47 protein-coding genes (1 of these 47 running past the window's edge) are annotated in these 57671 nt (G+C 76.2%); 28 read left to right on the forward strand and 19 right to left on the reverse strand.

Annotated features, from left to right (window positions below; all coding sequences use genetic code 11):
- The 4 genes from ADL22_RS19620 to ADL22_RS19635 all read right to left on the reverse strand — a co-directional run.
- The coding region (locus ADL22_RS19620; RefSeq protein WP_159048692.1) for an MFS transporter at positions 1 to 721 on the reverse strand (721 nt) is incomplete at its 3' end.
- 6 nt (positions 722 to 727) lie between these two features.
- Positions 728 to 1621, reverse strand: coding sequence for an alkaline phosphatase family protein (locus ADL22_RS19625; protein ID WP_066981076.1), 894 nt, complete (start codon positions 1619 to 1621; stop codon positions 728 to 730).
- A gap of 125 nt (positions 1622 to 1746) precedes the next feature.
- Positions 1747 to 2709: a trypsin-like serine peptidase gene (locus ADL22_RS19630; RefSeq protein ID WP_107116343.1), complete on the reverse strand. Its 963-nt coding sequence runs from the start codon at positions 2707 to 2709 to the stop codon at positions 1747 to 1749.
- A gap of 115 nt (positions 2710 to 2824) precedes the next feature.
- Positions 2825 to 3982 carry a CaiB/BaiF CoA transferase family protein gene (locus ADL22_RS19635; RefSeq protein WP_066981079.1) on the reverse strand — a complete coding sequence of 386 codons (1158 nt, stop codon included), beginning with the start codon at positions 3980 to 3982 and terminating at the stop codon, positions 2825 to 2827.
- 127 nt (positions 3983 to 4109) lie between these two features.
- Here ADL22_RS19635 and ADL22_RS19640 point away from each other — a divergent pair, with 127 nt between their 5' ends.
- Positions 4110 to 5522: a tetratricopeptide repeat protein gene (locus ADL22_RS19640; protein ID WP_066981082.1), complete on the forward strand. Its 1413-nt coding sequence runs from the start codon at positions 4110 to 4112 to the stop codon at positions 5520 to 5522.
- Positions 5523 to 5552: 30 nt separating this feature from the next.
- Here ADL22_RS19640 and ADL22_RS19645 read toward each other — a convergent pair whose 3' ends face one another.
- The 6 genes from ADL22_RS19645 to ADL22_RS19670 form a co-directional block, all read right to left on the reverse strand.
- Complete coding sequence (locus ADL22_RS19645; protein ID WP_066981085.1) at positions 5553 to 7988, reverse strand: SpoIIE family protein phosphatase; 2436 nt, start codon at positions 7986 to 7988, stop codon at positions 5553 to 5555.
- A gap of 170 nt (positions 7989 to 8158) precedes the next feature.
- A complete protein-coding gene (locus ADL22_RS19650) occupies positions 8159 to 8932 on the reverse strand; it encodes a uracil-DNA glycosylase (RefSeq protein WP_066981087.1) in 774 nt (257 codons plus the stop codon).
- Complete coding sequence (locus ADL22_RS19655) at positions 8929 to 11154, reverse strand: SpoIIE family protein phosphatase (protein ID WP_079064272.1); 2226 nt, start codon at positions 11152 to 11154, stop codon at positions 8929 to 8931. Before ADL22_RS19655 ends, ADL22_RS19650 begins: the two co-directional genes overlap by 4 nt.
- Before the next feature lie 91 nt (positions 11155 to 11245).
- Positions 11246 to 12502 carry an ATP-grasp domain-containing protein gene (locus ADL22_RS19660; protein ID WP_066981090.1) on the reverse strand — a complete coding sequence of 419 codons (1257 nt, stop codon included), beginning with the start codon at positions 12500 to 12502 and terminating at the stop codon, positions 11246 to 11248.
- Between the two features lie 57 nt (positions 12503 to 12559).
- On the reverse strand, positions 12560 to 13801 hold the full coding sequence (locus tag ADL22_RS19665; protein WP_079064274.1) for an MDR family MFS transporter: 1242 nt from the start codon (positions 13799 to 13801) through the stop codon (positions 12560 to 12562).
- Positions 13798 to 15444 (reverse strand): AMP-binding protein, encoded by a 1647-nt coding sequence (locus ADL22_RS19670; RefSeq protein WP_066981097.1) that lies wholly within the window; start codon positions 15442 to 15444, stop codon positions 13798 to 13800. Before ADL22_RS19670 ends, ADL22_RS19665 begins: the two co-directional genes overlap by 4 nt.
- Before the next feature lie 281 nt (positions 15445 to 15725).
- On the opposite strand from ADL22_RS19670, the gene ADL22_RS19675 reads away from it, so the two are divergent.
- The 14 genes from ADL22_RS19675 (at position 15726) to ADL22_RS19740 (ending at position 32790) form a co-directional block, all read left to right on the forward strand.
- On the forward strand, positions 15726 to 16988 hold the full coding sequence (locus ADL22_RS19675; RefSeq protein WP_066981100.1) for a condensation domain-containing protein: 1263 nt from the start codon (positions 15726 to 15728) through the stop codon (positions 16986 to 16988).
- 139 nt (positions 16989 to 17127) lie between these two features.
- On the forward strand, positions 17128 to 19560 hold the full coding sequence (locus ADL22_RS19680) for an ATP-grasp domain-containing protein (protein ID WP_066981103.1): 2433 nt from the start codon (positions 17128 to 17130) through the stop codon (positions 19558 to 19560).
- A gap of 59 nt (positions 19561 to 19619) precedes the next feature.
- Positions 19620 to 21299: a carbamoyltransferase C-terminal domain-containing protein gene (locus ADL22_RS19685; RefSeq protein WP_066981106.1), complete on the forward strand. Its 1680-nt coding sequence runs from the start codon at positions 19620 to 19622 to the stop codon at positions 21297 to 21299.
- Positions 21296 to 22630: a KamA family radical SAM protein gene (locus ADL22_RS19690; protein WP_066981108.1), complete on the forward strand. Its 1335-nt coding sequence runs from the start codon at positions 21296 to 21298 to the stop codon at positions 22628 to 22630. The genes ADL22_RS19685 and ADL22_RS19690 overlap by 4 nt, the downstream gene beginning before the upstream one ends.
- Complete coding sequence (locus tag ADL22_RS19695) at positions 22627 to 23880, forward strand: pyridoxal phosphate-dependent aminotransferase (RefSeq protein ID WP_066981110.1); 1254 nt, start codon at positions 22627 to 22629, stop codon at positions 23878 to 23880. The genes ADL22_RS19690 and ADL22_RS19695 overlap by 4 nt, the downstream gene beginning before the upstream one ends.
- A gap of 43 nt (positions 23881 to 23923) precedes the next feature.
- Positions 23924 to 24640 (forward strand): maleylpyruvate isomerase family mycothiol-dependent enzyme, encoded by a 717-nt coding sequence (locus ADL22_RS19700; RefSeq protein ID WP_066981113.1) that lies wholly within the window; start codon positions 23924 to 23926, stop codon positions 24638 to 24640.
- Positions 24641 to 24657: 17 nt separating this feature from the next.
- A complete protein-coding gene (locus ADL22_RS35430; RefSeq protein ID WP_066981115.1) occupies positions 24658 to 25791 on the forward strand; it encodes a hypothetical protein in 1134 nt (377 codons plus the stop codon).
- A gap of 52 nt (positions 25792 to 25843) precedes the next feature.
- Positions 25844 to 26098: an acyl carrier protein gene (locus ADL22_RS19710; RefSeq protein ID WP_066981118.1), complete on the forward strand. Its 255-nt coding sequence runs from the start codon at positions 25844 to 25846 to the stop codon at positions 26096 to 26098.
- Positions 26095 to 27255 carry an acyl-CoA dehydrogenase family protein gene (locus ADL22_RS19715; RefSeq protein WP_066981120.1) on the forward strand — a complete coding sequence of 387 codons (1161 nt, stop codon included), beginning with the start codon at positions 26095 to 26097 and terminating at the stop codon, positions 27253 to 27255. The genes ADL22_RS19710 and ADL22_RS19715 overlap by 4 nt, the downstream gene beginning before the upstream one ends.
- 79 nt (positions 27256 to 27334) lie before the next feature.
- The gene (locus ADL22_RS19720; RefSeq protein ID WP_199836338.1) at positions 27335 to 28456 is read left to right on the forward strand and encodes an acyl-CoA dehydrogenase family protein; all 1122 of its coding nucleotides are present in this window, start codon (positions 27335 to 27337) and stop codon (positions 28454 to 28456) included.
- The gene (locus ADL22_RS19725) at positions 28453 to 29091 is read left to right on the forward strand and encodes a 4'-phosphopantetheinyl transferase family protein (RefSeq protein ID WP_199836339.1); all 639 of its coding nucleotides are present in this window, start codon (positions 28453 to 28455) and stop codon (positions 29089 to 29091) included. Before ADL22_RS19720 ends, ADL22_RS19725 begins: the two co-directional genes overlap by 4 nt.
- A 116-nt stretch (positions 29092 to 29207) precedes the next feature.
- Entirely contained in the window at positions 29208 to 30773 is a 1566-nt protein-coding gene (locus ADL22_RS19730; protein ID WP_066981123.1) for an AMP-binding protein, read from the forward strand.
- A gap of 88 nt (positions 30774 to 30861) precedes the next feature.
- A complete protein-coding gene (locus ADL22_RS19735; RefSeq protein ID WP_066981126.1) occupies positions 30862 to 32322 on the forward strand; it encodes an SDR family NAD(P)-dependent oxidoreductase in 1461 nt (486 codons plus the stop codon).
- Between the two features lie 93 nt (positions 32323 to 32415).
- Positions 32416 to 32790, forward strand: a complete 375-nt coding sequence (locus ADL22_RS19740) for an MmcQ/YjbR family DNA-binding protein (RefSeq protein WP_066981273.1) — start codon at positions 32416 to 32418, stop codon at positions 32788 to 32790.
- Here ADL22_RS19740 and ADL22_RS19745 read toward each other — a convergent pair.
- Positions 32777 to 33835: a zinc-binding alcohol dehydrogenase family protein gene (locus ADL22_RS19745; protein ID WP_079064275.1), complete on the reverse strand. Its 1059-nt coding sequence runs from the start codon at positions 33833 to 33835 to the stop codon at positions 32777 to 32779. The two genes, ADL22_RS19740 and ADL22_RS19745, sit on opposite strands and share 14 nt — an antisense overlap.
- A gap of 148 nt (positions 33836 to 33983) precedes the next feature.
- On the opposite strand from ADL22_RS19745, the gene ADL22_RS19750 reads away from it, so the two are divergent.
- Both ADL22_RS19750 and ADL22_RS19755 read left to right on the forward strand, forming a co-directional pair.
- Positions 33984 to 34250, forward strand: coding sequence for a GlsB/YeaQ/YmgE family stress response membrane protein (locus tag ADL22_RS19750; RefSeq protein ID WP_066981128.1), 267 nt, complete (start codon positions 33984 to 33986; stop codon positions 34248 to 34250).
- Between the two features lie 103 nt (positions 34251 to 34353).
- Positions 34354 to 34929 (forward strand): TerD family protein, encoded by a 576-nt coding sequence (locus ADL22_RS19755; protein ID WP_066981276.1) that lies wholly within the window; start codon positions 34354 to 34356, stop codon positions 34927 to 34929.
- A 111-nt stretch (positions 34930 to 35040) separates the two neighbouring features.
- Here ADL22_RS19755 and ADL22_RS19760 read toward each other — a convergent pair whose 3' ends face one another.
- Positions 35041 to 35973 carry a hypothetical protein gene (locus ADL22_RS19760; protein WP_066981131.1) on the reverse strand — a complete coding sequence of 311 codons (933 nt, stop codon included), beginning with the start codon at positions 35971 to 35973 and terminating at the stop codon, positions 35041 to 35043.
- Between the two features lie 158 nt (positions 35974 to 36131).
- Here ADL22_RS19760 and ADL22_RS19765 point away from each other — a divergent pair, with 158 nt between their 5' ends.
- Positions 36132 to 36479 carry a hypothetical protein gene (locus tag ADL22_RS19765; protein ID WP_420711576.1) on the forward strand — a complete coding sequence of 116 codons (348 nt, stop codon included), beginning with the start codon at positions 36132 to 36134 and terminating at the stop codon, positions 36477 to 36479.
- A 37-nt stretch (positions 36480 to 36516) separates the two neighbouring features.
- Here the strand turns inward: ADL22_RS19765 and tatA are convergent, their stop codons facing one another.
- Positions 36517 to 36882, reverse strand: coding sequence for a Sec-independent protein translocase subunit TatA (tatA, locus tag ADL22_RS19770; RefSeq protein WP_066981138.1), 366 nt, complete (start codon positions 36880 to 36882; stop codon positions 36517 to 36519).
- A gap of 158 nt (positions 36883 to 37040) precedes the next feature.
- Here tatA and ADL22_RS19775 point away from each other — a divergent pair, with 158 nt between their 5' ends.
- Positions 37041 to 38549 carry an LCP family protein gene (locus tag ADL22_RS19775; protein WP_066981141.1) on the forward strand — a complete coding sequence of 503 codons (1509 nt, stop codon included), beginning with the start codon at positions 37041 to 37043 and terminating at the stop codon, positions 38547 to 38549.
- Between the two features lie 123 nt (positions 38550 to 38672).
- The gene (locus ADL22_RS19780) at positions 38673 to 40046 is read left to right on the forward strand and encodes a hypothetical protein (RefSeq protein ID WP_066981144.1); all 1374 of its coding nucleotides are present in this window, start codon (positions 38673 to 38675) and stop codon (positions 40044 to 40046) included.
- 48 nt (positions 40047 to 40094) lie between these two features.
- Here ADL22_RS19780 and mgtA read toward each other — a convergent pair whose 3' ends face one another.
- Positions 40095 to 42800 (reverse strand): magnesium-translocating P-type ATPase, encoded by a 2706-nt coding sequence (gene mgtA / locus ADL22_RS19785; RefSeq protein WP_066981146.1) that lies wholly within the window; start codon positions 42798 to 42800, stop codon positions 40095 to 40097.
- Positions 42793 to 43095 carry an ArsR/SmtB family transcription factor gene (locus ADL22_RS19790; protein WP_066981150.1) on the reverse strand — a complete coding sequence of 101 codons (303 nt, stop codon included), beginning with the start codon at positions 43093 to 43095 and terminating at the stop codon, positions 42793 to 42795. The genes mgtA and ADL22_RS19790 overlap by 8 nt, the downstream gene beginning before the upstream one ends.
- 189 nt (positions 43096 to 43284) lie before the next feature.
- Between ADL22_RS19790 and ADL22_RS19795 the strand changes: the two genes are divergently transcribed.
- A complete protein-coding gene (locus ADL22_RS19795; RefSeq protein WP_066981153.1) occupies positions 43285 to 44847 on the forward strand; it encodes a hypothetical protein in 1563 nt (520 codons plus the stop codon).
- Here the strand turns inward: ADL22_RS19795 and ADL22_RS19800 are convergent.
- The 3 genes from ADL22_RS19800 to ADL22_RS19810 all read right to left on the reverse strand — a co-directional run bounded on the left by ADL22_RS19800 (position 44816) and on the right by ADL22_RS19810 (position 48130).
- Positions 44816 to 45919: a PP2C family protein-serine/threonine phosphatase gene (locus ADL22_RS19800; protein ID WP_066981156.1), complete on the reverse strand. Its 1104-nt coding sequence runs from the start codon at positions 45917 to 45919 to the stop codon at positions 44816 to 44818. The two genes, ADL22_RS19795 and ADL22_RS19800, sit on opposite strands and share 32 nt — an antisense overlap.
- A 67-nt stretch (positions 45920 to 45986) precedes the next feature.
- Entirely contained in the window at positions 45987 to 46835 is an 849-nt protein-coding gene (locus ADL22_RS19805; protein WP_066981159.1) for a hypothetical protein, read from the reverse strand.
- Positions 46835 to 48130 (reverse strand): VWA domain-containing protein, encoded by a 1296-nt coding sequence (locus tag ADL22_RS19810; RefSeq protein WP_066981162.1) that lies wholly within the window; start codon positions 48128 to 48130, stop codon positions 46835 to 46837. Before ADL22_RS19810 ends, ADL22_RS19805 begins: the two co-directional genes overlap by 1 nt.
- A 261-nt stretch (positions 48131 to 48391) precedes the next feature.
- Between ADL22_RS19810 and ADL22_RS19815 the strand changes: the two genes are divergently transcribed.
- The 6 genes from ADL22_RS19815 to ADL22_RS19840 all read left to right on the forward strand — a co-directional run bounded on the left by ADL22_RS19815 (position 48392) and on the right by ADL22_RS19840 (position 55876).
- Positions 48392 to 49474 (forward strand): hypothetical protein, encoded by a 1083-nt coding sequence (locus tag ADL22_RS19815; RefSeq protein WP_066981164.1) that lies wholly within the window; start codon positions 48392 to 48394, stop codon positions 49472 to 49474.
- Between the two features lie 138 nt (positions 49475 to 49612).
- Positions 49613 to 50785: an alpha-hydroxy-acid oxidizing protein gene (locus ADL22_RS19820; RefSeq protein ID WP_066981167.1), complete on the forward strand. Its 1173-nt coding sequence runs from the start codon at positions 49613 to 49615 to the stop codon at positions 50783 to 50785.
- A 116-nt stretch (positions 50786 to 50901) separates the two neighbouring features.
- Entirely contained in the window at positions 50902 to 52380 is a 1479-nt protein-coding gene (locus ADL22_RS19825) for a Y4yA family PLP-dependent enzyme (protein WP_066981170.1), read from the forward strand.
- A complete protein-coding gene (locus ADL22_RS19830; protein ID WP_066981172.1) occupies positions 52377 to 53723 on the forward strand; it encodes a pyridoxal-phosphate dependent enzyme in 1347 nt (448 codons plus the stop codon). The genes ADL22_RS19825 and ADL22_RS19830 overlap by 4 nt, the downstream gene beginning before the upstream one ends.
- Before the next feature lie 5 nt (positions 53724 to 53728).
- Entirely contained in the window at positions 53729 to 54946 is a 1218-nt protein-coding gene (locus tag ADL22_RS19835; protein ID WP_066981175.1) for an aminotransferase class V-fold PLP-dependent enzyme, read from the forward strand.
- Between the two features lie 162 nt (positions 54947 to 55108).
- A complete protein-coding gene (locus tag ADL22_RS19840) occupies positions 55109 to 55876 on the forward strand; it encodes a class I SAM-dependent methyltransferase (RefSeq protein WP_066981177.1) in 768 nt (255 codons plus the stop codon).
- A 31-nt stretch (positions 55877 to 55907) separates the two neighbouring features.
- On the opposite strand, the gene ADL22_RS19845 is transcribed toward ADL22_RS19840, so the two are convergent.
- Complete coding sequence (locus tag ADL22_RS19845; protein WP_066981180.1) at positions 55908 to 56762, reverse strand: hypothetical protein; 855 nt, start codon at positions 56760 to 56762, stop codon at positions 55908 to 55910.
- A 315-nt stretch (positions 56763 to 57077) separates the two neighbouring features.
- On the opposite strand from ADL22_RS19845, the gene ADL22_RS19850 reads away from it, so the two are divergent.
- Positions 57078 to 57671, forward strand: the 5' end (the start) of a protein-coding gene (locus ADL22_RS19850) for an EfeM/EfeO family lipoprotein (protein ID WP_066981183.1). It continues 612 nt past the right edge of the window; 594 of the gene's 1206 nt are visible here — the first part of the coding sequence; it begins with the start codon at positions 57078 to 57080; its stop codon lies beyond the right edge, outside the window.

Here is a 57671-nt window from a genome sequence, read left to right on the forward strand (position 1 = left end):
GGGTGAGGCGGCGCAGGGGCGGGTGGCGGAGGAGGGCGAGGGAGGTGCGGAATGTGGGGGGGGTGGTGCCTGGCGTGGGTTGGGGGGCGGGGGTGCGGGCGGGGACGAAGAGGACGAGGACCAGGACGCCGAGGGCGGCCACGCAGCCGCTGACCGTGAACACCGCGTCGTAGCCGTCCACGGCGATCCGCAGCACGGCGAACGCGGCGAGCGGGCCGAGCAGCGCGCCGGCGGTGTCCATGGCCCGGTGCACGCCGAACGCCCGGCCGCGGTGCTCGGGCCGGGTGGCCAGCGAGATCAGCGCGTCCCGGGGCGCGGTGCGCAGGCCCTTCCCGGCCCGGTCCGCGGCCAGGACGGCGCCGATCGCGGGCAGTCCGTGGGCGAGCAGCAGCAGCGGTTTGCAGAGGGCCGACAGGCCGTAACCGAGGCCGGCCACCACCTTGTGGCGGCGGCCGCCGCCGTCCGCGAGATGGCCGCCGGCGAGCCGGACCAGCGCTCCGACGCCGTTGTTCACCCCGTCCAGCACGCCGAAGCCGAACGGCGACAGGCCGAGCGCGGTGACGACGTACAGCGGCAGCACCGCGGTGATCATCTCCGCGGAGATGTCGGTGATCAGGCTGACCGCGCCGAGCGCCAGGACGGTGCCGGGCACCGCGGGGCGCCGCCCCGGGCCGGTGCGGTCCGGGGCGGCGGGGGCGGTGCGGGAGTCCGCGAGGTACACCGGCGGTCAGTTCCAGATGCCGGTGACCGCGGACGCCGAGGCGGCGTTGCCGGCGTGGGCGGACAGCCCGGCCAGCTCCTCCAGGGTGCGGAGCACGTTGTAGTGGTTGTAGGTGGTGGCGCTGGAGCTGCCGGGGGCGACGTGGGCGCCGTAGAAGAGGGTCGGGATGCGGTTGCCGGAGAGCCGGTTGTCCTCGTCGAAGGTGACGGCGAGCAGGCTGTTGTGGGTCTTGGCCCACTCGGCGTAGCCGCCGAGCTTCTCCTTCAGCCAGGTGTCGCCGGTGGCCACCGAGCAGTCGTGCATGTCGTTGCAGAGGTCCGGTATGACGAAGGAGACCTTGGGGAGGGTGCTGTAGTCGGAGGGGAACTGGGCGAAGGTCTTGGCGGTGTTCACCGGGACGTTGGAGAAGCCGAACCACGGGTTGTGCTTCTGGGCGTACTTGCCGCTGCTGCACACCGTCGAACCCTGCGCCGGCAGGCCCTCGTTGTAGCTCGCCCAGCTCTGGCCGGCGGCGAGGAGTTCGGAGGCGAGGTTGGGCGCGGACATCGAGCCGACCGGGACGCAGCTGTCGTCGGTGCGGCCCTGGGCGGCGCCGGAGAACAGCATGTAGTAGTTGGGCTCGCTGGGGTGGGTCAGCCCGTAGGACTGGGTGAGGACGGCGCCGCCCGCCTTGAGGGAGTTCAGGTACGGCGCGCCGGAGGCGCCGATCACCTGGCTGTACGCCTTGTTCTCCAGCACCACCACCACGATGTGGTCGGGCGCCGGGAGCGCGGCCGCCTGGGCGGACGCGGTGGTGCCGGTGGTGGCCCACAGGCCGGCCGCGGTGGCGGCGAGGGCCGCGGCGCCGGCCAGCGCGGTGAGGGGACGCCGGGTGCGCTTGCGTGCCGTGACTGCGGTCATGACGGTCCTCCGGACTCGGTCGCGGGGGTACGGGGAGGGAGCGCGGTAACCCTAGGAGCGGCCGGATGGACTCGGCCGCGTCCAGCGGATGAAGATCAGGCGAACGATCGTCGCGGGCAGGGGAGTTACGCGGTGGTGCGCGGGGCCGCCGGGGTGTCGCCGCGGACCGCGTGCAGGTAGAGCAGCAGCAGGTCGGCGGTGAAGTAGGAGCTGTAGGAGACGTCGGGGGTGTCGCCGCCGGTGTGGTAGCCGCCGATCACGCCGATCAGCGCGTAGCCGCCGATGTCCCGGACGAGGAACGGCCCGCCGGAGGTGCCGCCGATGTAGCCGGCGCAGGCGATCTCCAGGAAGTCGCCGGGCGCGGCGGGGTCGGTGCTGGTGTAGCGGTGGGTGGACGAGGAGCAGTCCAGCGGTTTGGGGTAGCGGGCGTCGCTGCTGCCGGGGTAGCCGATGAGCCGCACGTCGGGGTGGTCGTAGCCGGGGTAGGGCAGCAGGTCGAAGCCGCCGGTGACCCGCTGGACGCGGGCGCCGTCCTCCCGGGGGCCGACCCGGACCACCGCGTAGTCCCAGCGGGCGCCGCCGTCCGTGCCGAGGTCGTAGTACCGCTGGTCGAGGTAGATCCGCTCGACCGGGTAGATGCCGTGCGGTTTGAGGCCGTCGTGGTACTGCGGGACGAACGCCAGGTACTTCCTCGGGTCGGGGGAGCGCAGGCAGTGCCCGGCGGTGACGACGAGGTTCCGGTGCGGGCTGCGGACGACCGTGCCGCCGCAGAACCGGCCGGTGCCGGTGGCGTCCGTCCAGAAGAACGTGCCGACCTGCGGCAGGCCGTCGAAGGGATGGCTGGGCGGGACGGGCGCGGCCGCGGCGGGCCGGGCGGCGGCCGGAGGACCGGGCACCGCGACGGGCCGGGCGGACTCCATCCGGCCGGCGGTCCAGTAGGCGTCGACGGCCGAGGCGGGCGGGGCCGGTGCGGCCGCGGCCCGGGCGGGCGGCGCGGGCACCGCGCACAGCCCGAGGACCAGCGCCAGCAGCGCGGTCAGCGGCAGCCGGCGGGCCGGGCGGCCGCGGGCGGCGAGGGGTCTGCCCATGGGGGCTCCTTTCGGTAACGCGGCGTGCGGACGCGGCGTACGGCCGACATGGTCCTGCCGCGCGCGGCGTCCGGCCAGAGGCGCGGCACCGGCCCGTTGCCGCCGGCCGGCCGGTTCACCCCGCCATGTCCCCTTCCGTACCGGCCAGTTCCGCGAGAATGCGGTCCCGGTCCTCGTCCAGCGCCGGGATCCGGTCCATCCGCGGCTCCCGGCCGGCGGCGGTGACCGGCGGCAGCAGCGCCTCCAGCGGGCCGACCGGGGAGTCCACGGTGCGCCAGCGGTCCCGGGCGGCGAGCTGCGGATGGGCGGTGAACTCCGCGACGTCGCGCAGCCGCCCGTGGGCGATCCGGGCCGCGGCCAGTCGCCGCTCGATCTCCTCGGCCGCCAGCCCGGCGAAGCGCTCCTCGATCCGCGCGCGTAGCGCGTCGCGGTGCGCGACCCGCGCGGAGTTCCGGGCGAACCGCGGATCATTGGCTAGTTCAGGCAGTTCCAGCACCCGCGCGCAGAACGCGGCCCACTCGCGCTCGTTCTGCACGCCCAGGAAGATCCGCGTACCGTCCGCCGCGCGGTACGGCCCGTACGGCGCGATCGCGGCGTGCTCGGCGCCGGAGCGGGGCGGGACGGTGCCGCCGTAGCGGGTGAAGTAGGCCGGGTAGCCCATCCATTCGCCCAGCGCCTCCAGCATCGACACCTCGAACGCGCCGCCGCGGCCGGTGCGTTCGCGCTCGTACAGCGCGGTCAGGATGCCGGTGTAGGCGTACATCCCGGCGGCGATATCGGCCACCGGGATGCCGATCTTGGCCGGTTCCCGCTCGGTGCCGGTCAGCGACATCGCCCCGGCCTCGCACTGCACCAGCAGGTCGTACGCCTTGGCGTGGGCGTACGGGCCGCCGGTGCCGTAGCCGGAGACCGCGCACACCACCAGCCGCGGACGGTCCGCCAGCAGCGCTTCGGCGCCCAGGCCCAGCCGCTCGGCCGCGCCCGGCGCGAGGTTCTGCACGAAGACGTCGGCCCGGGCGATCAGCCGCCGCAGCACCGCGGCGTCCCCGGGGTCCTTCACGTCCAGGGCGATGGACTCCTTGCTGCGGTTGAGCCAGACGAAGTGGCTGGACATCCCGCGCACGGTCTCGTCGTAGCCGCGCGCGAAGTCGCCGGTACCGGGGCGTTCGACCTTGATGACCCGGGCGCCGAGGTCGGCGAGCTGGCGGGTGGCGAAGGGCGCCGCGACCGCCTGTTCGAGCGCGACCACGGTGATGCCGTCCAGAGGGAGCATAAACGGACCTTTCCTGGAGAGACGGGGCGGAGCCGGGCGAGCGGGGTACTTATGGGGCCGTGGATCCGGACCGCTGGATCCCCGGACCCGCAGGTCCGGCGGCACCCCCCTACCCGCAGGAGCCACCATGACAGCCGACCGCCACGGGCACGCGCTGACCGACACCGGCCCCGAGGCCCTCGGCCACTACGAACAGGCCCTGGACGACCTGGTGTTCTTCCGGCCCGGCGTCGAGGAGTCGGCGCGCGCGGCGCTGGCCGCCGCGCCCCGCTCGCCGATGGCCCACGCGCTCGCCGCCCAGCTGGGCGTCCTGGCCACCGACGAACGGGCCGCCGCGGCCGCCCGCGAGACCTTCACCGCCTTCCGCGCGGACTGCGACCCCGGCCGCCTCACCCCGCGCGAGCGCGCCCACCTCGCCGCCGCGGCGGCCGGACTGGACGGCGACTACCGCACCGCCGGACGGATCCTCGACGAGACCGCGCTGGCCCACCCGCGCGATCTGCTCGCCCTCTTCGCCGGCCACCACCTGGACTTCCTCGTCGGCGACGCGCCCCGGCTGCGGGACCGGATCGGCGGCGCGCTGGACGCCTGGGACGAGGACGATCCGCACTACGGCCCGCTGCTGGGCATGTACACCTTCGGCCTGGAGGAGAACGGCCACTACGAGCACGCCGAGCAGACCGGCCTGGCCGCCCTGGAACGCCGCCCCGACGACGTCTGGGGCATCCACGGCGTGGTGCACACCTACGAGATGCGCGGGCGGTTCACCGACGGCATCCGCTTCCTGGACGCCCGGACCGGCGACTGGGCGGCCGGCACCCTGCTCACCGGCCACACCTGGTGGCACTACGCGCTCTACGCCCTGGAGCGCGGCGACACCCGCCGCGTCCTGGAGATCTACGACTCGGTGCTGCACGACGCGAACGCGGAGGACGGCGCCCTCGAACTCGTCAACGCCGCCGCGCTGCTGTGGCGCCTGTACCTCGCCGGCAGCGACGAAGGCGCCCGCTGGGCCGCGCTCGCCGACGCCTGGGAGCGCCGGGACGACGGCCCGCACTACGCCTTCAACGACGCGCACGCGGTGATGGCGTACGTCGGCGCGGGCCGCCTCGACCGGGCCGCGCACCTCATCCGGGACCGCGAGCGCTGGCTGGCCGCGACCCCGCCGGGCGGCCCGGCCGCCAACCGCGCGATGACCGCGGACATCGGCCTGCCGGTCTGCCGGGCCCTGCTCGCCTACGGGCGGGGCGATTTCGGCGCGGCCGCCGATCTGCTGCTGCCGGTCCGGTACCGGCTGCACGAGTTCGGCGGCAGCCACGCCCAGCGCGACGCCGTGCAGCGCACCCTGGTGGAGGCCGCGCTCCGGGCCGGCCGCCACGACCTGGCCCGCGCGCTGCTCAGCGAACGCAGCCGGCTGCGCCCGGTCTGCCCGTACAACTGGGCGGCCAAGGCCCGGCTGGCGGAGCGCGAGGGCGACGCGGAGCGGGCGGCGGCGGCGCGGGCCAGGGCCGAGGAGCAGGCGGCCGGGAAGGCCGGGTGAGCGGGGTGGCCGGGAGCGGGGCCGGGCCGGTCAGGCGAGCAGCTGCTCGGCCCAGATGACCTTGCCGTCGGGGGTGTAGCGGGTGCCCCAGCGGTGGGTGAACTGCGAGATCAGGAAGAGCCCCCGGCCGCCCTCGTCGGTGGTCCGCGGATGCCGCAGGTACGGCGCGGTGCTGGAGCCGTCGCACACCTCGCAGATCAGGGTGTGCTCCAGGATCAGCCGCAGCCGGATCGGCCCGGAGCCGTACCGGATCGCGTTGGTGACCAGTTCGCTGACGACCAGTTCGGTGGTGAAGGTGAGATCCGGCAGCTCCCAGGCGGCCAGTTGCCCGGCGGCCAGCTCGCGGGCCCGGCCCACCACGGCCGGGTCGGCGGCCAGTTCCCAGGACGCGAGGCGGTCCGGGTCCAGGCCGCGGGTCCGGGCCAGCACCAGGGTCACATCGTCCCGCTGCCGGGGCGGCACCAGCGCGCCGAGCACCGACTCGCCCAGCGTGTGCAGGGCGGCGCCGGGCGCGGTGAGCGCGCGCAGCAGCCGCTCGGCCGGCGGCCCGCCGGCCGGGGAGTCCGCGCCGGCCAGCAGCCCGTCGGTGTACAGCGCGAGCACGCTGTCCTCCTTCACCGGCACCTCGACGGCCTCGAACGGCAGCCCGCTCACGCCGAGTTCGGGCCCGACCGGCACGTCGGCGAACGCGGCGGTGCCGTCCGGGGCGACCAGGACCGGCGGCGGGTGCCCGGCGCTGGCCAGGGTGAAGCAGCGGCCGATCGGGTCGTAGACCGTGTACAGGCAGCTGGTGCCGACCGCGCCGGTGCCGGCGCCCTGGCCGCCCTCCTCGGAGACCCGGCTGACCAGGTCGTCCAGGCGGGCCAGGAGTTCCTCCGGGCGCAGGTCCAGGGCGGCGAGGGTCTGCACCGCGGTCCGCAGCCGGCCCATCGTGGCGATCGCGCCGATGCCGTGCCCGCGCACCTCGCCGACCACCAGCGCCAGCCGCGCCCCGGACAGCGGGATCACGTCGTACCAGTCGCCGCCGACGCCGGCCAGTTCGTCGGCGGGGCGGTAGCACGTCGCCAGGGAGAGGACGTTCTGCTCCACGTCGCCCTGCGGCAGCAGACTGCGCTGGAGGGTGAGCGCGGCGTCGCGTTCGCGGGTGTAGCGGCGGGCGTTGTCCAGGCAGACCGCGGCCCGGGACACGAACTCCTCGGCCAGCCGCAGATCGTCGGCGCCGAACGGCTCCCCGCGCGCGGCCCGGAAGAAGCTGGTGACGCCCATCGTCGTACCGCGCGCCCGGATCGGCACGACCATCGCGGTGTGCAGGCCCTGGGCCAGCAGCCGGCGGCGCCGTCCGCCGGGGACCTCCGGGGCCCACTCCGCGCCGTCCGGGTCCAGCCGCTCGGCCCGCCACGACCGGCCGTCGGTCAGCGCCCGGATGGGCGGCGACGCGGGGCGGTACGCCGCCAGGTCGCCGACCGCGACCACCGCCTCGGGGATACCGGGCCGCACCGACTGCTGGCCGGCCCGGCGCAGCGCGACCAGGTCCGTCGCGCCGGGCGGCCCGGTCGGCGGCTCACCGCCCCGCATCACCGAGTCCAGCAGGTCCACCACGACGAAGTCGGCGAGGTCGGGCACCGCGACATCGGCCAGTTCCTGGGCGGTGCGGGTGACGTCCAGGGTGCGGCCGATGGCGGTGCCGGCCCGGTCCAGCAGGAGCAGCCGCTGCCGGCTGCGGTAGCGCTCGGTGATGTCGATGACGGTGTAGCAGACGCCGATCGGGCGGCCGTCGCCGTTGTCGAGCCGGACGAACGACATGGCGTGGGCGCGCTCCTGGGTGGGCTCGGAGCGGGGGCGGCCGATGTGCTCGTAGCCCAGGACCGGTTCGCCGGTCTCCAGGACGCGCCGCATCTGCGCCTCCAGGCTCTCGGCGTCGATACCGGGCTGGATCTCGGCCAGCCGGCGGCCGATCCGCTCGCGCGCCGGGCCGCCGCCGAACCGCTCCAGCGCGAGGTTCGACCAGACGAACCGCAGATCGGTGTCGACCACCGCCATCCCGACCGGCGTCTGCGTCAGCATCCGCTCCAGCACCGCCCGGCTCATCTCCCACCCCGGGAACGGCGACTGCTCGGTGGCCACCGCCAGCCAGTGCCCGGCGCCCGCGCGGTCGGTGACCGGGGCCAGCTGCGCCAGGACGCCGACCCGTGCGCCGTCCTTGCGGCGGACGGTGAGCGGGCCGCTCCAGCCGCCGTGCGCCCGGCAGGCGGCGGCCAGCGCGGGGAGCCGGGCCGCGTCGGCCGGGTCCAGCACCTCGGCGGCCGGCCGGCCCAGGACGTCGGCGGCCGGGTGGCCCAGCAGCCGTTCGGCGGTGTCCGGCCAGCTCTCCACCCGGCCCGCGGCGTCGCACAGCACCAGCGCGGCCTCGGCGATGTCGAGCGGCGCCCGCCGCCCGCCCTGGGCGTGCTCCTCGAACTCCACCATCTGCGCGGTTCCGTCTCTGCCGACCGAATGCGTTATATGGGTCATTTACCCCGTATGAGGCTACTGGTCCCGTGCTGTTCCGGCCCCCGATCCGTGCGGCTCCCGATCCGTGCGGCTCCCGATCCGTGCGGCCCCCGATCCGTCCGGCTCCCGGTCCGTTCGGCCCCGCCTCACAGCCCGGCGAGCTCCCGCGCCCGGGTGAGCAGCCCGACGAACATCTCCCGGGTCAGGGTGCCGGTGAAGGTGTTCCGCTGGCTCGGGTGGTAGCTGCCCAGGACCCGCAGCTCCCCGAGGTCCCCGGCCGCCGGCAGGACCGCCTCCGCGCCGTGCCCGAACGCCGGGCGGGGCCGCGGCACCGCCCAGCCCGCCGCGCCCAGCACCGGCCACAGCGTCTGCCAGGCGAACCCACCCAGCGCCACCACCGCCCGCAGCCGCGGCGCCAGCAGCCGCAGCTCCGCCTCCAGCCAGGGGCGGCAGGTGTCCCGCTCCCCGGTGGTCGGGCGGTTCTGCGGCGGTGCGCAGTGCACCGGCGCGGTGACCCGCACCCCGTACAGCTCCAGCCCGTCGTCGCGGTGCGTCGCGGTCGGCTGGGAGGCCAGGCCCACCTCGTGCAGCGCCGCGAAGAGGAAGTCCCCCGACGCGTCACCGGTGAACATCCGGCCGGTGCGGTTCCCGCCGTGCGCGGCCGGCGCCAGGCCCACCACGGCCAGCGACGCGTCCGGCGGGCCGAAGCCGGGCACCGGCCGCGCCCAGTAGTCCCAGTCCCGGAACGCCGCCCGGCGCTCGGCCGCCACCCGCTCCCGCCAGGCCACCAGCCGGGGGCAGGCCCGGCACCCGGCCACCGCGGCGTCCAGGTCCGGCAGCCCCGCGCAGTGCGCCGCCCGCCGGGCCGGGTACGCCGCGTCCTCGGTGTCCGGCCGCGCCCCGCCCGCTGCCTCGCTCATCCGTCCCCTTCCGTCTCCCCAGCGCGGTCCGCGCCCGCGGCTCCTGCTTCGCCGTCCGCTTCTCTGTCTGCTTTTCCGTCTGCTCGGTCCGGGCCGCGGGATGCCTCCGGACCGTCCGCTGCCTGCGGGACGTGCGACGCTTTCGGCCCGTCCGGGGCGAGGAGGAGCAGCGCCACGTCGTCCCGCCGCTCCGTGCGGGTGCCGCGCCGGGACAGCACCGCGTCGGCCAGCGCGTCCGGGTCGGTGCAGCGGGCGGCGGCGAGGTCGGCGGCCAGCGCCGCCACCCCCTCGTCCGGGTCCGTGCCGGGCCGCTCCACCAGCCCGTCGGTGTAGAGGGCGAGCAGCGCGCCGGGCGGCAGCACGATGGTGGTGGCCGCGTAGCGGGTGTCCGGCGCGATGCCCAGCAGCAGCCCGGGCGGCGTCCGCAGCACCTCGGTGCGCCCGCTGGGGTACCGCAGCACCGGCGGCGGATGGCCGGCGCTGGCCAGGCACGCCAGATGGCTGCGCAGGTCGAGGTGGACGTAGAGGCAGCTGGTGAACAGGTCCTGGCCCAGATCGGCCAGCAGCCGGTTGGTTCGCGCCAGCACCTCGCCCGGCGCCGCGCCGGCCGTCGCGTACGCGTGCACCGCGGTGCGGGCCTGGCCCATCAGCGCCGCGGCCGCCGCGTTGTGGCCCTGTACGTCCCCGATCACCGCCGCCACCTGGTGCTCGTCCAGCCGGATCAGATCGTAGAAGTCGCCGCCGATGTCCATCCCTCGGGTGGACGGCAGATAGCGCGCGGCGACCGCCAGGCCGGGGACCGGCGGCAGGCGGTGCGGCAGCAGCCCGGCCTGGAGGTCGTGCGCCAGCTGCTGCTTGGTGTCGTAGAGGAACGCCCGGTCCAGCGCCTGCGCCATCAGCCCGGCCAGCGACGTCAGCACCTGCCGCTCCTCCGGGGTGAAGGTCCGCGGATGCCGGTACGCCAGCACGCAGCAGCCGACCGGGCGGCCGGAGACGATCAGCGGCAGCACCGCGCGGGCCGCCATCCCGGTCAGCTTCGCCAGCCCCGGGAAGTGCCGCTCGGTCTCCTCCGCCGAGGTGTAGAAACTCGGCTCGCCGGTGGCCAGGGCGCGCACGGTCGGGCTGTTCGCGGTGCCCAGCGGGACCCCTTCGTACGCCTCCACGGCCTCCGGGGGGTAGCCGCGCTGGCCGATCGTCCGCAGCCGGCCGGCCTCGGCGGCGTACATCAGCATCGCGTGGGCGCCGAAGGCCGGCACGATCTGCTCGGCGAACAGGTCGGTGACGTCCTTGACGCCGACCGCCTCGGTGAGCGCCGCCGCCAGGTGCAGGACGTGGTACATCTGCGCCGCCCGCACCGGCAGCGCCTCGGCCGGCCGGCGCGCCACCGGGTCCCGCTCCTCATCGGCGCTGATCCACACGCTCACCCCGCGGCCGTCCGGGAACAGCCGGAACGCCAGCCACTGCCGGGGCGGCCGGAGGGCGGTGAAGGAGACCGGGCGGCGGCTGATCACCGCGGCCCGGCAGCGGTCCTCGAAGACCGGTCCGGCCAGCCACGGCAGCACCTCCCACGGCCGGCGGCCCAGCATCCGGGCCGTGGCCACGCCCAGCAGCTCGGCGGCGCCGGTGGAGAGCATGGTGATCCGGCCCTCCAGGTCCAGCGCGCAGCCGCCGCCCGGCAGGCGCTCGACGTAGTCCACCGCGGCCAGCGCCTCGTCGGCGCCGACCTCGCGGGCGGGGGGCGGCACGACCACCAGCGGGCCGTCCGGGGCGCCGCCGGTGGGCAGCAGCCCGGCCAGCCGCCGGCACGCGGTCTCGAACGCGGTCCGCTCGGCCTCCGACAGCTCCGGCGGGTGACCGGCCGGCCACACCAGCACCACCGCGCCCAGGCACCCGCTGCCGTCCGTCAGCGGCGCGGCGCCCAGCGCGAAGTCGTACGGCAGCGCCACCGCCGTACGGGGGAACTCCCGGGCCAGCTGCTGGTGGCCGGCCGCCCAGACCAGCCGCCGCCGGCGGGCCGCCACCGCGACCGGCAGCGGCGCGGCCAGCGCGATCCGCTTCCAGGGGTCCAGCACCGGCGGCGGGATACCGCTGAGCGCGGCCAGCCGCAGCACCGGGGCGTCGGGCGCCAGCTCGTAGAGCATCGCCCCGGACGCGCCGGTCTCCCGCATCGCCCGCAGCAGCGCGCGCCCCAGAGGGACCTCCCCGGTCCCGCGGGGCGTCATGGCGCACCTGCTGTCGGCCGCGGCACAGTGCTGACGTTACGCCGCCGGGCCGCGGGAAGCAGACCCGGGGATCCGGGCCCGGGTGCCGGGGCTACCAGCGGGTGGCGAGTTCGACGGCGACCGACGCCAGGGCCGCGTCGGCGGCCGCGCTGGCCTCGGCGGGGGAGGCGGCGCGCACCATGATGTGGCCGATCCGGGAGAGGTTGTCGTCCGGCCCGCCGACCGCGTCGCCCGGCAGCTTGGTCAGCGCGGTCTCGACGATGTGCGGGCCGCGGGGCAGCAGGCCGACCCAGCGCAGCGTCCCGGCCTCCGGGGCGGTCAGGAAGCGGATCGCGGCGGCCGCGTCCCGGCGCGGGGTGACATCGGGGCGGTCGCCCAGGACGGCCTGGAGGTGGGCGCGGGCCATGTCGATGCCCAGTGCCTCGCGCACCAGCCGCATGATGTGGTCGCCGGGCGGCCGGGCGCCCACCTCCAGGACCACGGGGCGGCCGGCCGGGTCCAGCTTCAGCTCGGTGTGCGCGAGGCCGTTGCGCAGGCCGAGCGCGGTCACCGCGGCGGTGGCCGCCCCGTACACCGCGGCCCGGGTGTCCGGGGGCAGTGCGGCGGGCACGGTGTGGCCGAGTTCGGCGCGCCGGGCGCCGCCGGTGGTGAACTTCTCGGTGACCGCGAGGTGGTGGACGGCGCCGTCGGTCAGGACGGTCTCCACGCTGAACTCCGGCCCGGCGACGTACTCCTGGGCGAGGACGGCGGTGTCCAGCGGGATGCCGTGCGGGAGTTTGCGCGGTCCGGTCCGGGCGCGCCGGGCGGCGGCGGGCAGTTCGCCTGGCGCGGTCACCACCGAGACGCCGATCGAGGCGGCCTCCTCGGCGGGCTTGACGACCAGCGGGTAGCCCAGGCCGGCGGCGTCGGCGCGGCGGGCGAGGGTGTCGGGGTCCGGGGCGCTGACGGTGCGGGGGGCGGGCACGCCGTGCGCGGCGAACGCCTTGGCCATCAGCCGCTTGTTGCGGCCGGCCGGCGCGGTTCCGGGGAGGTGGCCGGGCAGCCCCAGCGCGGCGGCGAGGTGGGCGGCGAGCGGGGTGAGGAACTCCCAGCAGGGCACGATCCCGTCGATACCGGTGCGCCGGCCGAACGCGGTGAGGTCGGCGAGGGCGGCCTCCGGGTCGGCGAAGTCGGTGAACGCGGTCCCGGCGATCCGGCCGGTGAGTTCGGGGCGGTAGCGCGCGTAGAGGTCCGCGCGGGTGGCCACGTACGCGTCCGCGCCGAGGGCGGCGGCGGCCGCGAGCAGATCGCCGCCGGCGGCGACATCGGCTTCCAGGAGCAGCACTTTCCTGCGGGGGGTGGCGGGCACGGGGGTTCCTTCCAAGGGCGGGGAGGTCCGATGCTGCGGGCAGGGCCGGTTCGCGGGTCAGCGGGCGGCCGGGCGGCGGCGCAGCGCCGGGGCCAGCGCGAGCTGGGCCAGCGCCGCCAGCAGGGCCAGCGCCGCGCAGCTCAGCCAGAGGGGCACGGGGCCGAGGGCCAGCAGCCGGGTGCCGGCGACCGGGGCGATCAGGAAGCCGGTGCCCCAGGCCATGCCGATCAGGCCGTTGTAGCGGCCGCGCAGCGCGGGCGGCGCCAGGTCGGCGACGACGGCCGCGGTGACCGCGAAGACCAGGATCTCGCCGAGCGTGGAAACGGCGACCGCCAGGCCGTAGACGGGGGCCGAGGCGGCGGTGGCGGCGACCGCGTTGCCGACCGCCGCGACGGCGAAGCCGGTGGCCAGCACCCGGCTCTTGTCGCGGCCGTCCAGCCGGTGGCCGATCAGCGGCTGGGCCGCGATGACGACCAGGCCGTTGACCGCCATCACCGCGCCGTAGCCGCCGCTGGAGATGCCGGTGGCCTTCATCGCCAGCGGCAGGGTGGCGAACGCCTGCTGGAAGACCACCGCGTAGACCACGATGATCCCGGCGAACGCCACCATCACCCGGTCCCGCAGGACGGTGCCGAAGCCGCCGGCCGCGCGCTCGCGGCCGGCCGGCCGGGTCTCCGGGACGGCCAGCCACACCAGCACCCCGAAGACCGCGCAGGCCCCGGCGTCCAGCCAGAACAGCAGCCCGAAGCCGTGCGCGGCGAGGTAGCCGCCGAGCACCATGGCGACCGAGAAGCCGAGGTTGATGGCCCACAGCAGCAGGCCGTAGGCGCGGGTGCGATCGGCGGCCGGCACCGCGTCGGCGACCAGCGCCTGGGCGGCCGGCCGGAACAGGTCCAGGGTGATGCCGAGTACGAAGCAGGCCGCGACCAGCACCGGCAGGCTGCGGGCGTGGCCGAGGACGAGCAGCGTCGCGCCGTTCGCCAGCATGCCGCCGGTGAGCGCGGCCCGGCGGCCGAACCGGTCGGCGAGGTAGCCGCCGAGCGGCTGGGAGATCACCGAGCCGGCGCCGCCGACGGCCAGCACCAGCCCGGCGGTGGCGAGCGGGACGTGCCGGACGCCGGTGAGGTAGAGGCTGAGGAACGGATTGACCATCGCGCCCAGCCGGTTGACCAGCGAACCGCCCCACAGCACCCAGAACGCGCCGGGCAGCCCGCCGGCCCGCACCCGGAGGAAGGTCCGCAGCCGGCTCTCCGGGAGGTCGGCGGCGGGCACGGCCGCGCGCCCGTCCGCTCCGCTCACCGGGCGCCCCCGGCGGCGGCGTCCGCGGTGTCCGGCGCGGCCCCGGCGTCCTCGGCGGCCTGTGCGGCCAGCGCGGCCCGGTCGACCTTGCCGTGCGCGGTGACCGGCAGCCGGTCCACCAGCCGGATTTCCTGGGGGACCATGTAGGAGGGCAGCGACTCGGCGCAGAATGCCCGGAGGTCGCCGGCGCCGGCCGGGGGCGCGTCCTCGGCGAGCACCACGAAGGCGGCCAGCTGGAGGCCGCCGCCGGGCAGCGGCAGCGGCAGCGCGGCGGCCGCGGTGGCCGCGGGGTGGTCGGCCAACCGCCGCTCCACCTCGCCGAGTTCGACGCGGTTGCCGTTGATCTGCACCTGCGAGTCGGTGCGTCCGGCGAACGCGTAGGTGCCGTCCGGGCGCCGTACGGCGAGGTCGCCGGAGCGCAGCACCCGCTGGCCGGACTGCGGGCAGAGCGGGTCGGGCACCAGGGTGGCGGCGGTGGCCTCCGGGTCGTCCCAGTAGCCGGAGAACAGGGCGGGGCTGCGCAGATGGATCTCGCCGGGCACCCCGGGCTCGACGATGACGCGGCCGTCCGCGCCGACGAGGAGGATCTCCGCGCCGGGGTGGGCGACGCCGATGGAGAGCCGTTCGGTGCCCTCCGGCAGGGGGTTGGGGACGTCGGCGAAGGAGCAGGCCATGGACTCGGTGGCGCCGTAGCAGTTGACGATCCGGGCGGCCGGCAGCAGCTCCTGGAGGTGCCGGAGTTCGGGCAGCGGGAACTCCTCGCCGCAGAACAGCACCCCGCGCAGCCCGGTCAGCGCGGCCAGCCGGCGCGGCTCGTGGCGCAGCACCTGCCGCCAGATCGACGGGACGCCGTTGACCTGCGTGGCGCCGGTCTCGCGCAGTACCCGCAGCAGGTGCCGGGGCCAGCGCACCAGGGACGGCGGTACGGGGACGACGGCGGCGCCGCTGCCCAGCGCCAGGCCGATGTTGAGCAGGGAGAAGTCGAACTGGAGCGGTGAGGTGCTGGCGATCCGGTCGCCGGGCCCGGCGATCCCGTGGGCCAGCATGCCGCGGTAGAAGGCGACCACCGCGCGGTGGCTCATCACCACGCCCTTGGGCCGCCCGGTGGTGCCGGAGGTGAAGATGATGTAGGCGGGGTCGGTGGGGCACGGGGTGCGGCGGCGGGGCGGACCGGTCTCGGGGGCGCGCTCGACGGTCAGCCCGCCGGGGCCGAAGCGCGCGGTGCCGAGGGGACGCGGCAGGTCGCTCCGCGATCCGTTCAACTCCTGAACGTGCAGGGCGGGTCGGACGGTCTCCAGCAGCAGGTCCAGGCGCGGGCGCGGGGTTTGCGGGCTGACCGGGACGAAGACCAGGCCGGCCTGCGAGCAGGCGAGGAGGAGGGCGATGGCCTCGGCGCCGGCGTCCGCCTCCAGGATGACCCGGGCGCCCGGTTCGAGGTCCAGGGCCGTCAGCGCGTCCGCGAACTGGCTGGTCAGGGCGGTGAGTTGGGCGTAGCTGGTGACGGTGGTCCGGCCGGCCCCGGGGGACTCGACGACGGCCGGGGCGTCGGGGGAGTGCCGGGCCGGATCGAGGAGGAAGGAGTGCAGGAAGTCCTGGCGGACGGCCGCGGCGGCGTCGGCGGAGGTGTGCGGCTGCTGACTCACGTTGCTGGTGCCCCCCTGTGGCGTTCACACACGATGGTCCGGAGCGAAACCGGGGCAGGCCAGGAGATTTGCGGTGGAAATCCCGCCCGCCCGTTCCGGGATTTGGAAAGGTGATTCCGGGAAGTGGCATTCAGGCTCTCATGTCTTCGCGGTCGCGCCGCTGTGAGGTAGATCACTTCGACGCCGGGGCAACTCCTTGCCACGTTCAACGGTTTATGGCAGCGTCACCTCTGTATGGAACTCACCTTCCGCATCACGAAAATGCGACATGGGGGATCTGAATGTCCGAGGCAGGACCGCTGTCGCTGGGTCAGCTCTCGGTGTGGCACGACATCAGGGACCTGCCGGCCCCGCGGTGGCACGAGCCGAACAACGCCGCGGCCTGGCCCCTGCCGCCCGGCACCACCGCCCGCCGGGCCCGCACCGCACTGCGCGCGATCGTCACCCGGCACCCGTCCCTGCGGACCCGCTACGACGTCCAGGACGCCGCCGCACCACGGCAGTTGCCGCCCGACGAGCACTTCGACGACCAGCTGCCCGCCCTGGCGGCCGAGGAGGCGCCCGGCGACCCTGACGCCCTGGCGGAGGGCCTGGCCGCCGGCCCGTTCGACCTCCGCCGCGACCACGGCTGGCGCGCCCGCCTGCTGACCCGCCGCGGCGAGCCCACCCACCTGCTCTTCGCCAAGCACCACATCGCCGCGGACGCCTGGGCGCAGGAACTCCTGCACCGCGAGTTCCGCCAGGCGCTCGGCGACCCCGGCGCCCTCGGGCCCGTCCCGCCCGGACCCGCCGACCTCGCCGCCGACCAGCACACCCCCGCCGGACTCCGCCGCCAGGCCGCGGCCCTGGACCACTGGGCCCAACTCCTGGGCCGCGCGCCCTCGGTGGCGCTGCCCCGCACCCCCGGCGCCGAGGGCACCACCGTCCAGGCCACCCTGCGCTCCGCCGCCGCCCGCCCCGCCGCGCACGCGATCGCCGAACGCGCCCGGGTCTCGGTCTCCAGCGTCGTCCTGGCCGCCTACGCGCACACCGTGGCCACCCGCTGCGACGCCGACACCCTGCTCGTCCAGCTGATGAGCGCCAACCGCTTCGGCGGCCGCTGGAAGGACCTGGTCACCTCCATGAACCAGTGGGTCCCGGCGCTGATCGAGCAGGCCCGCCGCACCGACCTCGTCACCCTGGCCGACGCCGTCCACTGGAGCGCGCTGGGCGCCGTCCGGCACGGTATGCACGACGTCACCGCCGTCGCCCGGCTGCGCGCGAGCCTGCCCGACGCGCCCGAACCCACCTGCGCCTTCAACTACGTGACACTGCCCGGCGGTTCGCCCCTCGACGCCCCCCGCCCCCCGGCCTCCGCCGCGGAACCCGTCCTGACCTGGGAGGAGCCCTTCACCACCATCGGCCCGCGGTGTTACGCCCGGGCCCTGGAGAGCGACCGCGACCTGACCGTCCGGCTCAGCGTCAAGGACCTCGGCCGCGACGCCTGCGCCGCCCTGCTGACCGGGATGCACGACACCCTGCTGGCCGCCGCCGCACAGCACTGACCGGGCGCAACACCCCCCAGTCCGGCCAACTCCCTTCCTTGACAAGGAGGTTGGCCGTGCCGCGCCCCACCGGCATCCGGCCCGCCCGCCGCCCGGCCGCCCCGCCCCACCCGCGCCCCCTCGCCCCAGGAGCCCCCCGGTGCCCGAACACGTCCTCGTCCTCCACCGCTGGACCGACCGCTACGCCGACTACGCCGCCTACCTCGACCACACCGCCCACCGCGTCAGCTACGTCACCACCGAGGCCGCCGCCCGCCACCTGCCCGTCCAACAGGCCGCCGGGATACGGATCGTGGAGAGCACCGAGGACGCCAAGGCGGTCCGCGAGGCGATCGACGAGCTGGCCGACCGGGCCGGGCCGGTCACCCGGATCGTCGCCCTCCAGGAGACCGACCTCGACCTGGCCGCCGACCTCCGCGAAACCTTCGGCCTGCCCGGCCAGCGCGGCGCCGACCTCGCCCCGCTCCGCGACAAACTCCTGATGGCCCGCCGGCTCGCGGACGCCGGCATCCCCGTCCCGCCCACCGAGGACGCCCCCGGACCGGCCGCGGTCACCTCCTTCGCGGCCCGGCACGGCTGGCCGGTCCTGGTCAAACCGCGCCGCGGCACCGCCAGCGCCGGCATCACCCGCCTGGACTCCCCGGCCGACCTCGCCCGCTACACCTTCCCCGCCGACCGCGCGATGCTCGTCCAGCCCTGGCTGCCGCACGCCATCGCGCACGTGGACGGCGTGTTCACCGGCGACCGCCTCGGCCCCTGGCGCGCCTCCCGCTATCTGACGACCTGCCTGGAGTTCACCGCCGGCACCGCCCTGGCCTCCGTCGAGTCCGACGACCCCCAACTCCTCGCCGCCGCCGAGGAGATCACCACCGCCACCGCCCGCGCCCTGTTCACCGGCCCCGCCGTCTTCCACCTGGAACTCTTCGTCGGCGACGACGGCACGCTGACCGTCCTGGAGATCGGCGCCCGCCCCGGCGGCGCCGAAGTCCCCTTCGTCTGGCGGGAGGTGCACGGTATCGACCTGATGGCGGTGGCCTGCGCCCACCAGGCCGGCACCGAACCGCCCGCCCTTCCCGCCGGCCCGCCCGCGGAGACCGCCGGCTGGCTGCTGGTCCCGCCGTCCGTCCCGATGCCCTGCCGCGTCCGCACCCCGCCCGCCGTCCCCGCCGACGGCGGCCCGTACGCGCGGGCCGTGCCCGAGGCCGGGGCGCTGCTCACCGGCGGCGGCTACGAGCACGCCGGCGCCCGCTTCCGCTTCCGCGGCGGCGGCACCGCCGAGGTCACCGCCGCCGTCCACCGCACCCTGCGGACCGCCGTCCTGGACTGCGAGCCCGTCGACCCCGCCGCCCCGGCCCGGCTCGTCGTCATCGGCTGCGGCAACCCGCCCTACCGCGAGTACGCCCTGGACACCCTCGCCGCGCACGGCGAGACCGCCCTCGTCCAGCCCGCCGAACCCGGCTGGCAGCGCCGGTACGTCGCCGACCGCTTCCGCACCGCCGACACCACCGACCCGGCGGCCACCACCCGGGCCGCCGCCGCCCTGCTCGCCGGCCACCCCGGCCCCGGCGCCGTCCTCACCTGGGACGAGGCGCTGCTTACGACCACCGCCGAGACCGCCCGGCGGCTGAACCTGCCGCACATGAGCCCCGAGGCGGTCCGCCGCTGCCGCGACAAGCTCACCACCCGCCGGCTGCTGGAGCGCGCCGGTGTGCCCTCCGCCCGCTTCCGCCACGTCCACGGCGCGGACGGGGCCCGCGCCGCCGCCGCGGAACTGGGCGCGCCCGCCGTGGTCAAACCCCGCGCCCTGGCCGGCAGCATCGGCGTCACCCTCGCCCACGACCCCGACGAGGCCGCCCGCGCGTACGAACAGGCCGTCGCCGCCGCGTTCCCCGGACTCGGCGCCCTCGACGGCGCGCTGGTGGAGGAATACCTCGACGGGCCGGAGATCAGCGTGGACTGCGCGGTCACCGGCGGCCGGACCACCGTCGTCAACGTCGCCCGCAAACGCCTCGGCTTCGCCCCGTACTTCGAGGAGACCGGCCACCTGGTCGCCCCCTGGCGCCACGAACCCTGGGCCGACGAGGTGCGCGCGGTGGTCGCCGACGCCCACACCGCGCTCGGCATCCGCACCGGCCTGACCCACACCGAACTCCGCCTCACCGCCGGCGGCCCCCGCGTCGTGGAGGTCAACGGCCGCCTCGGCGGCGACTTCATCCCGCTGCTCGGCGCCCTCGCCACCGGCCTCGACCCGGTCCTGGCCGCCGCCGAGATCGCCCTCGGACGCACCCCGGACCTCACCGCGACCCGCGACCGCTGCGCCGAGGTCCGCTTCCTCTACCCCGACCGCGACGGCACCGTCCGCCACCTGGACCTGACCGCCGCCGCCGAGGTGCCCGGCATCGAACGGGCCGTCCCGCTCGCCGCCCCCGGCACCCGCCTGCTGCTCCCGCCGCGCGGCATCGTCCCCCGCCTGGCCGCCCTCCTGGCCACCGGCGACACCCCCGGCGACTGCGCCACCGCCCTGGACCGCGCCCAGGCCGCCGTCCGCCACACCCTCGCCCCCCTCCCGTAACGGCCCGGCCCGCCACCGCCCACCGCCCACCGCCCACGAAGAGAGAGACGCGTCACGTCATGTGGATCCTTGGTGTCAACGCCCCGCCCACCGGCTGGCACGACAGCGCCGCCTGCCTCATCGACCAGGACGGCCGGATCGTCGCCTTCTCCGAGGAGGAGCGCCTCAACCGCCGCCGCCACTCCCTCTACCGCAAGCCCATGAGCGCCGCCCGCTTCGTCCTCGCGCAGGCGGGCCTGACCCCCGCCGACATCGACGTGGTCGCCCTCGGCTGGGACAGCGAGCAGCTCTACCCGCGCCGCTTCGCCTCCGACGCCGACTTCCTCGCCTACGCCGTGGGCCTGGACTTCGGCCCCCGCACCCCCGAGGTGGTCCGCGTCCCGCACCACCAGGCGCACGCCGCCTCGTCGTTCTACGCCTCACCGTTCCGCAAGGCCGGCGTCCTGGTCATCGACGGCCACGGCGAGAACGAGTCCTCCACCGTCTGGACCTACGAGGACGGCGCCGAACCCCGCCTGGAGCGCAGCTGGCAGCGCACCGCCTCGCTCGGCTACGCCTACGACGCCGCCTCCACCTGGCTCGGCTTCTCGTTCCTCAACGCCGGCAAGACCATGGGCCTGGCCGCCTACGGCCGCGCCGCCGGCCTGGCCACCGAATCCCTGGTGGACCTCACCGCCGACGACTTCCGGATGGCCGTCGCCCCGCTCACCGAACACCACGGCACCGCCACCGCCGACGAGATCAAGGAGCAGTACGACACCGTCGTCGGCCGCTGGCGCGCGCGGTACACCGAGATCGCCGGCGCCGACGGCCCCACCGCGCCCGAGGACGCCCTCGCCGACGACCCCAAGGCCGTCCTCGTCGCCTACACCGCCCAGCGCGTCGTCGAGGAGACCGTCACCCACCTCGCCGCCCTGACCCGCAAGGCGGCCGGTGTCGAGGAGCTGTGCCTCAGCGGCGGCGTCGCCCTCAACTGCAGCACCAACGGCACCCTCCCCGGCCCGCTCTACGTCCCGCCCGTCCCGCACGACGCCGGCGTCGCGCTCGGCGCCGCCTGGACCGTCCGCCCGCCCCGCCACCACACCACCCCGCTCAGCCCCTACCAGGGCACCGACATCCACGGCCCCGACCACACCGGCCGCCCGCCCGCCCCGGACACCACCGGACTGCTCCGCACCGACCTCGACACCGACACCCTCACCACCCTCCTGATGGACGGCCGCATCGGCGCGGTCGCCCAGGGCCGGGCCGAGGTCGGCCCGCGCGCCCTGTGCCGCCGCTCGATCATCGCCGTCCCCGACACCGCCGAGGTCAACACCCGCGTCAACCGCGTCAAGAACCGCGAGCAGTGGCGCCCCTTCGCCGGCGTCACCCGCCGCGACTACGGCGCCCGCCTCTGGGAGCAGCAGGAGCACCTGAGCCGCTACATGCTCGGCGCCGCCCGCGCCACCGACCTCGGCCGCGAGGTCGCCCCCGGCGTCGTCCACATCGACGGCACCACCCGCCCCCAGGTCCTGCACGGCGACGAGGCGCCCGCGGTCGGCGCGGTCCTCGACACCCTCGCACGGCGCGGCGCCCCGCCGGTCCTGCTCAACACCTCCTTCAACGACAAGGGCGAACCCATCGTCAACACCGCCGCCGACGCGGTGGCCGCGTTCCGCGCCATGGACCTGGACTTCCTCGTCCTCGGCGACGACCTCTACCGCAAGCCCGGCCGGACCGGAGGTGACCGGCGATGACCGCCGGGCAGCCGGCACCGGACCGCTTCCGCGCGTACGGACCCCGCCACCTCGACGAGATCGCCGCCCGCCACGGGCTGCCCGACGACATCCGGGAGACCGTCCGCCGGATCTCCCTCGTCCTGCCGTTCCGCGTCAACTCCTATGTGCTGGACGAGCTGATCGACTGGGACGACGTGCCCGGCGACCCGATGTTCCAGCTCACCTTCCCGCAGCGCGGCATGCTCCCCGCCGACGACGAGGAACGGCTCGCCAAACTCTCCGCCGACCCCGCCGACCGGCCGCTGCTGCGCGAGGCCGTCCAGGAGATCCGGGCCCGCCTCAACCCGCACCCCTCCGGGCAGCAGGAGCTCAACGTGCCCACCCTGGACGGCGCGCGGGTCCCCGGCCTCCAGCACAAGTACCGCGAGACCGTGCTGTACTTCCCCGGCCAGGGCCAGACCTGCCACGCCTACTGCACCTACTGCTTCCGCTGGGCGCAGTTCATCGGTGACGCCGACCTGCGGTTCGCCGCCCCCGACCCCGGCGGCCTGCTCGGCTACCTGCGCGCGCACCCCGAGGTCCACGACGTCCTGGTCACCGGCGGCGACCCGATGGTGATGTCCACCGAGCGGCTGCGCGGCCACCTGGAACCGCTGCTGGACGTGGCGACGGTCCGCACGATCCGGATCGGCACCAAATCCGTCGCCTACTGGCCGCAGCGCTACACCACCGACCCGGACGCCGACGATGTGCTGCGCCTCTTCGAACAGGTGGTGGCCTCCGGGCGGCAGCTCGCGGTGATGGCCCACTTCAGCCACCCCCGCGAACTCGAAAGCGACCTGGCCCGGCGGGCGCTGGCCCGGATCCGCGCCACCGGCGCCGTGGTCTACTGCCAGGCCCCGCTGATCGCCCGCGTCAACGACGACGCCGCCACCTGGAACGCGCTGTGGCGGGCCGAACTCGCCGCCGGCGCCGTCCCGTACTACCTCTTCGTCGAACGGGACACCGGCCCCTACGACTACTTCAAGGTGCCGCTCGCCCGCGCCGCGGAGATCTTCGCCGACGCCTACCGCACCCTGCCCGGACTCGCCCGCACCGTCCGCGGCCCGGTGATGTCCGCGACCCCCGGCAAGGTCGTGGTGGACGGTGTGGAGGAGACCCCCGAGGGGTCGTTCTTCCGGCTGCGGATGCTCCAGGCCCGGCAGCCGTCGCTGGTCGGCCGGCCGTTCCGGGCCCGCTACTCCGCCACCGCCGCCTGGCTCGACGACCTGGAGCTGGACCCCGCCACGCCCGCCGACCTCGCCGCGGCGGTCCGCGCCGGCACCGCCCCCGAAGGGACCCCGCGATGACCCCCGCACCCTCCCCGAACCTGGCCCTCAACCAGCTCGTCGACGAACGCCGGGCGCGCGGCGAGTCCCTGGTCCACCTGGCGTTCGGCGAGGCCCGGCTGCCGCTGCTGCCGCAGCTCGCCGCCCGGCTCGCGGCCGGCGCGGCCCGCACCGCCTACGGGCCGGTGGCCGGCGGCCCGGCCGTCCGCGAGGCGGTGGCCGGCTACTTCACCCGCCGCCGGCTCCCCACCACCGCCGACCGGGTGGTGGTCGCGCCCGGCAGCAAACCACTCCTGATGGCCCTTCAGCTCGCCGTCCCCGGCGACGTCGTGCTGCCCGCCCCCGCCTGGAACACCTACGCCCCGCAGGCCCGCTACGCCGGCAAACGCGTCATCGGCGTACCGGTCCCGCCCGAGTGCGGCGGCGTCCCCGACCCCGCCGCGCTGCGCACCGCCCTGCGCACCGCCCGCGCCGCCGGCGCCGACCCCCGGCTGCTGATCCTCACCCTCCCCGACAACCCCACCGGCACCCTCGCCCCGCCCGCCCTGGTGCGCGAACTGGCCGCGCTGGCACGGGAGGAGGACCTGCTGATCGCCGCCGACGAGATCTACCGCGACCTCGTCCACGACCCCGACCGCACCCCCTTCCTCAGCCCCGCCGAGGCGGCCCCCGAACGCACCGTCGTCACCAGCGGCCTGTCCAAGACCCTGGGCCTGGGCGGCTGGCGGATCGGCGTCGCACGCTTCCCCGAGGGCGATACGGGGGAGCGGCTGCGGGACGGCGTGCTGGCCGCCGCCAGCGAACTGTGGTCCACCCTCGCCGGACCGATGCAGGCCGTCGCCGAGTACGCGTACGCCGAACCGCCCGAGATCACCGGCCGGATCCGGGCCGCCGCCCGGCTGCACGGCGCGGTCGCCCGGGCCGTCCACCGGATCGCGGTGGACGCGGGCGCCGCCTGCCGCCCGCCCACCGCCGGCTTCTACGTCTACCCGGACTTCGGCCCGCTGCGCGACCGGCTCGCGGCCCGCGGCATCACCGGCTCCGCGTCCCTGGCCACCGCCCTGCTCGAGGAGTCCGGGCTGGTCGTCCTGGCCGGCCACCTGCTCGGCGACGATCCGCACGCCCTCCGCTTCAAGGCCGCCACCAGCCTCCTCTACGGCGACGAGGAGCAGCAGGCCGCGGCGCTGACCGCCGAGGACCCCACCCGGCTGCCGCACCTCGCCGGCGAACTCGACCGGATCGCCGAGGGATTCGCCCGGCTCACCGCCTGACCCGGCCGCCCGGCCCGTGCACCACCGAAAGGAACCGCGCACCATGAAGGAAATACCCCCCACCCCGGAATCGTTCCGGGAGATCGCCGCCGCCACCGACCGGCTGCTGACCGCCCTGGCCGGCCTCACCGACGCGGACGCCGCCGCCCCCTCCGCGCTGCCCGGCTGGACCCGCGGCCACGTCCTCAGCCACCTCGCCCGCCAGGCCCCCGCGCTGGGCAACCTCCTGACCTGGGCGCGTACCGGCGTGGAGACCCCGCAGTACCCGGACCGGGCCACCCGCGACGCCGAGATCGAGGCCGGCGCGCACCGCCCCGCCGCCGAACTCGTCGCCGGCGTCCGGGAGACCGCGGCCCGCTTCCAGGAGGCCGTCGAGACCCTGCCGGACGCCGCCTGGCAGGCCACCGTCCGCCCGTTCACCGGCGAACTGTGCACCCCCAAGCGGATATTGGTCATCCGGCTGCGCGAACTCGAACTCCACCGCGTGGACCTGGCCCTCGGCCACCGCGTCGCCGACATCCCCGCCACCGCCCGCGACATCATCCTCGACGACGTCCTCGGCTACTACGCCGCGGCGGCCGACGTCCCCGCCTTCACCCTCCGCGACGACACGGGCGCCGAACTCGCCCGCCACGGCACCGGCGGCCCGGTCGTCACCGGCACCCGCGCCGCCGCCCTGGCCTGGCTCTCCGGCCGCTCCGACGGCACCGGCCTGAGCGCGGCCACCGGACCGCTGCCCACCCTGCCGCGCTGGCTCTGACGCGGGAAGAAACGGATATGACGCACCTGGACCTCTCCTCCGTCCGCACCGGCCTGCTGGACTGCATCCAGGCCAACCTCGCGGTCCTCGCCGACCACCACCACGGGCCCGGCGCCCACCTGCGCCTCGGCGCGCCCCTCGGCCTGCGCTTCCGGCCGCGCCCCGAGGACGGCCTGCCCACCGTCGACCCGCCGCTCACCGAGCAACTGGCCACCCTCCCGGCCCTGGTGGGGCTGCGGGTCGTCCGGCACACCCGCCTCGCCCCCGGGGAACTGCGCGCCGAACTCTCCGGCGGCGGTCTCCGCTACGTCGTCGCGGACGCCTACCACCTGCCCTGGCTGCCCTACCACGGCCGGGCCCACATGCCGCACAGCTTCCTGCTCGCCGCCGGCCCGGACGGCTGGCAGATCACCGACGCCTACCGCAACGAGACCGAATGGGGACCGGCCACCCCCGGCCACTGGGTGCTGCCCGAGGAGGACCTCCCCGGCATCGGCACCGCCGAGGTCACCGACCTCGCCCCGGACTCCCTGCCGCCGCTCGCCGACCTGCCGCCCGCCCCCGACCTGGACCCGGCCGCCGCCGAGACCTACCTCGCCGCCTACGCCGCCTGCCCCGACCGCGCCGCCGCGATCCGCCAACTCACCGTCGAGACCTGGCTGCTGGCCCGCGCCCGCAAACTCCACGCCACCTACCGCGCGCTCTACACCGGCCGCGCCGACGGCCCCGAGCCCGGCCCCGAGGCCGACCACCTGCGCGCCTGGGACAAGGTCGTGGAGCAGACCTATCTCGCCCACCGCCGGGTCGCCCGCGGCCGCGCCGAACCGCCCGGTGTCCTGGACCGCCTGCGCGCCGTCCTCGCCGCCGACCGCACCGTCTTCGGCGCCGTCCCCGACCCGGCCGCGCCGCCCGCCGCGGACGACACCGCGCTGCGCCGCACGATCGCCGAGGTGGCCGCCGGCGTCCTCGGCGTACCCGCAGACGGGCTGCTGGCCGGGGCGCCGTTCGACTCCTTCCCGTCGTTCAGCTCCTTCCGGCTCGTCGAGATCATCGAACGCCTGGAGAGCGCCCTCGACCGCGAACTGGACGCCGACGAACTCATCCCGGAGAACCTCCGCCGGGTCGACGACCTCTGCCGCATCGCCCGCTGAGCCCGGGCCAGACGCCCAAACCACTCCCGTACGCACCCGGAAGAGGCCCACCATGGACCCCCGCTTCACCGACCTGCTCCGCCCGTTCCTCAAGCACGCCGGGCCCGGCGAACCCGCGATCACCCCCGACACCGACCTGCGCCGCCTCGGTGTCGACTCCATGCAGGCCATCGAGCTGCTCTTCACCATCGAGGACACCTTCGGCATCTCCCTCCCGGACGAGGAGCTGAACGACACCACCTTCGCCACCGCCGGCAGCCTCTGGCGGGTGATCGCCGCCCAGCTCCCCGGCGAGGTGACCGCATGACCGTCCCCGACCTCACCGGCCGGCTGGCCGAGGCCGCCGAGGCCGCCCGGACGCACGCGGACCACACCGACCGGGCCGCGCGGTTCCCGGTGGCGGCGCTGGACGCGCTGCGCCGCACCGGCCTGCTCGGCCTGCTCGTCCCCGCCGCGGACGGCGGACTCGGCGGCACCGTACGGGACGTGGTGACCGCCGCGGAGACGCTGGGCCGCGCCGATATGTCCGTCGGCATGATCTTCGCCATGCACTGCCAGCAGGCCGAGGCGCTGGTCCGGCACGCCGGCGAGCGGCTGCGCAAGGACCTGCTGCCCCGGCTCGCGGCCGGCGAGCTGTACCTCGCCTCGGTCACCACCGAGGCCGGCAAGGGCGGCCACCTGCTCACCGCCGAGGCCCAACTCGCCTACGAAGAGGGTGAGTTGCTGATCGAGCGCTTCGCTCCCATCGTCACCGGCGGGGCGCACGCGGACGGCTTCCTGATCACCATGCGCGGCCCCGGCCCGGACGCCACCGCCGGCGAGGTGTCCCTGGTCTACGCCCACCGCGACCAGCTCACCCTCACCCCCTCCGGCGACTGGCAGCCGATGGGCATGCGGGCCAGCCACAGCGTCGCCCTGCGCCTGTCCGGCCGCGTCCCCGGCCACCAGATCGTCGGCGAACCGGGCGGATTCCACCGGATCGCGTCCGAGGTCTTCGGGCCGCTCGCGCACCTGGGCTGGTCCGCGGCCTGGCTCGGCACCGCGGCCGGCGCGCTCTCCCGCGTCCTGCGGCTGCTGCGCAGCCCGGCCGGCCGCGAACGCTTCGACCTCGGCTCGGAACTCCTGCTCAGCCGCCTCTCCCGGTCCCGGCAGCGGCTGGACACCGTGCACGCCCTGCTCCAGCAGACCCTGCGCACCGTGGAGTCCGGCGCCGACCTGTCCGTCCCGGCCCGCCAACTCCAGCTCAACGCGCTGAAGATCACCGCCGCCGAGGAGTGCCACGCCGCGGTGGACGACCTGATCACCGCGCTCGGCCTGCGCCACGGCTACCTCCAGGACTCGCCCACCGGCCTGGAACGCGCCCTGCGGGACCTGCGCTCGGCGGCCCTGAACTACAGCAACGACCGGCTGCACCTCGCCGACGGGCGGCTGGCGCTGCGCGACCAGGGGGTCAGCTTTGCCTGATACGCCGCAGCCGGCCGCCCGGGCGGCCGCTGTCCCGTCGTCGGCTGTTCCGTCGTCCGCTGTCGGATCGTCCGCCGCCGTGCCGCCTGACGCGCCCCCGTCCGGCGCGTACGCCGTGCTCGACGCGCTGCCGGCCACCGCGTCCGGTGCCGAGGTGTGGGCCGCGCTCGGCGGCGCCGGACTGCTGGCCCGCGCCTACCGCGACGGCGCGCCCGGCGCGGGCGCCGACCCGGACGGCCTCGCCGACCTGCTCAGCGCCGTGGACGCCCGCTTCGGCCTGGCCGCCACCCTCTCCGTCAGCGTCCAACTGGCCACCGCCCTGCCGATCCTGGCCGCCGGCCGCCACCCGGCCGCCCGCCGCGCCCTGGCGGAGGCCCTGGCCGGCCGGGCCACCGTCGCGCTCGCCGCCACCGACGACACCCCCGGCACCGACCTCACCGCGCTGCGTACCGAGGTCCGCACCGGCGACGGCGGACCGACCCTGACCGGCACCAAGAAGTGGATCGCCAACGCCACCACCGCCACCCACCACCTCGTCCTCGCCCGGCACCGGCCCGGCCGCCACTTCACCCACTTCACCTGGGTCCTGGTGCCCGCCGGCACGCCCGGCGCCACCGTCCGCCCCGCCGACACCGCGCTCTACGCCGCGGCCGGCACCGGCCACCTCACCCTCGACGCGGTCCGGCTCGGCGACGACCACCTGGTGGGCCGCACCGGCTTCGGACTGCCGCTGTTCGCCCGCCATATCGCCACCGAACGCCTGGCCGGCGCCCAGTGGGGCACCGCACTGTGCCGCCGCGTACTGGCCGCCACCCACCGCCACCTGGCGGACCGGCCGCACGGCGACGGCACGGTCTGGGACCTGCCCGCCGTCCGGCAGCGGTTCGCCGAGTGCCTGGTCCGGGTGCAGGAGCTCAAGGCCCTGACCGACGGCTGCGCGGAGGCGGTGGCGCGCCGGTACGACGCGACGGCCGCCGCCACCCTCAAGGCCGCCGCCGGCGCCACCGTCAACCACGTCCTGGACACCTGCGGCCAGCTCTGGGGCGCCGAGGGCTTCCGCACCGGCGGCATCCAGGAACTCCGCGCCCAGGCCGCGCTGTTCGCCATCGGCGGCGGCGCCGCGGAGGTCGTCCTGGGCACCGTCGCGGACGCCGCCGAGTCCGTCCTGGACGCCCTGGCCAGGCCGGGCACCCTCCCGTGATCCGGCCGCTCCAGGTCGCCGACCGGGTGTGGGTGGCCACGACGACCGGTACCGGCGGCCCGTCCGGGCCCGCCCCGGTGAGCCGGCACCGCGACGATCTGCGCCGGGCCGCCGCGCTGCCCGAGTGGCGGGCCCGGGAGTTCCTCGCCGGGCGCGGACTGCTGCGGGCACTCCTCGCCGCCGTCCGCCCGGACCTCGCCGGCGCCGAGATCGTCCCCGGCCCGCGCGGCAAGCCCGCCCTGCGCGGCCACCCCGACGTCGGCGTCAGCGTCTCGCACACCGAGGGCGGGGCGGCCGCCGGCGTCGCGGTCGGCCGCGCCCTCGGCGTCGACCTCCAGCACCCCGCCGACCGGCCGAACCCCGCGCTGGTCCGCCGGCTGCTGCCCGGCCACGCCCACCTGCTCGCCGCGCTGCCCCCGGAACGGGCGGCCGCCGAGGTCGCCTGGGTGTGGACCGCCCAGGAAGCCTGTGTCAAGGCCAGCGGCGCCGGACTGGCCGGCCGCCCCTGGACCATCGACGTCCCGCCCGGCGCCCGCACCGGCCACTGGTCCGGCTACCGCTGGACCACCCTCCGCGACCACTCCACCACCCCGCTGAGCTGCGCTTATACCGACGATCCCGACGATCCCGACTGAACGCCGACCGGTGACGCCGACCGCGACCGCACGCCGCCGCACACGGCGCACAGCTCACGCCCGCGGGCCACCCCCGCCCGCCCCCGTACCACCTCACGGAAAGCCGGACCGCCCGCATGACCACGCCCGCCGCCGCACCCCGCACCCTCCACGACTGGTTCGCCGCCTCCGCCGCCCGGCACGGCGACCGCCCCGCCCTGGAGGTCGCCGGCACCGCCCTGAGCTACGCCGCGCTCGCCGGCCGCGCCGACGCGCTCGCCGCCCATCTGCTGCACCGCCTCGGCACCGGCACACCCCCGCGCCGGATCGGCCTGCTGGCCGCCCGCAGTGCCGTCGCCTACGCCGGATACCTCGCCGTCCAGCGCCTGGGCGCCGCCGTCGTCCCGCTCGGCCCCGGCTTCCCGCCCGGCCGCAACGCCGCCGTCGCCCGCGCCGCCGGCCTGGACGCGGTCCTCGCCGACGCCACCGCCGCCCCGGGCCCCCTCGGTGTCCCCGTCGTGGCGCTCACCGACGACGACCTCGCCGCGCTGCCCGCCGCCGCCCCGGACGCCGACCCCGCCGGCCCCGACGACCTCGCCTACCTCCTCTTCACCTCCGGCTCCACCGGCGTCCCCAAGGGCGTCCCCATCCGCCACCGCAACATCGGCGCCTACCTCGGCCACGTCGTCCCGCGCACCGCCGCGGGTCCCGGCGACCGCTTCTCGCAGACCTTCGACCTCACCTTCGACCCCTCGGTGCACGACATGTTCACCGCCTGGGGGAGCGGCGCCACCCTCGTCGTCCCCACCCGTGGCGAACTCCTCGCCCCCGTCCGCTTCGCCACCCGCCGCGCGCTGACCCACTGGAACTCCGTCCCGTCCCTGATCTCCCTCGCCCAGCGGCTGCGCGCCCTCAAGCCCGGCAGCATGCCCACCCTGCGCCACAGCATGTTCTGCGGCGAACCGCTCACCCTCCAGCAGGCCGCCGCCTGGCACCGCGCCGCCCCGGACAGCACCCTGGAGAACGCCTACGGCCCGACCGAGCTGACCGTCACCTGCACCGCCTACCGCCTGCCCGCCGACCCCGCCGCCTGGCCCGCGCCCGCCAACGGCACCGTCCCCATCGGCCCCCTCCACCCGGGCCTCCAGCTCCGCCTGCACGGCGGCGAACTGTGCGTGCGCGGCGACCAGCGCTTCCCCGGCTACCTCGACCCGGCCGACAACACCGGCCGCTTCCTCGCCCCCGACGGCACCGACCCCGACCCGGCCGCCCCGCTCACCGACGCCCAGTGGTACCGCACCGGCGACCGGGTCGCCCCCCTGCCCGGCGCCCCCGGCGACCAGCCCCCACTCGTCCACCTCGGCCGCGACGACCAGCAGATCCAGGTGCACGGCTACCGCGTGGAACTCGGCGAGGTCGAGGCCGCGCTGCGCGCCCTGCCCGGCGTCCTCGACGCCGCCGTGCTGCCCGTCCCCACCCCCGGAGGCACCGAGCTGACCGCCGCCTACACCGGCGACGGCCCGGCCCCCGCCCCCGACGCGCTGCGCACCGCCCTGCGCGACCGCCTCCCCGCCTACATGGTCCCGGCCACCCTCACCGCCCTGGATTCCCTGCCGCTCAACCGCAACGGCAAGCTCGACCGGGCCGCGCTCGCCGCCGCCCTCTCCGTCACCGGTTTGGCGCAGCCGCCCGCCGCTACGTAAAGTTCCGCCGAAGCTCGAACAGGCCGTGAACAGCTCACGCGGCCGGCCTGGAGAGACCGAACGATCCAGGAAAGCGGCAGCGGCGACGATGACGGTGACCGAAGACAGCCGGGCCGGTGGCGCCGGAATCGACGCGGAGCGGATGGCGGTCTGCCTGAGCGTCCTGGAAGAACTGGACGCGCTGCCGCTGGACCACCCCGACGCGGTCGCCATACGGCGGGCCACCGCCGGGGTCTTCCGGGAGGTCAAGCGGCGCCGCCGGCAGGAGCGCCGGGCCGCCAAGACCGCCCACGACAAGGCCGTCACCGAGGCCACCGCCACCGGCGCCGCCGACCGGATCGACGACGAGACCATGGGCCGCGCCCTGGCCAGCTCGGTCACCACCGACATCGCCGGCTTCCTGGAACGCCCTCGGAGCTGCTACGTCTGCAAGGACCGCTACGTCGAGGTCGACGCGTTCTACCACCAGCTGTGCCCCTCCTGCGCGGCCGAGAACCGCGCCCGCCGGGACGCCCGCACCGATCTGACCGGCCGCCGCGCGCTGCTCACCGGCGGCCGCGCCAAGATCGGCATGTACATCGCGCTGCGGCTGCTGCGGGACGGCGCCCACACCACCATCACCACCCGCTTCCCGCACGACGCCATCCGGCGCTTCACGGCGATGCCGGACAGCGCGGAGTGGCTGCACCGGCTGAAGATCGTCGGCATCGATCTGCGCGACCCGTCGCAGGTGCTCGCGCTCGCCGACACGGTCCGTGCCGAGGGCCCGCTGGACATCCTGATCAACAACGCCGCGCAGACCGTGCGCCGCTCGCCCGAGGCGTACCGCAAGCTGGTGGAGGCCGAGTCCGCGCCGCTGCCCGCCGGCGAACTGCCCGCCTCCGTGATCCTCGGCCACTTCGGCAGCGGCGCCCCCGCGCTCCCCGCCGCGCCGTCCGGTGACCTGCCCGGCCTGACCGCCCAGGACCTCACCGCCCTCGCGCTGACCAGCGGCTCCGCCTCGCCGGCCCGGATCGAGGCGGGCACCGCGATCGACGCCGGCGGCCTGGTGCCCGATCTGCACGCCACCAACAGCTGGATCCACAAGGTGGACGAGGTCGACCCGGTGGAGCTGCTGGAGGTCCAGCTCTGCAATATGACCGCGCCGTTCCTGCTGGTCAGCAAGTTGCGCCCGGCGCTCGCGGCGTCCCCGGCCCGCCGCAAGTACGTGGTGAACGTCTCCGCGATGGAGGGCCAGTTCAGCCGCGGCTACAAGGGACCCGGCCACCCGCACACCAACATGGCCAAGGCCGCGCTCAACATGCTCACCCGCACCAGCGCCCGGGAGATGCTGGAGACCGACGGCATCCTGATGACCGCCGTCGACACCGGCTGGATCACCGACGAGCGGCCGCACCCGGCCAAGATGCGCCTCGCCGACGAGGGCTTCCACGCCCCGCTCGACCTGGTCGACGGCGCCGCCCGGGTCTACGACCCGATCGTCCGCGGCGAACAGGGCGAGGACCTGCACGGCTGCTTCCTCAAGGACTACGCCCCCTCGCCCTGGTGAGCCGAGGACACCGGCGGCGGGCCGCGGGCATCGGGCGCGCAAGCCGGTGCCCGGTCCCTCCCGCCGGTGATCATCGCCGCGTACCCTGGTGACGTGACCACGACCGCCTCCGGCTCCGGGCCGGCCGCCGACTCCGCCGACGTCCGCCGGATCGCCCTCGAGCTCCCGCAGACCGTGGAGAAGGAAGCCTGGGGCATGCCCACCTTCCGGGTGGCCGGGAAGATGTTCCTCACCGTGCCGGACGACGAGACCTCGGTCGCGGTGCGCTGCCCCATCCACGAGCGCGCGGAGCTGATCGCGGCCGAGCCGGAGAAGTTCTGGGTCCCGCCCCACGAGGCCGGTTCGCACTGGGTACGGGTCCGCCTGGCCGCCCTCGACGACGTCAACGAACTCCGCGACATCCTGGTCGACTCCTGGAAGCAGGCGGCCCCCGCCGATCTGGTCGCGGCCTACCTCACGACGGGCTGAACTCCCGCGCGAAGTCCGCGTCGGGCAGCAGCACGGCGGCCCCCCGCACCCGGTCGCCCGCCAGGTCGGCGAGCGCCTGCGGCGCCCGGCTGAGCGGATAGGGGCTGACCGTGACCCGGATCCCGATCCGCGCGGCGATCCGCAGGAACTCCCGCCCGTCCTCCCGGGTGTTGGCCGTCACACTGCGCAGATTCCGTTCCTGGAAGAGGTGTTCGCGGTAGACCAGCGGCGGGATGCCGGTCAGATGGATCCCGGCCACGGCCAGCGTCCCGGACCGGTCCAGTGCGGCCAGCGCCACCGGCACCAGATCGCCGGACGGCGCGAAGAGGATCGCCGAGTCCAGCGGCTCCGGCGGCCGGTCGCCGACGTCCCGGGCGCTCACCGCGCCCAGTTCCAGAGCCAGTTCGCGGGCGCGCGCCGAGCGGGTCAGGACGTGCACCCGCGCGCCCTCGGCCACCGCGACCTGCGCCGCCAGATGCGCCGAGCCGCCGAAGCCGTAGAGGCCCAGCCGGCCGCACGGCGGCAGCGCGCTCCGGCGCAGCGCCCGGTAGCCGATGATCCCGGCGCACAGCAGCGGAGCCAGCGCGGCGGCGCGCTCGGACTCCGGGAGCGGATAGGCGTAGTCGGCCGGGAGCAGCGCCAGATCCGCGAAGCCGCCGTCGGCGTCCCAGCCGGTGTACCGCGAGGCGGGACAGAGGTTCTCCGCGCCGGCCCGGCAGTACCGGCACGCGCCGCAGGTGGCGCGCAGCCACGCCCCGCCCACCCGGTCGCCGGCCGCGAACCGCGTCACCTCCGGCCCCACGGCCGCCACCCGCGCGACGATCTCGTGTCCCGGGACGGTTCCCGGCCGGTGCGGCGGAAGATCACCCTCAGCGAGATGCAGATCCGTACGACACACACCGCAAGCCTCCACCCTCACCAGCAACTCGCCGGGCCCCGGCTCCGGAACGGGCCGGCGCACCGCCGCCAGCGGGCCGGCGGCCATCGGCCCCGGCCGTTCGACGGCCCACCCGGACAGCGTCTCCGGATGCGCGGCGGACGCCATACCCCCAGCGTCCCGCCCGCCCGCCACCCCGGCAAACGCGGTGCCGGCCTGGCCTGATCGCGCCCGGTCCGCACCGGCCAACTTCTACAGTGATGTAGATTCCCGGTCGTACCGCGACGACGACGCGACGACGAGGAGAGGATGTCCCGTGGGCATCATCAGCTGGATCGTGCTCGGGCTCCTGGCCGGGGCGATAGCCAAGTTCCTGCTTCCCGGGCGGGACCCGGGCGGACTGGTGGGCACCACGCTCATCGGTATCGCCGGGTCGTTCATCGGCGGCTGGCTCTCGGCGAAGTTCCTGCACCGGCCGATCGCCCACAACTTCTTCGATGTCGCCACCTGGATCGCGGCCATCGCCGGCGCCCTGGTCCTGCTCATCCTCTACCGGCTGCTGTTCGGCAACTCCCGGGACTGACCGGGCGGCCCGGCCGGGGCCGCTTCCGGGGATTCTTCGCCGGGGCCGGAACTGCCGGGCCGGCCCGTCCGTTTCCAGGGAAGACCGACATATGGGGAATCAGATGACCGTGAATTTGAGCAAGGGCCAGCGGGTCAGCCTGAGCAAGGCGGACGGCGGCGCGCTGACCGTCGTCCGGATGGGGCTGGGCTGGCGGGCCGCGCGCCGCAAGGGCTTCCTGGCCCGGCTCACCGCCCGCGAGATCGACCTCGACGCCTCGGCGGTGCTGTGCGCCGCCGGCCGGCCCGTGGAGGTGGTCTTCTTCCAGCACCTGGTCAGCGACGACGGCTCGGTGCGGCACACCGGCGACAATCTCGTCGGCGGCCAGGGAGGCGACGACGAGTCAATTCTGGTCGACCTCCAGCGCGTTCCGGAGAAGATCGACCAGATCGTCTTCACCGTCAATTCCTTCACCGGCCAGACCTTCCAGGAGGTGGAGGACGCCTTCTGCCGCCTGGTCGACGAGACCACCGGCCAGGAGCTGGCGCGCTACACCCTCTCCGGCGGCGGCCCGCACACCGCCCAGATCATGGCCAAGGTCTTCCGGGGCGACGGCGGCTGGCAGATGGCCGCCCTCGGCGAGCCCGCCCAGGGGCGCACGTTCCAGGACTTGATGCCGGCGATCGCGGCGCATCTGTGACGCGGGACCGGGGCGGGTCCGTGACGCGGAGGCGCCCCGGCCGCCCCGGTTAGGGCGCCGGGCCGGGGCGCCCAGGGCCCGGTTGGCTGAGGGGCGCCCCGACCGCGCGGGTCAGGGCGCCCCGGGCGCGGTCGGCCCCGAGAAGCCGGGCCGCCCGAAGCCGGGGCTGCCGAAGTCCGGACTGCTGAAGTCCGGTGTGCCGAAGTCCGGTCTGCTGACGTCAGCGCCGCCGGAGTCCGTCCGGCCCTGAGCGGGGCCGTCGGCGTCCCGGGATGCGGCGTCCGCCTTTGCCGTACCAGCCGTACCAGTCGTTCCAGCCGTACCGGCCGCCCCGGCCGAGGCGGATCCGGGAAGCGCGGGCCGGGGAAGCGCGGCCCGGGGATACGCGGGCCGCGCGCCGAGGTCCCCGCCGCCGTCCCTCTCGTCCGTCGCGCCCTCCAGCCGGCCCAGCAGGAACGGCATGATTCCCCGCTCCAGCAGGGCCAGTTGCCAGACCGCGAGCGCGCGGGCGACCGCCGGGGAGGCGTCGGCGGGCGCCCCGGCCCCGGCTGCCGCGCGGTTGCGGGACGCCGCCACCAGCAGCCACCCCAGACCGGTCAGCGTCGCCACCCCGGCCACCACGGCGGACGTCCAGCCGGCCGTGACCAGCTCGCCGGCGAGCCGGGAGGCGCCGGCCACCGCCCGCAGCCCGAAGCCGATCAGCAGGAACACCACCGCGGCGGTGGCGGCCAGGGCCGGCACCAGTACGCCGAGCGCCGGCAGCACCCCGCCGCTGCGGGACGCCGTCCCCGGGTCCGGCGGCGGCACCGCGGACGGGCCCTCGGCCGCGGCGGCCCGCAGCCGGACGACCTCGCGGTACTCGGCGGACGCCGCGGCGGCCAGCGCGTCGCGCGCCGCCAGCGCCGCGCCGCGCAGCTGCCCGGCGTCCGGCGAACCGGCCGCGCGCCGCAGCGCCGCCCGGATCTCCGGGGATCTCAGGGCCTGGTCCAGGGCGTGCTCGAACGCGGGCGCGTCCGGTGCCTCTAAACGGTCGTTGTGCTGCACGTGACTTCCCCGATGGGTCGAGAGCGGAGGGTGCCCGGCGGTCCGGCCCGGCGGCCGGCCGCGCCCCGGGGGACGCGGTGCCGGTACGGCCGCCGTCCGGACAACGCGGTGGTGCTCCTTGATGGTTCCCTGATTGCGCAATCCCTAAAGTGTGGCTCATGGACGACACGGACGCGAGGGGGATCGCGGTGCGGAACGACGTATGTGCCGGGACGGCGGGGGAGGGGACCGAGAGGGGCGGGGCCAGGGCGGACACGTCCGAGACCGGGCCCGAAGTGCACGGGCCGACGGGCGAGCGGCTGGAGGCGGCCGTGCTCTCCGGCGGGCCCGCGGACGGGGTGCGGCTGCGGCTGGCCGGCCGGCCCGGCGTGCTCCAGGTGAGCCGCCCCTGCCCGGCGGAGAACGCCCCGGACGGCATGCGGATCGCGGCGCTCTACCTCTACCGCCGCGATCTGAAGGTGAAGACCGAGCCGCTGCGGTACGGCTTCGACGGGGCGAGCCCGTGAGGGCGCTCCCCGGGCGGGCGGACCGCCGCGGACCGGCTCAGTGGGCGGCGTTCGGGCCGGCCTCCCGGTCCGCGCGGGCGGCGGGCTGTTCGGGGGCCGCGCCGCCGGGTACGGTCCCGGTGGGCGCCGCGCCGGGCGCGGTGTGGAGCGTGCGCGGGGCCTCGGCGGGCCCCTGCGGGCCGGACGGCTCCTGCGGGCCGGCCGGTGCGGCCGGGCCGGCCGCGTAGGTGGTGGTGGGCGGCGTACCGTCGTCGCCCTTCATCGCCTTGGCCTCGCTCTTGAGGATCCGCAGCGACTTGCCCAGCGCCCGGGCGGTGTCGGGCAGCTTCTTCGAGCCGAAGAGGAGAATCACCACGAGCGCCACGATCAGCAGATGCCAGGGTTCCAGTCCGTTGCGCAGCATCGCTGCCACCCTTCTCTCGTTGTCACCACAGTCGGTTCCCGCGGCCCCGGTCGCGCGGACCCGGCCGGAGACTCACTTGCTACATTGCGCAACTGTATAACCCGCGGCGGGAGGGGAACCGCCCGCCGCCGGGACATCGCACGGACGAGGGTGCACACGTGACACGCAGCCACACCGCACGGGCCGCGGACGGGAGCGGGGACGAGGCGGCCGGGGGGCGCCGGCGCGGCGGGGTCCGGACCGCGGCCGCGGTGACGCTCTCGGCCCTGGTGCTGCTCATCGCCGGGTCCGGCTGGCTCTACCTCCAGCTGAACGGCGATATCGCCACCTTCGGCGCGGACGGCCTCAGCCGCGACCGGCCCGCCGCCGGCGCCGGCGGCAGCAACGTCCTGGTCATCGGCTCCGACTCCCGGGCCGGCGGCAACCGCAAACTGGGCGGCGGCGAGGACGGTGTGGGCCGCTCCGACACCGCCTTCCTGCTGCACGTCCACGGCGACGGCCGGCACGCGCTCGCGGTCTCCATCCCCCGCGACACCCTCGTGGACATCCCGCCGTGCCGGCTGCCCGACGGCGGCTGGACCCCGCCGAGGCCCGCCGCCATGTTCAACTCCGCGTTCACCGTGGGCAACACCCCCAAGGGCAACCCCGCCTGCACCCAGAACACCGTCGAGCACCTCACCGGCCTGCGCGTGGACCACACCGTCGTGGTGGACTTCGCGGGCTTCGCCGACCTCACCACCGCGGTCGGCGGCGTCCCGGTCTGCCTGCCCCGGGACGTCTACGAGGGCGACCTCGACCCGCACCTCGGCACCCGCGGCCGGCGGGTCTTCGCCAAGGGGCCGCAGACCGTCTCCGGGCAGCGGGCGCTGGACTACGTACGGCTGCGGCACGGGCTCGGCGACGGCTCCGATATCGGCCGGATCAAACGCCAGCAGGCGTTCGTCGGCGCCCTGATCAAGAAGGTGAAGTCGCAGGGCATGAGCCCCGGCAAGCTGCTGCCGCTGGCCAAGGCGGCCACCGCGGCGCTGACCGTCGACCCGGGCCTGGGCTCCGCGGACCGGCTGCTGGCCTTCGCCCTGTCGATGAAGAACATCGAGCTGCGCGACACCAAGTTCCTCACCGTGCCCTGGCGCTACCAGGGCGCCCGGGTGGCGATCGTCCACCCGGACGCCGACGAGCTGTGGGCCGCGCTGCGCGCCGACCGCACCGTGGACGGGCAGGACGCCGGCGCCCCGGCCGGTCCGAGTACGGGCGGCGACGGCAAGCACCCGGCGGCCCCCGCCCCGGCCGGACCGCCGCCCGCCACGGTCGCCGTCGCGGTCTACAACGGCACCACCGTCCCCGGCCTCGCCGCGCACGCCGCCGGCGAACTCCGGGCCGCCGGCTTCACCGTCACCCGCATCGCCACCGCCGCCACCCAGCAGCACACCGCCACCGTCATCGGCTACGGCCCCGGCCGCCAGGACCAGGCCCAGGCAGTTGCCCAGCACTTCCCCGGCGCCGTGCTCCAGCAGACCACCGCCCCCGGCGTCACCGTCACCCTCGGCCGGACCTACGCCGACGGGCCGGTGCTGCCCGGCGCCGCCACCCCGTCCCCGCCCGCCCACCTGGGCGGCGCCGCCCGCACCGCGGACGACGACCCGTGCGCCGATCTCTCGTACGGTTAGGCACTGTCGTACAGAACCCGGGCGGCACACCGCAGGGCGGGCACCGGCACAGGTACCTCCCACACACGGCTATTCCGCCCGGAAACCCGCAATTCCCAGGACGTTGAGGAGAAGATCAGCCCCATGTCAGCCCTCCGCCGGCTCTCGCCCGGCGCACTGCCCAGAGTCCTGACCGGCCTGCTGCTGGCGGCCCTGGTGCTGCTCGCCGGGGCGGCCGTCGCGCCGCGGCCGGCCGCCGCCGCGGGCAGCGGTCTGGACACCGTCGCCGACGCCCTGCGGAAGAGCCCGGTCTACGTCGACCCGCGCGTGCGCGACCAGCTCCCGGACGCCGACCGCGACGCCCTCGCCCGGAAGATACGGGACGCGGACAAGCCGGTCTTCGTCGCCGTCCTCCCCGCGACCGCCGACTTCCCCCCGGCCACCCTGCTCGCGGACCTGCGCACCAAGGTGGGCATCACCGGCGTCTACGCCGTCCACCTCGGCGCCACCGGCTTCAACGCCGGCGCCGACCGCCAGGTGCTGTCGCACAACGCGCTGGTCAACCTCAAATCCGCCGCGAAGGACTCGCACCGCGGCGACGCCAAGGGCATGGTGACCGAGTTCGCCGAGCGCGCCGCCGCCCAGGCGCGCGGTGCGGCGCCCGCGTCCTGGGGCGACTCCGGTTCCGGCGGCTCGGCCACCGGGCTGCTGGTCGGCGGCGCCGTGGTGGTGGCCGGCGGCCTGGGCGGCTACGCCCTCTTCCGCCGGGCCAGGAAGCAGCGCGAGGAGCGCGAGCGCGCCGAGCTGGAGGCGCTGCGGACGGTCGTCGACGAGGACATCACCGCCTTCGGCGAAGAACTGGACCGGCTCGACTTCAGCCCGTCCGAGCCCGGCGCCACCGACGCCATGCGCACCGACTACACCACCGCCCTGGACGCCTACGACCTCGCCAAGACCCGGATGGCCGAGGCCCGCCGGCCCGGCGACGTACGAGCGGTGACCGAGGCCCTGGAGGACGGCCGGTTCGCGCTGGCCACCCTGGCCGCCCGCCGCACCGGCGCCCCGCTGCCCGAGCGCCGGATGCCCTGCTTCTTCGACCCCCGGCACGGCCCCTCCACCACCGACGTCCAGTGGGCCCCGCCCGGCGGCGCCCCGCGCCCGGTCCCGGCCTGCGCCGCCGACGCCACCCGCGTCGCCGACGGCCTGGAGCCGATGGCCCGCACCGTGCCGACCCCCGGCGGCCCGCAGCCGTACTGGAACGCCGGACCGGCCTACTCCCCGTGGGCCGGCGGCTACTTCGGCGGCGGCGGCGTCCTGACCGCCATGGTCGCCGGTACGGTGCTCGGCTCGGTGCTGACCGCCCCGTCCGCGTTCGCCGACTCCCCGTCGTTCGGCGGCGGACCCGAGGGCGGCAGCGAGTCCGGCGCCGACTTCAACCCCGCGGACTTCGGGGGCGGCTTCGGCGACGGCGGCGGTTTCGACAGCGGCGGCTTCGACGGCGGTGGCGGCGACTGGTGAGCCGCCCGCCCCGGCCGCCGCACTGACCGGCCCGAGGGCGCGTCCCGATCAGCCCATTGCGGCCCGGGGTGCGCCCTCGCCGCTTTCCCGGCGCGCATACCGCGTCCGCGCGTACGCCAGCGCCGCGCCGTAGAGCGTCAGTACGGCCGCCAGCAGCGGGTAGTACAGCGGCGGCGGTGCCGACATGGCCAGCAGAGGGGCCAGCGGCGACACCGGCAGCAGCAGCCCGACCACCGCGAGAGCCGTCACCGCGAGCGGGACCGGCCCGGCCGCCCGGCCCTCGGCCACCCGTCGCCCGGTCCGCAGCAGCAGCATCACCAGCCCCTGGGTGAGGAGGTTCTCGGTGAACCACCCGGCGTGGAACACCGTGGGGCTGTCCGTCCCCGCCGTGACGTGCGCGGAGTACGCCAGCACCCCGAACGTCGCCAGGTCGGCGCACGCGTTGATCAGGCCGAACGCGGTGATGAAGCGGAGGAAGACCCGGGGCCGCAGCACCGCGGGCCGGTGCGCCGCGCCGGGCGCGGGCCGGTCGAAGGCGAGCGCGAGCTGGGCCGCGTCGAAGCAGAGGTTCTGCACCAGCACCTGCGCCGGCAGCATCGGCAGGAACGGCAGCAGCAGCCCGGCCGCCAGCATCGCGATCACATTGCCGAGGTTGGACGACAGCGTGATCCGCAGATAGGCGGCGATATTGCCGCTGGCGTGCCGGCCCGCGGTGATCGCCCGCTCGATCGCGGTCAGATCCTTCTCGGCCAGCACCACATCGGCGCCCTCCCGCGCCACCGGCACCGCCCCGCGCGGGCAGATCCCCACATCGGCCGCGTGCAGCGCCGGCAGGTCGTTGACCCCGTCGCCGAGGAAGCCGGTGGTGTGCCCGGCCGCCCGCAGCGCCGCCACGATCCGCGCCTTGTCCTGCGCCGTGCAGCGCGCCACGACCGTTGCCCGCCCGACCGCCTCGGCCAGCGCCGGACCGTCCAGCCCGGCCAGCCGCCCGGCGGTCAGCACCTCGCCCGGCGCCAGCCCCAGGTCCCGGCAGGCCCGGGCCGCGGTGCCCGGGTGGTCGCCGGTCAGCACCTTCACCGCCACCCCGCGCCCGGCCAGCGCCCGCAGCGCCTCGTCCGCCGAGGGCGCCAGCGCGTCGCTCAGCGCCACGAAGCCCAGGAACGCCAGCCCCCGCACCTCCGCGTCGCGGTAGCCGCCGAGCCGCGGGGCCCGTTCGGCGCGGGCCACCGCCAGCAGCCGCAGCCCCCCGTCCGCCTGCTCGGCGGCGTACCGCAGCAGCCGCTCGCGCGCCGCCTCGTCCAGCACCCGGTCCGCCCCGCCGCCGCCCAGCCGGCCGCAGCGGGCCAGCACGTCCTCCACCGCGCCCTTGACGACCAGGGTGTGGCTGCCGTGCGATCCCGGGCGGCGGACCACCGCGGTGGACATCCGCACCGCCGGGTCGAACGGCAGCGCCGCGACGCCCTCGTACGCCAGCGGATCGGCGCCCAGCTCGTCCGCGGCCGCCAGCACCGCCTCGTCCAGCGCGTCCGGGACGGGGAGTTCGGCCAGTTCGATGGTCCAGAAGCTGTTCACCGCGGCCCAGCGCAGCACCTCCGGGTCCGGGGCGCCGTCCGGTCCGGCCGAGTGCGCCACCACCGGGCGGTCCTGGGTCAGGGTGCCGGTCTTGTCCAGGCACAGCACGTCGATCGCGCCGAGGTCGTGCAGCGCGGGCAGCCGCTTGACGATCACGCCGCTGGTCCGGGCCAGCAGCGCGGCGCCCCGGGCCAGCGCGGTCGTCACGATCACCGGCAGCATCTCCGGCGTCAGCCCCACCGCGACCGCCACCGCGAACGGCAGTGTCTCCAGACCGCGCCCGCGCAGCGCCGCGTTGGCCATCAGCACCAGCGGCGGCGTCAGCAGCATGAACCGGATCAGGGTCCAGGCGATGCCGTGCACCGAGCGGTCGAAGGCGGTCTCGCCGCGCCGCCGGGCCCGCTCGCGGTACGCGGCGGCGAACCGGGTGTCCGCGCCGGTCGCCACCACCAGCCCGGTCCCGCTGCCGGTCGCCACGCTGCTGCCCTGGAAGCACATATGCGGCGGCTCGTCCGCGTCCGGACCGCCGTCCCCGGCCGGGGCGTCCTCGACCCGCTTGGGCACCGGCGCCGACTCCCCGGTCAGCGCCGCCTGATGCACCGTCAGGCCGGTGGCGCGCAGCAGCCGCACATCGGCCGGTACGAGGTCGCCGGGGCCCAGCCGCACCACGTCCCCGACCACCAGCTCGTCCACCGGGACCTCCCGGAGCCGCGGCGCGTCGTCCGCCCCGGCCCGGCGCTGCACCGTGGCGGTGGTGGCCACCAGCTCCCGCAGCGCGGCCATCGCCCGCCCGGCCTGGTGCTCCCCGCCGGACCGCAGCGCGCAGCTGACCACCACCAGCGCCAGGATCACGCAGGCGGTGCCCCAGGACGCCACCGCCGCCGACACCAGCCCCAGGCACAGCAGCACCGTGGTGAACGGATCGCGCAGCGCGCCCAGGAAGCGGCGCGGCCAGGACACCGGCCGCCACGACGGCACGGTGTTCTCGCCCAGCCGGGCCAGCCGCTCCCCGGCCTGCGCCTCGGTCAGCCCGCGCGGCCCGCTGTCCAGCCGCCGCATCAGCTGAAGAGTCGTCAGCGCCGCCGGCCGCGCGGCGCCCGGCGCCCGCTCCGCGTCCGCGCGCACCCCGCCGGCCTCCGGGGGCACCCGGCCCGCCCCCGGCGCCGCGGTGGTCTCAGGCACCGAACCCCCGCCGGCGGGCCGGTGCGGGGCCGGCGGCGCGGGCGGTGAGGCGGTCGACGAGGGTGCGCATGACGGTGACGGTGTCGGGGTCGTCGACGAAGTAGACGACCCGGCGGCCTTCGCGGCGGGAGCGGACCAGTCCGGCGAGTTTGAGCTTGGACAGGTGCTGGCTGACGGCGGGCAGGGCGCCGCCGACGCGTTCGGCCAGGCCGGTGACGTCGCTCTCGCCCTGGGCCAGCGCCCAGACGCCGGACGGATCGGCCGCCGGGCCGCCGCCCTCGACGCTCCTCACCACTGCCGCTCTCCGTCCCTCCGGGCGCCCCTCGTCCCGGAGCGCCCAGTGTAGGCGGCGCGCCGCACCGCCCGGCCGGCCGGAGCCGCGTGCCGAACAGCCGCGCGCGGGGTGCCGCCCCGGCCGGTGCCGCGCATGATGGCCAGGGGCCGCCGCGCCCCACGGGCGTCCCCCCACCCGCGAGGACTGATCATGGAAGAGACCGGGTCCCGGCCGGACGACCGGGCGGTACGGACGGCCCCGGCACCCGCCGCCGGCCGCCCGCCCGGCGGCAGGCCCGCCGCCCGCCCGTTGCCCTGGCTGGCCGGTCTGGGCGCCGCGTTCACCCTCCTCCAGCTGCTGCTGGTCGTCCCCGGCTCCGGCCTCGGCTGGGACGAGACGGTCTACGCCGGACAGGTCGTCCGGGACGTCCCGGCGCCGTTCTTCAGCGCCCCCCGCGCCCGCGGCATCACCTACCTCCTCGCCCCGGCCGCCGCCCTCACCTCGGACACCACCGCGCTGCGGATCACCCTCGCGGTGCTCTCCGGCGCCGGACTGTGCGGCGCCCTGTGGATCTGGCGGCGGCTGCTGCCGGTCCGGGTCCTGGTCCTCGGCGGCGCCCTCTTCGCCACCCTCTGGATCACCCTCTACTACGGCCCCCAGGCCATGCCCAACCTCTGGTCCGCGTACGGGGCGCTGGCCGCCACCGGCTGCTTCCTGCGCGCCGTACGGGACCGCGCGGACCGGCGCGCCCTGGCCGGGCTGCCGCTCGCGGTCGCGGTGGCGGCGCTGATGCGCCCGCCGGACGCGGTCTGGCTGGTGCTGCCGCTCGCCCTCGCGGCGCTCGCGGTCCCGGCGTGGCGGCGGCCCGTGCTGCTCCCGCTGATGGCCGGCGGGCTGCTGCTGGGCGCCGCCGACTGGATCGCCGAGGCGTACCTCCGCTTCGGCGGCCTGGCCGCCCGGCTGCACCGCGCCGCCGAGATCCAGGGCGGTATCGGCTGGCACCTCGCCGTCGACGACCAGATCCGCAGCCTGGACGGGCGCGGACTGTGCCGCCCGTGCGACGTGCCGTGGAGCCACCCTGGCACCGCCGTGTGGTGGTTCGCGCTGCCGCTGCTGACGGCCGGCGGCGCGCTGGCCGCGGCGCGCGCCCGGCGCCTGCCCACCGCGCTGCTGCCGGCCGCCGTCGCCCTGGCCACGGCCGTGCCCTACCTCTTCCTCATCGACTACGCCGCGCCCCGCTTCCTGCTGCCCGCCTACGCCCTGCTGGCCCTGCCCGCCGCCGACTGCCTGTGGCGCCTGGCGGCCCCGGGCGGGCGGTTGCGGGCGCGCGCCGCCGCGGTGACCGCCGCCGCCCTCGCCGCCCACCTGGCCGTCCAGTTCGCGGTGCTGACCGGCAACACCGCCCGCAACCGCCATATGCGCCAGGACTTCACGGCCGCCGCCGCCACCCTGCACCGCCTCGGGGTGCGGCCGCCCTGCGTACTCAGCGGCGACCACGCCGTCCAGCTCGCCTACTACGCCGGCTGCGCCTCCCGGCAGACCGCCGGCCCGGACACCGCCCTCACCCCCGGGGCCCTGCGCGCGGCGGCCGCCCGCCGCCCGGTCGCGGTGCTCGTCCCGCCACCCGGCGCCCGGCCCGCCGTGGCCCGGGGCTGGCGGCCCGCCGCGCTGGCCGCCGCCGGCCGGTTCCGCGGCTACCGGGTCTACCTCTCGCCGCCGCCCGGGGGCGCGGCCCGCCCGGTCACTCCGGGCCGGTCCGCGCCGGCCGGCTGAGCGCGATCACCGCCGCGTCGTCGCCGAGGTCGCCGCCCGCGTACCGCAGCAGATCGTCGCGGAGCCGCCGCACCAGCGCGGCCGGGTCGGGCTCGTTCCACCCGGCCAGCCGCTCGGCCAGCGGGTAGAACGCCCCGGAGCGGTCCCGCGCCTCGATCACCCCGTCGGTGTACAGGAGCAGCACGTCGTCCGGGCCGAACGCGAAGCGCTCGGCCGTGTAGTCGCTCTCGTCCGGCGCGCCCAGCCCCAGCGGCACGGACGGCTCGGCGACCTCCAGCGCCCGCACCTCGCCCCGGCGCAGCAGCAGCGGCGGCGGGTGCCCGCAGTTGACCAGTTCGACGCACGGGCCGTCGTCGGGGATGTCCAGGACCAGCGCGGTGATGAAGGACTCCAGGTCCTCCTCGGGGGCGTTCGCCATCGTCCAGTGCACCGAGCTGCCCAGGTGCGCGACGACGGCGGGCAGCGGCAGATTCCGGTACGCGGAGCCGCGGAACGCCCCGATCAGCGCCGCGGCCTCGCCGATCGCGGCCAGCCCCTTGCCGCGCACGTCCCCGATGACGAGCCGGGCGCCGCCGGGCACCGGCACCGCCGCGTAGAGGTCGCCGCCGATCTCGGCCTCCGCCTCCGCCGCGAGGTACACCGACTCGATCCGCAGCCGGCCCATCCGGCGCGGCAGCGGCCACAGCAGCACCTGCTGGGCCGCGGCCGCCACCTGCCGCACCCGGCCGAGCTGCCGCTGGTGCCGGTCCCGGGCGTACCGGAAGAGCGTCACCAGCACCGAGAGCACCACCAGGGCGGCGATCTGCGCCTCGTGGTTGGCGGTCGTCAGCCCGCCGTGCAGCGCGCCGATGAGGACCTGCGCGGCGACCGCCAGCGCGCCGACGGCACCGGTGGTCCGGGCGCCGGCGAACGAGGCGGTGAGCGCGGGCGCCGCCACCAGGAACGGCCCGAGGTGGACGGAGGTGGGCGCGCCGAGGTCCAGCACGGTGACGCCCGCGATCAGCGCGAGGGGCAGCGCGAGCAGCCCGTGGCGCAGCCGCCGGCCGGCGGGTACCCCGTGCTGGACGCGCATACCTCCTCTCTACACCTGCGGCGGCCCCGGCGCCCGCAGGCCGCCGCCGCGCGGACCCGCGCCCGGGTCAGCTGCCCGGCGGCAGATGCGCCGGCCGGCCCGCGCCGCGGGTCAGGCGGTAGCCGCCGATCCCGGCCAGCGCGGCCAGCACGCCGCCCACCGCGGTCCACACCCAGCGGTCCGACCACCAGCCGTTCGACCAGCCGCCGTCCGGCGCGCTGCCGGGCGCGTCCTGCCCCGGCTTACCGCCCGGCTGTGCGGCCGCCCCGGTGCCCGGCACCAGCGGCGCGGCCAGTTTGCCGTCCACCGCCTGCGCGCCGCCGGTGTCGGCCGCCGACGCCTCGACCTCGGCCCGCACCGGCTGCCCGAGGTCGTCGGCGGGCAGGTCAACGGCGGTCAGCCGGACGTAGTAGCTGCCCGGCAGCGGGTCGTTGGACCACTGCTCGGCCCAGCCGCGCACGGTGCGCAGCGCGCAGGACAGCTCGACCGTCCCGGCGTCCTGGGCCACCGTCCGGGTCTGCGCGCCGAAGCGGCACGCCTGGCGGCGGCGCAGCCCGTCGTAGACGTCCAGCTGCCAGGTCGCGGCGCCGTGCCGGGCGGTCTGCGGGAGCACCACCTTGGCCTTGACCGTGACCCGCTGCCCGGCGTCGGCCGGCAGCACCCAGTACAGGTAGTCGCCGGTGGAGGCGTCGGCGGTGGCCCGCTGGTCCAGGGCGATCGGGACGGCGGTCCGGAAGGACGTACCGGCCTCGGTGGGGCCCTGCGCGCCGTCCCCCGGGCTCGCGCTCGGTGCGGGACTGTCCGCGGCGGCCGGGCCGGCGCCCGCCACCGTCCCGGCGAACGCCAGCCCCGCGGCGGCGGCCAGCAGAGCGGCCGCCGCACCGCGACGGCCCTTCAACTCGCGTGTCCTACACATCAGTTGGTCCTCCAGACGGTGACGCGCCAACGGGAGATCCAGCCCCACACCAGACCGCCCAGCAGACCGGTGACCACCAGCGCGCCGAGCAGCCACCAGCCCCGGCCGAGGCCGAAGGAGGCCGCGTCGGAGGCGTCGTGGGGGCCGTCGACGACATCGACGGCCAGTTCCACCGGCAGGCCCGGCTCGGTCTTCACCGAAGGCGCCGCCGAGAAGGAGTTGCTGACCTGGAGGCAGACCGTCTCGGGCGCGTCCTCACTTCCACCGGACGAACCGGACGCGGACTTGGCGTAGCGCAGCCCGGTCGAGATCACGTCGGTCCGGCCGTCCCCGGCCTCCGCCCCGCGGACGATCTCCCGGCCGCTGAGCGTCGAGGCGCGCAGCAGCACCCCGTAGTCGTTGTTGACCGCGCGGTCCGCGGCGACGCTCACCGACGCGCGCAGCTCCTGGCCCGGCTTGACGCTGACCCGGTACCAGCGGTGCTCGGCGAACTTCTCGCGGTCGCTGTACAGGCCCGGCGTCAGCTCCGGCGCGCGGTCGCACGCCGCGGCCCCCTGCGTCGCCACCGGTGTGGCCACCGGGCGGGCGGTGCGGTCCACCAGCTGGTGCACCCGCTTGCGGAGCTGGTCGGTGTGCTGCACCGAGGTGTACGTGCCGCCGGTCGCCTCGGCGATGCAGCTCAGCTGGCTGCGGGTCTTGGCGTCCGGCAGCAGGCCGAGGGTGTCGACGGTCAGGTGGATGCCCTGGGCGGCGATGTCGCGGGCCACCTGGCAGGGGTCGAGCGGCTGGCAGGTGTCCTCGCCGTCGGTGATCAGGACGATCCGGCGCTGCCCGTCACCGCCCTTGAGGTCCTTGGCCGCCGCCTGGAGGGCCGGGCCGATCGGCGTCCAGCCGGTGGGCACGAGGGTGGCCACCGCGGTCTTCGCCTCGGTCCGGTCCAGCGGGCCGACCGGGTAGAGCAGCTTGGTGTCGGTGCAGCCCACCTGCCGGTCGTTGCCGGGGTAGGTGGCGCCCAGGGTGCGTATGCCGAGCTGGACGTCCTTGGGGACGGCGTCCAGCACCTCGTTGAACGCCTGCTTCGCGGCGGCCATCCGGCTCTGCCCGTCGATGTCCCGGGCCCGCATGGAGCCGCTGACGTCGAGGGTCAGCTCCACCTTGGGGGTGGGGTGCGCGGGGGGTTCGGCGGCGGCGGCCGGGAGGGGCGCGAGGGCTGCCGCCAGCGCGGCGAGCACCCCGCACACCCCGGCCGCCAGCCGTGTGCTGATGATCCGTCGGGGGATCCTTCTGGTGATCATCGCCGGATCGTATGGAGAAATGGGCGCGACGGCCAAAACGACCCTGACGCGGCCGGCCAAGGACCCATTCGGGGACCGGCGGGGCGCCTCCGGACCGCCCGGCCGCCGCCCGCCGCCGGGCGCGTGACCTGCGGTCCGGCGGTCCGGGACGGTGGTGCATGATGTGTCGCCGAACGGCCGGCGGGGCACCCGCCCTCCGCCGTCCGCCCCTCCGGCCCGCGCCGCACCGCTGACCGGACGCGCCATCTGACGAGGAGACCCATGAGCACGCCCCCTGGAGGGCCCGGCGGCCACGGCTACGCCCCCTACGGCGGCCCCGGCGGCGGCCCGGCCCACCACCCCGCCGCCCGCGGCCCGTACCCGGCCGCCCCGGTCCCCCCGCCGCCCTCGCTCCACAAGCCCGCACTCGGTACGCGCCCGGAGCCTGAAGCCAAGCCGAAGCCCGACCCCGGCCCCGGGCCGCGCCGTTCGCGCACCGGGCTGGTGGCGCAGTTCGTGCTGCAATTCCTCTACATACCGCTCTGGGCGCTGATCGCGATCGGCCTGACCGTCCTGGCGATCTGGCTGGATGCCAACTCCAGCGCCAACGTCGGCCCGCCGCAGGTGGCGTTCGCCTTCGTCCGGACCGGCATCTCCTGGCGGCGGCTGCGCGCCGAGTGGGGCGGCCGGCCGGAGGACTGGCGGCCGTTCACCGAACCGCTGCTGGCGGAGCGGTTCGCCAAGGCCGAGAAGAGCAGCGGCTGGCTCCCCGCCGACCTGCCGCCCAGCGGCGTCCGCCGCGCCACCGCCACCCTCGCCCGCAGCCACTCCCGCGGGCTCGGCGCGGCCGGGGTGGACGAACTGGCGCGCCGCTACGGCTGGGCGGTCGACTGGGACCGCTTCACCTCGGCCGACGAGGTGCCGCTGTTCCGCCTCCTGCCGCCCCCGGCGCACCAGGGCGTCCCCGACCCCTACGGGCCGCCGCCCGCGCCCGGCGCGCCCTGGGGCCCGCTGCGCTGCCGGGTCCTGATGCCGCTGCTCACCTTCGTCTTCCTGCCCCGGGTGCGCGCCCTGGAACTGCGCCGCAGCGCCGACGCGTACCTGGCGCACCTGCGCACCCGCCTGCCCGCCCTGTTCGCCGCCGAACTGGCCAGGGATCCGGCCAAGGGCTACCGGCGGGACGAGTACGGCCGCATCCTGCGCCGGGTCACCGTACGGACCTGGCACCACCGCGGCGCCGGCGCGCACGCCGTGCTGCGGGTGGCCGCCGAGCACGGCTGGCAGCTCGATCACGGCTATCCGGCCGATCCGCGCGGTGAGCTGCACCTGTGCCGCCTGGACGGCGGGGCCCGGCAGGGCGGCTGACGGATCGTGGCGCATCCCCCCGTGTCGCCGGACGCCGGAACGCGATAGGAATCCCTGGGGAACCCGCGGGTAACTTCCCGGGTCCCCGGGGAAGCGCGGGCCACCGCGGAACCAGCGACCGGAACGGAGCACCACCCGATGCCGTCCACGCCCCAGCACTTCGGCGACTACCAGCACGAGATCTACGCCGCCGGCCTCCGCGGCGAACCGCCCCGCTTCCCGATCGCCTTCGCCGACCTGGAGGCCCGCGCAGAGGCCGCGCTCCCGCCGTGGGTGTGGTCGTACGTGGCGGGCGGCGCCGGCGACGAGTCCACCCAGCGGGCCAACGCCACCGCCTTCGAACGCTGGGGGCTGATGCCGCGCATGATGGCCGGCGCCGCCCGACGCGACCTGTCCACCGGCCTGTTCGGCCGCACCCTGCCCTCGCCGCTGCTGATGGCGCCGATCGGCGTGCTCGGCCTGTGCGCGCAGGACGGGCACGGCGATCTGGCCACCGCCCGGGCCGCGGCCCGCACCGGCGTCCCGATGATCGCCTCCACCCTCTCCGCCGACCCGCTGGAGCGGGTCGCCGCCGAACTCGGCGACACCCCCGGCTACTTCCAGCTCTACACCCCCACCGACCGGGAACTGGCCGAGAGCCTGGTCCGCCGCGCCGAGGCGGCCGGTTTCCAGGCCCTGGTGGTGACGCTGGACACCTGGACGCTCGGCTGGCGGCCGCGCGATCTGGCCACCGCCAACTTCCCCCAGCTGCGCGGCCACTGCCTGGCCAACTACACCTCCGACCCGGTCTTCCGCGCCCGCCTGTCCAAGCCGCCGGAGGAGGACCCGGCCGCCGCCGTCGCCCTCTACGCCAGTGTCTTCGCCAACCCCCTGACCTGGGACGACCTGCCCTGGCTGCGCTCGCTGACGGACCTCCCGCTGCTGCTCAAGGGCCTGTGCCACCCCGAGGACGTCCGCCGGGCCCGGGACGGCGGGGTGGACGGTATCTACTGCTCCAACCACGGCGGCCGCCAGGCCAACGGCGGCCTGCCCGCGCTCGACGCGCTGCCCGGCGTGGTGGCCGCCGCGGACGGCCTGCCGGTGCTCTTCGACTCCGGGGTGCGCTCCGGCACCGACCTCGTCAAGGCGCTCGCCCTGGGCGCCACCGCGGTCGCGGTCGGCCGCCCGTACGCCTACGGGCTGGCGCTCGGCGGCACCGACGGCGTGGAGCACGTGCTGCGCTGCCTGCTGGCCGAGGCCGACCTGCTGATGGCCGTGGACGGCTATCGGAGCCCGGCCGCCCTCGGCCCGGAGGCCCTGGTGCGCCGCTGAGGGCGCGCCGCCGGGCGCACCGGGGCGTAAAGCCCGGCGGGAGCGGGAAGTGGTTAACGGCGAACCGCGCGGGGCGGGTTGACGGCCACATCGAGGGGGGTCTCTTGGCGGTTGCTGTGCCTTCGTCTGCTGAGCCGCTGTCTCTGGAACCGCGCCTGGAAGGGCCCCTGGCGTCGCTCCTGGACGCCGGGGACCTCCTCCGCTCCCTCGTCGACGCCCTGGGCTCGCCGCTGAACGTCCTGCTGCCCGACCGGATCGCCGAGAACGCCGAACGGTTCCGGGCCGCGTACCGCACCCACCGGCTCGGCGGGCAGGTCTACTTCGCGCACAAGGCGAACGGCTCCAGCGCCCTGCTGCGGCGGCTCGCGGCGACCGGCGCGGCGGTGGACGTCGCCTCGCTCGGTGAGCTCCAGCACGCCCTGGGCGCCGGCTTCACCCCCGACCGGATCATGGCGACCGGTCCCAAGGACCGCGCCTTCCTGTGGCTGGCGGCCCGCACCGGCGTCACGGTCAACGCCGACTCCACGGCCGAGCTGGACGAACTCGCGGCCCTGATCCGGGCCCACGGCCTCGCCCGCATACCCGTCCTGGCGCGGCTGTCCGCCTTCGACGGCCCGGGGGTGCGGATGCTGACCCGGCCGAGCCGCTTCGGCACCCCGGCCGCCGAACTGGACGGCCTGCTGAAGACCGTCGAACGGCACGCCGACGTCCTGGAGCTGACCGGCGTCGGCTACCACCTCGACACCACCAGCACCGAGGAGAAGGCCCGCGCCCTGGAGGGCTGCGTCCGGGCCATGGACGCCTGCCGCAGCCGGGGACTGCGGCCGCGGGCGGTGGACATCGGCGGCGGCTTCGGCGTCAACTACCTTGAACACGCCGCCGAATGGGAGCGCTACACCTCCGCGCTGACCGCCGCGGTGCTCGGCCACCGCCCCTCGCTCACCTGGCGCGGCCACGGCTACGGCCTCCGCAACGACGGCGGCACCCTGCGCGGCGCGCTCGCCCTCTACCCCGCCCACCGCCCGGTCGCCGGCGCCGGCTACCTCGACGACCTCCTGGCGGGGCCCGCCCCCTCGTTCGGCGGCCGCACCCTCGCCACCCTCCTCCTGGAGAACCTCTACGACCTCTACACCGAGCCGGGCCGGGCGCTGGTGGACCAGTGCGGAGTGGTGCTCGCCCGGGTGCTGGAGGTGCGCCGCACGGACAGCGGGGAGCCGCTGGTGCGGCTGGCGATGAAGGCCGACGACGCCGCGCTGGAGGAGCACGGGGTGCTGATGGACCCCGTACTGCTCGGCCGGGACGGCACCCGCGCCGCCCCGGGCGACGGCCCGGCCGCGGGCGTCTATCTGGCCGGCAGCCTCTGCCTGGAGGCCGATCTGCTCACCCGCCGGATGGTCTTCCTGCCCCGGCTGCCCCGCCCCGGCGAGCTGCTGGCGTTCGCCAACACCGCCGGCTACTGCATGGACTTCCGGACCAGCCGCGCGCAGCGGCAGCCCGTCGCGCGCACGGTCGCCGCCTGGCAGGAGGAGGGTGCCTGGCACTGGTGCCTCGACGAGCAGTACTGGCCGATCACACGTCCAGGGGGAGAGCCATGAGGTACGACAGCATCACCGAGGCCATCGGGAACACCCCGCTGGTCCGGATCGATCCGGCGGTGCACGGTCTGCGCCATATCGACCTGTACGCCAAGCTGGAACTGCTCAACCCCTTCGGGTCGGTGAAGGACCGGGCCGCCTGGAACATGGCCCGCCCGGGCCTGCCCGCCGCCGTGGCGCACGGCAGCCAGGTCGTGGAGCTCTCCAGCGGCAACACCGCCAAGGCCCTGGCGGTGATCGCGGGAATGCACGGGCTGCCGTTCAAGAGCGTCACCAACCGCATGCGGATACCGGAGATCAAGGACCTCCTGCTGCTGCTGGGCGCCGACATCGAGGAGCTGCCCGGCCAGAGCGAGTGCCTGGACCCGACCAACACCGAGGACCCGCTCACCCTCTTCCACCGCGAACTCACCGGCCCCGGCAGCGACTACCTCCACACCGACCAGTACTTCAACCCCCGCAACACCGAGGCGCACACCACCGGCACCGGCCCGGAGATCGTCAAGGACCTGGACGGCCGCGCCCCGGACTGGTTCATCGCCTGCGTCGGTACGGCCGGCTCGTCCACCGGCGTGGCCCGGGTGCTGCGCGAGCACGACCAGCGGGTGCGGGTGGTCGGCCTGGTCGCCGCCAAGTCCGACTTCATCCCCGGCATCCGCACCCTGGACGAGGTCCACGAGGTCGGCCTCTTCGACCCGGCGACGTACGACACGGTGGCGGCGGTCAGCTCCGACGAGGCCATCGAGGGCATGCTGACCCTGGCCCGCCGCTGCGGCATCCTCGCCGGCCCGACCGGCGGCGCCGCGTACCACGGCACGGTCCGTCATCTGCGGCCGCTGGACGATGAGTTGACAGAGCATCACGAAGCTGGCGAGGAGGTCGCCCGCCAGTCCGCCGTCTTCATCGTCTGCGACCGGATCGAGAGCTATCTCAGCTACACCAAGCGCCGCCGCCCCGATCTCTTCCGGCAGCCGCCGCGCCGGAACGCCCTGGCCGATCTGACCGACGCCGAGATCGCCGCGGCCCCGGCCGTCGACACCCAGGACGCGCGGAAGTGGATCGAGCGGGACCGGCCGCTCGTGGTGGACCTGCGCAGCCCGTTCGCCTACGCCGCACTGCACATCGAGGGAGCGATCAACATCGTGGACGAGCTCTTCGACGAACTGGTGCGGGGCGGGCTGCCGTTCAGCACCCGGCAGCCGGTCCTGCTGGTCTGCCCGGTCGGCGAGCAGTCCGCCCGCTACGCCGCCCTGCTGACGAGAATGGGCCACCCGGACGTGCGCAGCCTCGCCGGGGGCGTGATCGCCTGGCGGGACGCCGGCGCGCCGCTGGTCCGGGACTGACCGCGATGGCCCCGACAGCCGCCCGCGACCGGGCCGCCGCGGTCTTCGCCGAACTGGGCCCGTGGCAGCGCGCGCTGCGCGCCCAGTTCCCGATCGTCACCGCCCACCCCGAGCTGGCGTACCTCGACAGCGCGGCCACCGGGCAGAAACCGCAGGCCGTCCTGGACGCCGTCCAGCACCAGCTGACCACCGCCCACGCCAACGCCGGCCGCGGCTCCTACCCGTGGGCCAACGCCTCGACGGCCCTGGTCGCCGGCGTCCGCGAGCGGATCAAGTCCTTCCTCGGCGACCCGGACCCGGAGCGCTCGGCCGTCCACTTCACCGGCGGCACCACCGAGGGACTGCGCCTGATCGCCCGGGACTGGCTGCCGGACGTCCTCACCGACGGCGACGAGATCGTGGTCCCGTTCGCCGACCACGAGGCCAACCTCGCGCCCTGGCTGGAGGCCGAGCGGCTGCTGGCGCGGCAGGGCGTGCGGATCCGGGTGCGGGAGCTGCCGTACCAGACCTCGTCCGGGGACTACGACCCGGAGGCCCTGGCCCGGCTCGCCGGCCCCCGCACCCGCTTCGTGGCCGCCACCCACGTCCACCACGTCTACGGCGGCAATATGAACGTCCACCTGATCCGCCGGGCGGTCGGGCCGGACGTGCCGATCTGCCTGGACGCCGCGCAGAGCGTCGGCCACCTGCCGGTCTCGGTCGCCGAACTCGACGTGGACTTCCTGGCGTTCTCCGGCCACAAGGCGCTGGCGCTGCCCGGCTCCGGCGCGGTCTGGGCCCGCCAGGCACGCGGCCCGGAGCTGGTCCCCGGCGGCTGGCGGGGCAGCCCCAACACCACCGGCATCGCGAGCCTGGCGGCCGCGCTGGACTGGCTGGACGCGGCCGGCACCGACCGGATCGCCCGCTGGACGGTCGCGCTGGCCGCCCGCCTCTCCGACGCGCTGCGCCACCTCGACGCCTACGAGATCCTGGGCTGCCAGCGGAGTCTGGCCGCGGAGTCGCCGGTCCAGCAGCGCTGCGGCATCGTCACCTTCCGGCACCGCGCCATCGGCGCGAGCGACCTGGGCTTCATCCTCTTCAGCCACGGCTTCATGGTGCGCACGGACGGCCACTGCCAGGCGGGCGCGGGGGAGCGGGACGGCTCGGTGCGGGTCAGCCTGCACGTCTACAACACCCCGGAGGAGATCGACCGGTTGCTGGCCGTGCTCACGTCGCTGGCGTGAGCGGCGTTCGGTACCCGTTCGCCGCGCGGACCGCCCGTCACCCGCCGGTGTGTGCCCCTCCGGAGTGAACCGGAGACCCTATGGCTAATGGAAACCGTTTCCACCTGTAGCCTCGTGCCCGACCGAACGGCACACGCGAGACGGCAGGGGTGGCGCGACCAGATGGGGCTGAGCATGGCGATCGCGGAGACGTGGGTGGAGCGCTGGGAACGCCAGCAGCGGCGCTACGCCATCGACCGTGAGGAGCGGTTCACGGTCATCGCCGACGTCGTCGAATATGTGACGCGGGGCCAGGCGCGGCCGCTGGTGACCGACCTCGGCTGCGGCCCGGGCTCGCTCGCCGCCCGGCTCGCCGGACGGCTGCCGCACGCCGAGGTCGTCGCGGTGGACATGGACCCGCTGCTGCTCGAACTCGCCCGCACCCACCACGCGTCGGCCGCCCGCTACGTCGACGCGGTGATCGGCGCGGACGGCTGGACCGACGCGCTGGGACTGGACCGGCCGCTGGACGCCGCGGTCTCCACCACCGCGCTGCACTACCTCCCGGTGCCCGTACTGCGCCGCACCTACGCCCAGCTCGCCGCCCTGCTGCGGCCCGGCGGCGCGCTGGTGAACGGCGACCACCTCCCGCAGTGCGGAACGGTCCCGGCCGCGCTCGCCGCGCACGTCGGACGCTGCCGTGCCAAGCGGCTGCGGGACGGCACCCAGGAGGACTGGGAGACCTGGTGGGCGGCGGTGGCCCAGGAGCCGGAACTGGCCGAACCGCTCGCCGAGCGCCGCCGCCGGCTGAGCCTCCCGGCCGCCCGCGACGGCGCGGACAACGGCCTCTCGGTGGCCGACCACACCGCGCTGCTGCGGGAGGCCGGGTTCACCGATGTCGTCCCGGTGTGGCAGTTCGGCGACAGCTGCGTGCTGGTGGGGATCCGGTAGCCGGGGGCGTTGGCGCGTCCGGGTCCGGTCGTCAGCGGGCGGGGGCCGGTTCCGGCTCCGCGGGCGCGGGGTCCGGCGCGTCGGCGGGGGTGTCCCGGCCGGTCACCGCCAGGTAGCCGATGAGCAGCACCAGGGGCACGGCCAGGGCGAGGGTGACCGGGCCGGTGCCCCAGCCCAGCCCGCCGCGCGCGGCCGATACGCCCGCCCAGTCGGCGAACGACGCCCCCAGCGGCCGGGTCAGCACGTACGCGGCCCAGAAGGCCGCGACCGCGTTCAGCCAGGCGAACCGCCCGGCGAGCGCCGGCACCAGGATCAGCGCGCCGAAGAGCAGCCCGGAGGGGAGGTAGCCCAGGCGCAGGGTGCCCGCGGTCAGATCGCCGACCGCGGTGCCCAGGGCGAAGGTGGTCAGCACGGTGGCCCAGTAGAACGCCTCCCGGCGCCGGGTGCGGATGCTGTGGATGGCGAGTGTGCCCTCGCAGGCGTACCAGGCGAGCAGCAGGACGGCGAGCGCCACCGCGAAGGCCGCCGCGGAGACCGCGTAGGGCACACCGGCGATGACGTGGACGACATCGGCGGCCATCGTGCCGAAGACGCTGACCATGGCGATCGCGGACCAGTAGAGCCCGGCGCGGTAGCGGGCCGACCGGAACTGCGCCAGCAGCAGGACGGCGAATCCGGCGAAGCCGAGCGCGCCGGCGGGTATCGGCCCCAGCGTCCGGCCCAGATAGTCCGAGGCGGTCTCGCCCATGCCGGTGGTGAGGATCTTCACCACCCAGAACAGGGCCGTGACCTCGGGGACCTTGCTCCGGCCCGGTGTGCCGCCGGAGTATCGTGCGCGCGGCCGCGGCGCCGCCACCGCCGTGCCGTCCGGCTGTCCGATCGTCATGTTCCGCCCTTTCGGCGCGCTGCGGCGCCCGCTCGCGATCAGCGAATGTCTACAGGGCTGTAGACGGTAGCGGAGGGGTGGAGGTTCACTCGCGGGGCCCGGAATTCGCGCTACCGGAAGGCGGGGCTCCGGCCCGTTGTCGTTGGCCGCCGTCCGGGTCGGTGCCCGTCCGGCCGGTGACACCGCGGCAAACTCTTGGTGTACGGGCCGCCGGAAGGATGTTCGGCGCCGCGCGGTCTGCCTAGCATGTGCGGCGGGACGGGCCGCGGCCGCCGTCCCGACCGCCATCCCATCCGCCCCGCCCCAGGAGGCCCCGTGCCACGACCCGGCCTGCGGCGCCTGCGGTCGCCGCGCCTCTGGGCGCCCGCCGGTGCGGTGCTGGCCGCCGGCGCGGTCACCGCGGTGGCGCTCACCGCCGGCGCCCGCCCGGCCGCCCCGGCCGCCGCGGACGGCCTCCCGCACACCACCGTCGAGATCTCCCCGGGCGACTGCGGCCGCGGATGGGACCACCCGCGCCCCGGCCTCCAGGTCTTCGACCTGCGTAACAGCTCCAGCCGCGCCGCCGAGGTCTACCTCCGCGGCGCCCACGGCGGCCCCGTCCACGGCGAGGTCGAGGGCATCGGCCCCGGCACCACCCGACCGCTGCGGGTCCGCCTCGGCGCGGGCGCGTACGCCTTCACCTGCCTGCCCGACGACGCCAACGCGGTCACCGGACCGGTGGTCCGGGTCACCGGCGGCGGCCCCGCCGGCCCGGCCGCCGCGCCCATCACCCAGCACGACCTGATCGGCCCGGCGCTCGACTACCAGGCGTGGGTCGGCGGCGGCCTGGCCGACCTCGTCCGCCGCACCGGCGCGCTGCGCGCCGCCGTGGCCGGTGGGGACCTGCCCGCCGCCCGCGCCGCCTGGCTG

Source organism: Streptomyces sp. NRRL F-4489 (assembly GCF_001509485.1).
Lineage (GTDB): Bacteria > Actinomycetota > Actinomycetes > Streptomycetales > Streptomycetaceae > Streptomyces.

Excerpts from the sequence above, each read along its gene's own strand:
- ADL22_RS19745 (WP_079064275.1), bottom strand. The coding sequence starts at position 33,835 with ATGGCGTCCGCCGCGCATCCGGAGACGCTGTCCGGGTGGGCCGTCGAA.
- ADL22_RS19840 (WP_066981177.1), top strand. The coding sequence starts at position 55,109 with ATGGGGCTGAGCATGGCGATCGCGGAGACGTGGGTGGAGCGCTGGGAA.
- ADL22_RS19800 (WP_066981156.1), bottom strand. The coding sequence starts at position 45,919 with ATGCGCGTCCAGCACGGGGTACCCGCCGGCCGGCGGCTGCGCCACGGG.
- ADL22_RS19650 (WP_066981087.1), bottom strand. The coding sequence starts at position 8,932 with ATGAGCGAGGCAGCGGGCGGGGCGCGGCCGGACACCGAGGACGCGGCG.
- ADL22_RS19710 (WP_066981118.1), top strand. The coding sequence starts at position 25,844 with ATGGACCCCCGCTTCACCGACCTGCTCCGCCCGTTCCTCAAGCACGCC.
- ADL22_RS19835 (WP_066981175.1), top strand. The coding sequence starts at position 53,729 with ATGGCCCCGACAGCCGCCCGCGACCGGGCCGCCGCGGTCTTCGCCGAA.
- ADL22_RS19795 (WP_066981153.1), top strand. The coding sequence starts at position 43,285 with ATGGAAGAGACCGGGTCCCGGCCGGACGACCGGGCGGTACGGACGGCC.
- ADL22_RS19690 (WP_066981108.1), top strand. The coding sequence starts at position 21,296 with ATGACCGCCGGGCAGCCGGCACCGGACCGCTTCCGCGCGTACGGACCC.
- ADL22_RS19640 (WP_066981082.1), top strand. The coding sequence starts at position 4,110 with ATGACAGCCGACCGCCACGGGCACGCGCTGACCGACACCGGCCCCGAG.
- ADL22_RS19805 (WP_066981159.1), bottom strand. The coding sequence starts at position 46,835 with ATGTGTAGGACACGCGAGTTGAAGGGCCGTCGCGGTGCGGCGGCCGCT.
- ADL22_RS35430 (WP_066981115.1), top strand. The coding sequence starts at position 24,658 with ATGACGCACCTGGACCTCTCCTCCGTCCGCACCGGCCTGCTGGACTGC.
- ADL22_RS19695 (WP_066981110.1), top strand. The coding sequence starts at position 22,627 with ATGACCCCCGCACCCTCCCCGAACCTGGCCCTCAACCAGCTCGTCGAC.
- tatA (WP_066981138.1), bottom strand. The coding sequence starts at position 36,882 with ATGCTGCGCAACGGACTGGAACCCTGGCATCTGCTGATCGTGGCGCTC.
- ADL22_RS19625 (WP_066981076.1), bottom strand. The coding sequence starts at position 1,621 with ATGACCGCAGTCACGGCACGCAAGCGCACCCGGCGTCCCCTCACCGCG.
- ADL22_RS19655 (WP_079064272.1), bottom strand. The coding sequence starts at position 11,154 with ATGACGCCCCGCGGGACCGGGGAGGTCCCTCTGGGGCGCGCGCTGCTG.
- ADL22_RS19765 (WP_420711576.1), top strand. The coding sequence starts at position 36,132 with ATGGACGACACGGACGCGAGGGGGATCGCGGTGCGGAACGACGTATGT.
- ADL22_RS19755 (WP_066981276.1), top strand. The coding sequence starts at position 34,354 with ATGACCGTGAATTTGAGCAAGGGCCAGCGGGTCAGCCTGAGCAAGGCG.
- ADL22_RS19815 (WP_066981164.1), top strand. The coding sequence starts at position 48,392 with ATGAGCACGCCCCCTGGAGGGCCCGGCGGCCACGGCTACGCCCCCTAC.
- ADL22_RS19675 (WP_066981100.1), top strand. The coding sequence starts at position 15,726 with ATGTCCGAGGCAGGACCGCTGTCGCTGGGTCAGCTCTCGGTGTGGCAC.
- ADL22_RS19645 (WP_066981085.1), bottom strand. The coding sequence starts at position 7,988 with ATGGTGGAGTTCGAGGAGCACGCCCAGGGCGGGCGGCGGGCGCCGCTC.
- ADL22_RS19700 (WP_066981113.1), top strand. The coding sequence starts at position 23,924 with ATGAAGGAAATACCCCCCACCCCGGAATCGTTCCGGGAGATCGCCGCC.
- ADL22_RS19780 (WP_066981144.1), top strand. The coding sequence starts at position 38,673 with ATGTCAGCCCTCCGCCGGCTCTCGCCCGGCGCACTGCCCAGAGTCCTG.
- ADL22_RS19715 (WP_066981120.1), top strand. The coding sequence starts at position 26,095 with ATGACCGTCCCCGACCTCACCGGCCGGCTGGCCGAGGCCGCCGAGGCC.
- ADL22_RS19820 (WP_066981167.1), top strand. The coding sequence starts at position 49,613 with ATGCCGTCCACGCCCCAGCACTTCGGCGACTACCAGCACGAGATCTAC.
- ADL22_RS19735 (WP_066981126.1), top strand. The coding sequence starts at position 30,862 with ATGACGGTGACCGAAGACAGCCGGGCCGGTGGCGCCGGAATCGACGCG.
- ADL22_RS19830 (WP_066981172.1), top strand. The coding sequence starts at position 52,377 with ATGAGGTACGACAGCATCACCGAGGCCATCGGGAACACCCCGCTGGTC.
- ADL22_RS19635 (WP_066981079.1), bottom strand. The coding sequence starts at position 3,982 with ATGCTCCCTCTGGACGGCATCACCGTGGTCGCGCTCGAACAGGCGGTC.
- ADL22_RS19810 (WP_066981162.1), bottom strand. The coding sequence starts at position 48,130 with ATGATCACCAGAAGGATCCCCCGACGGATCATCAGCACACGGCTGGCG.
- ADL22_RS19685 (WP_066981106.1), top strand. The coding sequence starts at position 19,620 with ATGTGGATCCTTGGTGTCAACGCCCCGCCCACCGGCTGGCACGACAGC.
- ADL22_RS19845 (WP_066981180.1), bottom strand. The coding sequence starts at position 56,762 with ATGACGATCGGACAGCCGGACGGCACGGCGGTGGCGGCGCCGCGGCCG.
- ADL22_RS19730 (WP_066981123.1), top strand. The coding sequence starts at position 29,208 with ATGACCACGCCCGCCGCCGCACCCCGCACCCTCCACGACTGGTTCGCC.
- ADL22_RS19630 (WP_107116343.1), bottom strand. The coding sequence starts at position 2,709 with ATGGGCAGACCCCTCGCCGCCCGCGGCCGCCCGGCCCGCCGGCTGCCG.